Origin of the sequence: Rahnella laticis (genome assembly GCF_015644585.1) — a bacterium.
Taxonomy (GTDB): domain Bacteria; phylum Pseudomonadota; class Gammaproteobacteria; order Enterobacterales; family Enterobacteriaceae; genus Rahnella; species Rahnella laticis.
In genome coordinates this window covers 1-57,671 of the sequence record NZ_JADOBI010000003.1, presented here as the reverse complement: position 1 = coordinate 57,671, position 57,671 = coordinate 1, and the positions used below count along the sequence as shown (strand labels likewise).

General features: G+C 53.6%; 51 protein-coding genes (1 of these 51 running past the window's edge). 38 read left to right on the top strand and 13 right to left on the bottom strand.

Annotated elements, in window-relative coordinates:
• From lepA to acpS, 7 genes are all read left to right on the top strand, one after another.
• Positions 1–1,441, top strand: partial view of a translation elongation factor 4 gene (lepA, locus tag IV433_RS06560; RefSeq protein ID WP_152327815.1) — the 3' portion only. Its footprint begins 359 nt before the window's first position; 1,441 of the gene's 1,800 nt are visible here — the last part of the coding sequence; its start codon lies beyond the left edge, outside the window; it ends in the stop codon at positions 1,439–1,441.
• A gap of 28 nt (positions 1,442–1,469) precedes the next feature.
• The gene (lepB, locus tag IV433_RS06555; protein WP_195813930.1) at positions 1,470–2,447 is read left to right on the top strand and encodes a signal peptidase I; all 978 of its coding nucleotides are present in this window, start codon (positions 1,470–1,472) and stop codon (positions 2,445–2,447) included.
• A gap of 288 nt (positions 2,448–2,735) precedes the next feature.
• A complete protein-coding gene (gene rnc, locus IV433_RS06550; protein WP_013576719.1) occupies positions 2,736–3,416 on the top strand; it encodes a ribonuclease III in 681 nt (226 codons plus the stop codon).
• Entirely contained in the window at positions 3,413–4,318 is a 906-nt protein-coding gene (era, locus tag IV433_RS06545; protein WP_152327817.1) for a GTPase Era, read from the top strand. Before rnc ends, era begins: the two co-directional genes overlap by 4 nt.
• Positions 4,319–4,329: 11 nt before the next feature.
• Entirely contained in the window at positions 4,330–5,064 is a 735-nt protein-coding gene (gene recO, locus IV433_RS06540; RefSeq protein ID WP_101075423.1) for a DNA repair protein RecO, read from the top strand.
• A 101-nt stretch (positions 5,065–5,165) separates the two neighbouring features.
• On the top strand, positions 5,166–5,897 hold the full coding sequence (pdxJ, locus tag IV433_RS06535; RefSeq protein WP_165059255.1) for a pyridoxine 5'-phosphate synthase: 732 nt from the start codon (positions 5,166–5,168) through the stop codon (positions 5,895–5,897).
• The gene (gene acpS, locus IV433_RS06530; RefSeq protein WP_152327820.1) at positions 5,897–6,277 is read left to right on the top strand and encodes a holo-ACP synthase; all 381 of its coding nucleotides are present in this window, start codon (positions 5,897–5,899) and stop codon (positions 6,275–6,277) included. Before pdxJ ends, acpS begins: the two co-directional genes overlap by 1 nt.
• Before the next feature lie 21 nt (positions 6,278–6,298).
• Here the strand turns inward: acpS and IV433_RS06525 are convergent, their stop codons facing one another.
• Together IV433_RS06525 and IV433_RS06520 are read right to left on the bottom strand one after the other, a co-directional pair.
• Complete coding sequence (locus IV433_RS06525) at positions 6,299–6,589, bottom strand: YfhL family 4Fe-4S dicluster ferredoxin (protein ID WP_377307527.1); 291 nt, start codon at positions 6,587–6,589, stop codon at positions 6,299–6,301.
• A gap of 64 nt (positions 6,590–6,653) precedes the next feature.
• Positions 6,654–7,502: a MurR/RpiR family transcriptional regulator gene (locus IV433_RS06520; protein ID WP_195813932.1), complete on the bottom strand. Its 849-nt coding sequence runs from the start codon at positions 7,500–7,502 to the stop codon at positions 6,654–6,656.
• 142 nt (positions 7,503–7,644) lie between these two features.
• On the opposite strand from IV433_RS06520, the gene murQ reads away from it, so the two are divergent.
• From murQ to tadA, 4 genes are all read left to right on the top strand, one after another.
• Entirely contained in the window at positions 7,645–8,550 is a 906-nt protein-coding gene (murQ, locus tag IV433_RS06515; protein WP_195813933.1) for an N-acetylmuramic acid 6-phosphate etherase, read from the top strand.
• A gap of 21 nt (positions 8,551–8,571) precedes the next feature.
• Positions 8,572–9,933 carry a PTS transporter subunit EIIC gene (locus IV433_RS06510; protein ID WP_195813990.1) on the top strand — a complete coding sequence of 454 codons (1,362 nt, stop codon included), beginning with the start codon at positions 8,572–8,574 and terminating at the stop codon, positions 9,931–9,933.
• 4 nt (positions 9,934–9,937) lie between these two features.
• A complete protein-coding gene (gene yfhb, locus IV433_RS06505) occupies positions 9,938–10,576 on the top strand; it encodes a phosphatidylglycerophosphatase C (protein WP_195813934.1) in 639 nt (212 codons plus the stop codon).
• Between the two features lie 151 nt (positions 10,577–10,727).
• The gene (gene tadA / locus IV433_RS06500; protein ID WP_195813935.1) at positions 10,728–11,240 is read left to right on the top strand and encodes a tRNA adenosine(34) deaminase TadA; all 513 of its coding nucleotides are present in this window, start codon (positions 10,728–10,730) and stop codon (positions 11,238–11,240) included.
• A gap of 20 nt (positions 11,241–11,260) precedes the next feature.
• Here the strand turns inward: tadA and mltF are convergent, their stop codons facing one another.
• Positions 11,261–12,721: a membrane-bound lytic murein transglycosylase MltF gene (gene mltF / locus IV433_RS06495; RefSeq protein WP_195813936.1), complete on the bottom strand. Its 1,461-nt coding sequence runs from the start codon at positions 12,719–12,721 to the stop codon at positions 11,261–11,263.
• 275 nt (positions 12,722–12,996) lie between these two features.
• Between mltF and purL the strand changes: the two genes are divergently transcribed.
• From purL to IV433_RS06465, 6 genes are all read left to right on the top strand, one after another.
• The gene (purL, locus tag IV433_RS06490; RefSeq protein ID WP_195813991.1) at positions 12,997–16,890 is read left to right on the top strand and encodes a phosphoribosylformylglycinamidine synthase; all 3,894 of its coding nucleotides are present in this window, start codon (positions 12,997–12,999) and stop codon (positions 16,888–16,890) included.
• 277 nt (positions 16,891–17,167) lie between these two features.
• Complete coding sequence (gene pagP, locus IV433_RS06485) at positions 17,168–17,791, top strand: lipid IV(A) palmitoyltransferase PagP (RefSeq protein WP_195813992.1); 624 nt, start codon at positions 17,168–17,170, stop codon at positions 17,789–17,791.
• Positions 17,792–17,988: 197 nt separating this feature from the next.
• Positions 17,989–18,600 (top strand): lipid IV(A) palmitoyltransferase PagP, encoded by a 612-nt coding sequence (gene pagP / locus IV433_RS06480; RefSeq protein ID WP_195813937.1) that lies wholly within the window; start codon positions 17,989–17,991, stop codon positions 18,598–18,600.
• A gap of 173 nt (positions 18,601–18,773) precedes the next feature.
• The gene (gene agp / locus IV433_RS06475) at positions 18,774–20,075 is read left to right on the top strand and encodes a bifunctional glucose-1-phosphatase/inositol phosphatase (RefSeq protein ID WP_195813938.1); all 1,302 of its coding nucleotides are present in this window, start codon (positions 18,774–18,776) and stop codon (positions 20,073–20,075) included.
• Between the two features lie 103 nt (positions 20,076–20,178).
• Positions 20,179–21,186, top strand: coding sequence for a fatty acid desaturase (locus IV433_RS06470; protein WP_195813939.1), 1,008 nt, complete (start codon positions 20,179–20,181; stop codon positions 21,184–21,186).
• Positions 21,187–21,201: 15 nt separating this feature from the next.
• On the top strand, positions 21,202–21,999 hold the full coding sequence (locus IV433_RS06465) for a phosphate/phosphite/phosphonate ABC transporter substrate-binding protein (protein ID WP_195813940.1): 798 nt from the start codon (positions 21,202–21,204) through the stop codon (positions 21,997–21,999).
• A 47-nt stretch (positions 22,000–22,046) separates the two neighbouring features.
• Here the strand turns inward: IV433_RS06465 and sseA are convergent, their stop codons facing one another.
• The 3 genes from sseA to IV433_RS06450 all read right to left on the bottom strand — a co-directional run bounded on the left by sseA (position 22,047) and on the right by IV433_RS06450 (position 24,399).
• Positions 22,047–22,892, bottom strand: a complete 846-nt coding sequence (gene sseA, locus IV433_RS06460) for a 3-mercaptopyruvate sulfurtransferase (protein ID WP_195813941.1) — start codon at positions 22,890–22,892, stop codon at positions 22,047–22,049.
• A 34-nt stretch (positions 22,893–22,926) separates the two neighbouring features.
• Positions 22,927–23,475, bottom strand: coding sequence for a GNAT family N-acetyltransferase (locus tag IV433_RS06455; RefSeq protein ID WP_195813942.1), 549 nt, complete (start codon positions 23,473–23,475; stop codon positions 22,927–22,929).
• Between the two features lie 132 nt (positions 23,476–23,607).
• On the bottom strand, positions 23,608–24,399 hold the full coding sequence (locus tag IV433_RS06450) for a helix-turn-helix transcriptional regulator (protein WP_195813943.1): 792 nt from the start codon (positions 24,397–24,399) through the stop codon (positions 23,608–23,610).
• A 140-nt stretch (positions 24,400–24,539) separates the two neighbouring features.
• On the opposite strand from IV433_RS06450, the gene IV433_RS06445 reads away from it, so the two are divergent.
• Positions 24,540–25,307 (top strand): class I SAM-dependent methyltransferase, encoded by a 768-nt coding sequence (locus tag IV433_RS06445; protein WP_195813944.1) that lies wholly within the window; start codon positions 24,540–24,542, stop codon positions 25,305–25,307.
• 51 nt (positions 25,308–25,358) lie between these two features.
• Here the strand turns inward: IV433_RS06445 and IV433_RS06440 are convergent, their stop codons facing one another.
• Positions 25,359–26,273, bottom strand: a complete 915-nt coding sequence (locus IV433_RS06440) for a DUF808 domain-containing protein (RefSeq protein WP_195813945.1) — start codon at positions 26,271–26,273, stop codon at positions 25,359–25,361.
• A 428-nt stretch (positions 26,274–26,701) separates the two neighbouring features.
• Between IV433_RS06440 and IV433_RS06435 the strand changes: the two genes are divergently transcribed.
• The 8 genes from IV433_RS06435 to ppnP all read left to right on the top strand — a co-directional run bounded on the left by IV433_RS06435 (position 26,702) and on the right by ppnP (position 33,811).
• Complete coding sequence (locus IV433_RS06435) at positions 26,702–26,977, top strand: YdgH/BhsA/McbA family protein (protein ID WP_195813946.1); 276 nt, start codon at positions 26,702–26,704, stop codon at positions 26,975–26,977.
• Positions 26,978–27,228: 251 nt separating this feature from the next.
• On the top strand, positions 27,229–27,807 hold the full coding sequence (locus IV433_RS06430; RefSeq protein ID WP_195813947.1) for a class I SAM-dependent methyltransferase: 579 nt from the start codon (positions 27,229–27,231) through the stop codon (positions 27,805–27,807).
• A 276-nt stretch (positions 27,808–28,083) separates the two neighbouring features.
• Positions 28,084–28,608, top strand: coding sequence for a shikimate kinase AroL (gene aroL, locus IV433_RS06425; protein WP_195813948.1), 525 nt, complete (start codon positions 28,084–28,086; stop codon positions 28,606–28,608).
• 556 nt (positions 28,609–29,164) lie between these two features.
• Positions 29,165–29,929 carry an IclR family transcriptional regulator gene (locus IV433_RS06420; protein WP_195813949.1) on the top strand — a complete coding sequence of 255 codons (765 nt, stop codon included), beginning with the start codon at positions 29,165–29,167 and terminating at the stop codon, positions 29,927–29,929.
• A gap of 73 nt (positions 29,930–30,002) precedes the next feature.
• Positions 30,003–31,580, top strand: a complete 1,578-nt coding sequence (locus tag IV433_RS06415) for an OPT/YSL family transporter (protein WP_195813950.1) — start codon at positions 30,003–30,005, stop codon at positions 31,578–31,580.
• Positions 31,581–31,713: 133 nt separating this feature from the next.
• On the top strand, positions 31,714–32,643 hold the full coding sequence (locus tag IV433_RS06410) for a DUF1177 domain-containing protein (RefSeq protein WP_195813951.1): 930 nt from the start codon (positions 31,714–31,716) through the stop codon (positions 32,641–32,643).
• A gap of 5 nt (positions 32,644–32,648) precedes the next feature.
• A complete protein-coding gene (locus IV433_RS06405) occupies positions 32,649–33,326 on the top strand; it encodes an AroM family protein (protein WP_195813952.1) in 678 nt (225 codons plus the stop codon).
• Positions 33,327–33,520: 194 nt separating this feature from the next.
• On the top strand, positions 33,521–33,811 hold the full coding sequence (ppnP, locus tag IV433_RS06400) for a pyrimidine/purine nucleoside phosphorylase (RefSeq protein WP_101075794.1): 291 nt from the start codon (positions 33,521–33,523) through the stop codon (positions 33,809–33,811).
• Positions 33,812–34,005: 194 nt separating this feature from the next.
• Here the strand turns inward: ppnP and rdgC are convergent, their stop codons facing one another.
• Positions 34,006–34,920: a recombination-associated protein RdgC gene (gene rdgC / locus IV433_RS06395; protein WP_195813953.1), complete on the bottom strand. Its 915-nt coding sequence runs from the start codon at positions 34,918–34,920 to the stop codon at positions 34,006–34,008.
• A 209-nt stretch (positions 34,921–35,129) separates the two neighbouring features.
• On the opposite strand from rdgC, the gene mak reads away from it, so the two are divergent.
• On the top strand, positions 35,130–36,050 hold the full coding sequence (gene mak / locus IV433_RS06390) for a fructokinase (RefSeq protein WP_195813954.1): 921 nt from the start codon (positions 35,130–35,132) through the stop codon (positions 36,048–36,050).
• Positions 36,051–36,103: 53 nt separating this feature from the next.
• Here the strand turns inward: mak and sbcC are convergent, their stop codons facing one another.
• Both sbcC and sbcD read right to left on the bottom strand, forming a co-directional pair.
• Positions 36,104–39,361, bottom strand: a complete 3,258-nt coding sequence (sbcC, locus tag IV433_RS06385; RefSeq protein WP_195813955.1) for an exonuclease subunit SbcC — start codon at positions 39,359–39,361, stop codon at positions 36,104–36,106.
• The gene (gene sbcD, locus IV433_RS06380) at positions 39,358–40,596 is read right to left on the bottom strand and encodes an exonuclease subunit SbcD (RefSeq protein ID WP_195813956.1); all 1,239 of its coding nucleotides are present in this window, start codon (positions 40,594–40,596) and stop codon (positions 39,358–39,360) included. The genes sbcC and sbcD overlap by 4 nt, the downstream gene beginning before the upstream one ends.
• A gap of 227 nt (positions 40,597–40,823) precedes the next feature.
• Between sbcD and phoB the strand changes: the two genes are divergently transcribed.
• The 5 genes from phoB to proY all read left to right on the top strand — a co-directional run bounded on the left by phoB (position 40,824) and on the right by proY (position 47,568).
• Positions 40,824–41,513 carry a phosphate response regulator transcription factor PhoB gene (gene phoB, locus IV433_RS06375; RefSeq protein WP_013576682.1) on the top strand — a complete coding sequence of 230 codons (690 nt, stop codon included), beginning with the start codon at positions 40,824–40,826 and terminating at the stop codon, positions 41,511–41,513.
• Positions 41,514–41,536: 23 nt separating this feature from the next.
• Entirely contained in the window at positions 41,537–42,856 is a 1,320-nt protein-coding gene (gene phoR / locus IV433_RS06370; RefSeq protein ID WP_195813957.1) for a phosphate regulon sensor histidine kinase PhoR, read from the top strand.
• 256 nt (positions 42,857–43,112) lie between these two features.
• Positions 43,113–44,216, top strand: coding sequence for a cobalamin-independent methionine synthase II family protein (locus tag IV433_RS06365; RefSeq protein ID WP_195813958.1), 1,104 nt, complete (start codon positions 43,113–43,115; stop codon positions 44,214–44,216).
• Between the two features lie 445 nt (positions 44,217–44,661).
• Positions 44,662–45,981 carry a branched-chain amino acid transport system II carrier protein gene (gene brnQ / locus IV433_RS06360; RefSeq protein WP_195813959.1) on the top strand — a complete coding sequence of 440 codons (1,320 nt, stop codon included), beginning with the start codon at positions 44,662–44,664 and terminating at the stop codon, positions 45,979–45,981.
• 162 nt (positions 45,982–46,143) lie between these two features.
• A complete protein-coding gene (proY, locus tag IV433_RS06355; protein WP_195813960.1) occupies positions 46,144–47,568 on the top strand; it encodes a proline-specific permease ProY in 1,425 nt (474 codons plus the stop codon).
• A 72-nt stretch (positions 47,569–47,640) separates the two neighbouring features.
• Here the strand turns inward: proY and ggt are convergent, their stop codons facing one another.
• From ggt to IV433_RS06340, 3 genes are all read right to left on the bottom strand, one after another.
• The gene (gene ggt / locus IV433_RS06350) at positions 47,641–49,404 is read right to left on the bottom strand and encodes a gamma-glutamyltransferase (RefSeq protein ID WP_195813961.1); all 1,764 of its coding nucleotides are present in this window, start codon (positions 49,402–49,404) and stop codon (positions 47,641–47,643) included.
• A 266-nt stretch (positions 49,405–49,670) separates the two neighbouring features.
• Positions 49,671–50,273, bottom strand: a complete 603-nt coding sequence (locus IV433_RS06345; RefSeq protein ID WP_013576674.1) for a peroxiredoxin C — start codon at positions 50,271–50,273, stop codon at positions 49,671–49,673.
• A gap of 221 nt (positions 50,274–50,494) precedes the next feature.
• Positions 50,495–51,076, bottom strand: coding sequence for an acyl carrier protein phosphodiesterase (locus tag IV433_RS06340; protein ID WP_195813962.1), 582 nt, complete (start codon positions 51,074–51,076; stop codon positions 50,495–50,497).
• A gap of 135 nt (positions 51,077–51,211) precedes the next feature.
• On the opposite strand from IV433_RS06340, the gene queA reads away from it, so the two are divergent.
• From queA to IV433_RS06310, 6 genes are all read left to right on the top strand, one after another.
• A complete protein-coding gene (queA, locus tag IV433_RS06335; RefSeq protein WP_195813963.1) occupies positions 51,212–52,282 on the top strand; it encodes a tRNA preQ1(34) S-adenosylmethionine ribosyltransferase-isomerase QueA in 1,071 nt (356 codons plus the stop codon).
• 114 nt (positions 52,283–52,396) lie between these two features.
• Positions 52,397–53,521, top strand: coding sequence for a tRNA guanosine(34) transglycosylase Tgt (gene tgt, locus IV433_RS06330; protein WP_152327855.1), 1,125 nt, complete (start codon positions 52,397–52,399; stop codon positions 53,519–53,521).
• A gap of 163 nt (positions 53,522–53,684) precedes the next feature.
• Complete coding sequence (yajC, locus tag IV433_RS06325) at positions 53,685–54,017, top strand: preprotein translocase subunit YajC (protein WP_013576670.1); 333 nt, start codon at positions 53,685–53,687, stop codon at positions 54,015–54,017.
• A 27-nt stretch (positions 54,018–54,044) separates the two neighbouring features.
• The gene (gene secD / locus IV433_RS06320; RefSeq protein WP_195813964.1) at positions 54,045–55,892 is read left to right on the top strand and encodes a protein translocase subunit SecD; all 1,848 of its coding nucleotides are present in this window, start codon (positions 54,045–54,047) and stop codon (positions 55,890–55,892) included.
• A 10-nt stretch (positions 55,893–55,902) separates the two neighbouring features.
• Positions 55,903–56,874, top strand: coding sequence for a protein translocase subunit SecF (gene secF, locus IV433_RS06315; protein ID WP_195813965.1), 972 nt, complete (start codon positions 55,903–55,905; stop codon positions 56,872–56,874).
• 114 nt (positions 56,875–56,988) lie between these two features.
• A partial coding sequence (locus IV433_RS06310; RefSeq protein ID WP_195822784.1) for an IS110 family RNA-guided transposase occupies positions 56,989–57,671 on the top strand: 683 nt, incomplete at its 3' end.

Below are 57,671 nucleotides of genomic sequence, written 5' to 3'. Positions count from 1 at the left end.
GGAAATGGATCTGGAAGTTGTTCCGGTTCTGAACAAAATCGATTTGCCTGCTGCTGATCCCGATCGCGCTGCACAGGAAATCGAAGACATCGTGGGTATTGATGCGACCGACGCGGTGCGTTGCTCGGCGAAAACCGGGGTTGGCGTGCCAGAAGTGCTGGAACGTCTGGTTCGTGATGTTCCGCCACCAGAAGGTGATCCGGAAGCGCCGCTCCAGGCACTGATCATCGACTCCTGGTTCGATAACTACCTTGGCGTGGTTTCTCTGGTTCGTATCAAAAACGGCACCATGAGAAAAGGCGACAAAATTAAAGTGATGAGTACCGGACAGGTGTATAACGCCGATCGTCTGGGTATTTTCACGCCTAAACGTGTTGATAAAGACATTCTGAACTGCGGCGAAGTAGGCTGGCTGGTTTGCGCGATCAAAGACATACTGGGCGCGCCGGTGGGCGATACCCTGACGTTAGCGCGTCAGCCTGCGGACAAAGCATTGCCTGGTTTTAAGAAAGTGAAACCTCAGGTTTATGCTGGCCTGTTCCCGGTCAGCTCTGACGATTATGAAAACTTCCGTGACGCGCTGGGCAAACTCAGCCTGAACGATGCCTCCCTGTTCTATGAACCAGAAAGTTCTACCGCGCTGGGCTTCGGCTTCCGCTGTGGCTTCCTGGGTTTACTGCACATGGAAATCATTCAGGAACGTCTGGAACGTGAATACGATTTGGATCTGATCACCACCGCACCGACGGTAGTGTATGAAGTCCTGACGACCGGTAACGAAACCGTTTATGTCGACAGCCCGTCTAAATTGCCTGCGCTGAACAACATTCTCGAATTACGCGAGCCTATCGCCGAGTGTCACATGCTGATGCCGCAGGAATATCTGGGCAGCGTAATCACGTTATGTATTGAGAAACGTGGCGTGCAGACCAACATGGTTTATCACGGCAATCAGGTTGCGTTGACTTACGAAATTCCAATGGCGGAAGTCGTGCTCGATTTCTTTGACCGTCTGAAGTCCACTTCACGCGGTTATGCGTCTCTTGATTACAATTTCAAACGTTTCCAGACTTCTGACATGGTGCGTGTTGATGTTCTAATCAACGGCGACCGTGTGGATGCGCTGGCGCTGATCACTCACCGTGGCAACTCACAGTTCCGTGGACGCCAGCTGGTTGAGAAGATGCAGGAATTAATCCCGCGTCAGCAGTTCGACATTGCAATCCAGGCGGCGATTGGTGCTCACATCATTGCCCGTTCGACGGTTAAGCAATTACGTAAAAACGTTCTCGCCAAGTGTTATGGCGGTGACGTCAGCCGTAAGAAAAAACTGTTGCAGAAACAGAAAGATGGTAAGAAACGCATGAAACAAGTGGGCAACGTTGAGTTACCGCAGGAAGCGTTCCTGGCCATTCTTCACGTAGGCAAAGACAGCAAATAAATCCTTAATTGAGTTGTAGGGAGTATGCATGGCTAACATGTTTGCCCTGATTCTGGCGATTGCAACGCTGGTATCAGGGATTATCTGGTGCCTTGATCGTTTCAAGCTGGCACCTGCACGTCGGGCGAAAATTGCTAAAATTAAGGCCGAAACTGGCGGTGCAGTTGACGACGTCACGCTGAGCAAGGTCGCGAAGCAGCCAGGCTGGGTGGAAACCTGTGCTTCTGTATTCCCGGTATTGTTAGTCGTGTTCGTGGTGCGTTCATTTATTTATGAACCCTTCCAGATCCCGTCCGGTTCAATGATGCCAACGCTGTTGATTGGCGATTTCATTGTGGTAGAAAAATACGCCTATGGTCTGAAAGATCCGATCACTCAGACCAAGCTTATTCCGACTGGCGAACCAAAACGTGGCGACGTGGTGGTATTTAAATACCCGCGTGATCCGAGCATTGACTATATTAAACGTTTAGTAGGGATGCCGGGCGACCGTGTAACTTATGATCCGTTCAGCAAGCAAGTGACCGTTCAGCCTGCCTGTGAAAATGGTCAGAGTTGCAATACTGCGCTTGCGGTGACTTACGACACGGGTACAGCCAGTGATTTTGTGCAGACTTTCGGCCAGTCTTCTGGTGGCGAAGCGAGCAGTGGTTTCTTTGAGACTCCGCCGACCGGCAACGTTCCGCAAGACGGCGTTCGTCTGGTGCAACGCAATGAAACGCTGGGCAATGTGACTCACCGTATTCTGACCGTGCCTGGCGCGCGTGACCAGCTGGGTGCGTATTACCAGCAGCCGGGTCAGCCTCTGGGAACCTGGGTTGTTCCGGCCGGCCATTATTTCATGATGGGCGATAACCGTGATAACAGCGCTGACAGCCGTTATTGGGGCTTCGTGCCAGAGCAGAATTTAGTGGGCAGAGCTTCTGCAATCTGGATGAGCTTTAAAAAGCAGGAAGGTGAATGGCCGACCGGTGTCCGTTTAAGCCGTATTGGTGGAATTCATTAATCTGCTGGCGTCAGTAGCCCGATAATTCAAGTTGCAGGAAGCTATTGCTCCTGCAACTTCTGTTTTGACGGGTATATTAGCGCAGCATTATATTTTCACCCGTTGTAGAATATCCTTTCGGGCGATAAAAGTTGGCCCCCTGATTTTTAGTTTTTCTTTGAAAAGAACAAAAACACAAAAGAACAGAGGGAGCCACTGCAAACGAAACAGCTTTGGATTGGCTTAGGGCGAAGCAGGCCTGTTCCGTATGCTGAAGTTTTTGACGCATTCTTGATCTATTGGTAACTCATGAATCCCATCGTAATAAACAGGCTTCAGCGGAAGCTGGGCTACACTTTTCAACAGCAGGAGCTTTTATTGCAGGCACTGACTCACCGCAGCGCCAGCAGTAAGCACAATGAGCGTTTAGAGTTCCTGGGTGACTCAATTCTTAGTTATGTAATCGCTAACGCTTTGTACCATCGTTTTCCTCGCGTAGACGAGGGCGATATGAGTCGTATGCGTGCCACGCTGGTACGCGGAAATACGTTAGCTGAAATGGCACGTGAATTCGATCTCGGCGAATGTCTGCGTTTAGGGCCGGGCGAATTGAAAAGTGGTGGTTTCCGCCGTGAGTCAATTCTCGCGGATACGGTGGAGGCACTCATTGGCGGCGTGTTCCTGGACAGTGATATCCAGACCGTCGAAAAGCTGATTCTCGATTGGTACCGTAGTCGTTTAGACGAAATCAGTCCCGGTGATAAGCAGAAAGACCCAAAAACCCGTTTACAGGAGTTTTTGCAAGGTCGCCATCTGCCGTTGCCTTCTTATCTGGTTGTGCAGGTTCGCGGTGAAGCGCACGATCAGGAGTTTACCATCCACTGCCAGGTCAGTGGCTTGAACCAGCCGGTTGTAGGAACCGGTTCAAGTCGCCGAAAAGCCGAGCAGGCGGCAGCGGAACAAGCGCTGATACAGCTGGAGCTTGAATGAGCGAAGAAAAAAGTTACTGTGGTTTTGTTGCAATCGTAGGCCGTCCTAATGTCGGCAAATCTACATTGCTTAATGAATTATTGGGGCAAAAAATCTCCATTACTTCACGCAAACCACAAACCACGCGTCACCGCATCATGGGCATCCATACCGAAGGGCCATATCAGGCTATTTACGTGGATACCCCGGGGCTGCACATCGAAGAAAAACGTGCAATCAACCGCCTGATGAACCGTGCTGCAAGCAGCTCAATTGGTGATGTTGAACTGGTGATCTTCGTGGTTGAAGGCACAAACTGGACTGCCGATGACGAAATGGTCGTCAACAAACTGCGTGATTTGAAATCGCCGGTTCTGCTGGCTATCAACAAGATTGATAACGTCACCGACAAATCTAAATTACTGCCGCATTTGCAGTTCCTTAGCGAGCAGATGAACTTCGTCGATATCGTGCCTATCTCTGCTGAGAAAGGGACCAACGTAGACACCATCGCCGCTCTGGTTCGTAAACGTCTGCCGGAAGCGATTCATCACTTCCCGGAAGATTATATTACCGACCGTTCACAACGCTTTATGGCCTCTGAAATCATCCGTGAAAAACTGATGCGTTTCCTGGGCGAAGAGCTGCCGTATTCAGTCACCGTTGAAATCGAACGTTTCGTCACCAACGAGCGTGGTGGTTACGATATCAATGGCCTGATTCTGGTTGAACGTGAAGGCCAGAAGAAAATGGTTATCGGTAACAAAGGCTCTAAAATCAAGACGATTGGCATCGAAGCCCGCCAGGATATGGAAAACATGTTCGAAGCGAAAGTCCATCTTGAGTTGTGGGTTAAGGTCAAATCCGGCTGGGCAGATGACGAACGTGCATTGCGCAGCCTGGGTTATGTAGACGACTTATAAGGTCCGCGCCTATGGAAGGCTGGCAACGCGCATTTGTTTTGCATGGGCGACCTTACAGTGAAACCAGCCTGATGCTGGATCTCTTCACTGAGGGACAAGGGCGGGTACGCATACTGGCTAAAGGTGCGCGTGGCCGCCGGTCCAATCTGAAAGGCTGCCTGCAGCCTTTTACGCCTTTACTGGTTCGCTGGAGCGGGCGGGGAGAAGTCAAAACCCTGCGCAACGCCGAGCCGGTTTCTCTGGCACTTCCCCTTTCTGGTTTGATGCTTTACAGCGGCCTGTACGTCAATGAGCTGGTTTCCCGCGTACTCGAGCAGGAAGCGAACTATTCCGCCTTATTCTTCGATTATCTCAATTGTCTGCAAAATCTGGCCGGTGCCACAGGCTCGCCGGAATATGCCCTGCGCCAGTTCGAATTATCCCTTTTGTACCATCTGGGCTACGGTGTTGATTTTCTGCATTGCGCTGGCAGCGGCGAAGAAGTCAGCGACACCATGACTTACCGTTACCGCGAAGAGAAAGGGTTTATCGCCAGCCTGGTTATCGACAATTCCAGTTTCACCGGCAGGGATTTAAAAGCCCTCGCCAGCCGTGAATTCGACGTCGTCACTTTGCGCGCCGCCAAACGTTTCACGCGCATGGCGCTGAAGCCGTATCTCGGCGGGAAACCGCTGAAAAGCCGTGAGCTGTTCCGCCAGTTTCAGGTAAAAAAGCCCGTCTCATCTTCTGACAATTCTGCCGGTTAATTCAGACTCCGCTCTACACCCTGACATACGGTAAGGTGTAAACTGCGGAAATCGTTTTTGTTCCATTCTTAAATCAATCCATTCAAAAATCTGGAGCTGTTATGGCTGAGTTGCTGTTGGGCGTTAACATTGATCACATCGCGACACTGCGTAATGCGCGTGGTACGGCTTACCCTGATCCGGTCCAGGCTGCGTTTATCGCCGAGCAGGCGGGGGCGGACGGCATTACCGTTCACCTGCGCGAAGATCGCCGCCATATCACCGACCGTGATGTGCGTCTTTTGCGCCAGACTATCCAGACCCGTATGAATCTGGAAATGGCCGTGACCGATGAAATGGTCGGGATCGCCTGTGAAATTCTGCCGCATTTCTGTTGCCTGGTGCCGGAAAAACGCGAAGAAGTGACCACAGAAGGCGGGCTGGACGTAGCCGGTCAGCTCGACAAAATGACAGTCGCCGTTTCCCGTCTCAGCGAAGCGGGCATTCTGGTTTCCCTGTTTATCGACCCGGATTTGCGTCAGATTGACGCCGCAGTTGCCGTCGGTGCGCCTTATATTGAAATTCACACCGGCGCTTACGCTGAAGCCCAAACCGATCTTGAGCGTCTGGCTGAACTGGAACGCATCAAACAAGGTGCAGCGTACGCCGCGGGCAAAGGTCTGAAAGTTAATGCGGGCCACGGTCTGACTTACCATAACGTGCAGCCGATTGCGGCCCTGCCGGAAATGCATGAGCTGAATATCGGCCACGCGATTATCGGTCAGGCTGTGATTGACGGTTTGTCCGGTGCTGTGCGCGAAATGAAAAACCTGATGCGGGAAGCACGCCGTTAATGAGCATTTTAGGTTTAGGTACGGATATCGTTGAAATTACCCGTATCGAAGCTGTGATTGAACGCAGCGGAGACCGGCTGGCGCGCCGTATTCTGTGCGCGAATGAATGGGCTGTTTACCAGCAACATCAGCAGCCGGTTCGCTTTCTGGCCAAGCGTTTTGCGGTCAAAGAAGCCGCAGCAAAAGCGCTGGGAACCGGGATCCGCAACGGTCTGGCGTTTGAGCAGTTTGAAGTGGTCAATGACAGTCTCGGGAAACCGGGGCTGGTGTTCCATGCGCGCGCAGCGGAAATGGCGGCAGAAATGGGCGTGAAATCGGTGCATGTCACGCTGGCTGATGAACGCCGTTATGCCTGTGCAACCGTGATTATCGAAAATTAATTCAGTGCATCACGCCGTGAATTATACGGTGTGATGCAGTACCACGAATTTATCCCACAGCGCTTCGTTAGTTTCTTTATGTGCTGGATTGATGATGATCGTATTGTCGATCGGGCAGACACTCTGACAGGTCGGTTTATCGTAATGACCGATACATTCCGTACAGCGATCGCTGTCGATTTCATAGATCTCATTGCCCATCGAAATCGCCTGATTCGGGCACTCCGGTTCGCACATATCGCAATTTATGCATTTGTGTGTGATCAGCAGGGCCATAGTCTTTCTCGTATCTTCAATAATCAGGGCGCGCAGTATAGCAGAATTGCGCTGGCGTAGGATCCGCACCTACGCCTTTCCACACCTCAAATGATCCTGATCAAACCAGCTTTTTCACCAGCTCTTCGCTGTGGCGGATCCGTTCCGGCGCATGCTCTGTATCTTGCTGAACCAGCGCAACAAACAGTAAATCCGTCAGGGAAGATTGCGCCGTAGTGGCCGAGAGAGCCGCGCCGCGCGTTGCCGGCAATTCGGCGACCGTATACAGGCAATGGTCAGCCTGCTGCTGTAATGAATTTGGCGAGAAGCCGGTCAGTGCCAGCACTTTTGCGCCGCTCTCTTTCGCCACCCGTGCCGCCAGATTGATTTCACTGCGCTCACCGCTGGAAGAAATCGCCAGCAATAAATCGTCTTTTGACAGTGCCTGAACGGTGGCAATCAGCACGTGCGTATCGGATTCCGCGATGGCCGTGACGCCGATTTTCAGCAATTTATACGCCAGATCTCTCGCGACCAGCCCTGACGCGCCGATGCCCGTCAGCACAATTTTTCTGGCATCTGTCAGCATCGAAAGGGCAATTTGCAGACGCGGCTCGCTGTTGATATCCAGCGTGGCACGCAGCGCAGACTGCTTTTCGGCCAGCAGCTTTTCCCCGACAACGTGCAGGCTGTCCGTACTCAGAATCTGATTATGGACGGTAACCGGCTCACTGTTATTGGGGGATGCCAGCGATTCACTCATGGCCAGTTTCAGCGCGGGGAAGCCTTTGTAGCCCAGCTTCTGAGCGAATTTCACCACGCCGGACTGGCTGACGCCGGCCATTTCAGCCAGTTTTTGTGAACTCAGATGGCGCGCCAGTTCCGGCTGCGCCAGTAAAAAGTCAGCCAGTTTTCGGTCATTTTGTGCCAGTGTCGGGTAAAGCTGGCGGATGCGGATCATGCAGCTCATGGTGGTTTTTCCCAGCCTCTCTGAATACTGACATCACGTTTTACGGATTATGTTATCTAAAATAGCAAATATTCCTCGCAATGATGAATAAAATATTCAAATATCACGTAACTAATTTGAATTAAATATTCAGGAGAACATCATGAGCCATAACGCTAACCTGGGAACCCTCGTTTCAGAAACACGTAACCCGGAAACCATGAATCTGGATGAGATGTCCACGCTTGAGCTGGTGACCTGCTTCAACCAGCAGGATCGTAAAGTGCCGGAGGCGATTCAGAAAGTTTTACCGGAAATTGCGAAAGCGGTAGACAGCGCGGCGGCCTCTTTTAAAGCCGGTGGCCGGTTGATTTATCTCGGTGCCGGAACCAGTGGCCGCCTCGGCGTTCTCGATGCATCTGAATGTCCGCCGACTTTTGGCGTGCCGCACGGGATGGTAGTCGGGCTGATTGCCGGCGGCCCTGGCGCGATGCTGAAAGCCGTGGAAGGCGCGGAAGACAGCGAAACGCTGGGCGTTGAAGATTTAAAAAACCTCAACCTGACGGACAAAGATACCGTCGTCGGGCTTGCTGCCAGCGGCCGCACGCCTTACGTCATCGGCGCACTGCGCTACGCAACGGAACTGGGATGCGCGACGGTCGCCATTTCCTGTAACCCGGATTCCCCGATTGCCCGCGAGGCAAACATCGAAATTTCACCGGTGGTTGGTCCGGAAGCCCTGACCGGTTCGACCCGTCTGAAATCCGGCACGGCGCAAAAACTGGTGCTGAATATGATTTCGACCGGCGCGATGGTCAAAACCGGCAAGGTTTACCAGAACCTGATGGTCGATGTAAAAGCTACCAACGTGAAGCTCGTCGACCGCGCCTGCCGCATTGTGGTGGAAGCCACCGGAGCCTCGCGCGCAGACGCTGAACAGGCATTATCGCAAACCGATTTCGACGTTAAACCGGCCATCCTGATGCTGCTGGCAGGTATTGATGCGTCCGCAGCGAAGGCACGCCTGAGTCACCATAATGGATTCCTGCGCGCTGCTCTGGCGGAATAATACGGAGAGAAAAGCATGGCGATGGATAAAACGAATCTCTTAGCTTCACAGATTTTGCAGGGTGTCGGCGGTGAAGGAAATATCAGTAAACTGGAAAACTGCATGACCCGCGTACGTGTGGAAGTGCATGACGACGCGCGTCTGGATCTGACCCGCCTGAAAACGCTGGAAGGCATTAAAGGCTACCTCAAGCAGGGCGATCAGCATCAGTTTATCGTCGGGCCGGGTGCGGCGGCGAAAGTCGTGGATGCCATGCGCGCATTGCTCAGAACCACCGATGCGCCGGTTCAGAATGATATCGCGCGTAACAAAGCCAGCGCGAAAGCCAAATACTCCGCGCCGATGAGCGGGGCGCTGCGCAAACTGGCTGATGTCTTTATCCCGCTGATCCCGGCCTTTATCGCGTCAGGGCTGATCATGGGCATTATCAACCTGCTCAAGCGGCCAGATATTGCTGGTTCCATTGCCACGGATTTCCCGAATATTCTCGGGCTGTTAGCGATTTTTGGCGGCGCGGTTTTCGCCATCATGAATATTCTCGTGGGCGTGAATGCGGCGCGCGTTTTCGGCGGTTCACAGGCGATGGGCGGCGTAATGGCCGGCATTCTTTCCAGCCCGGCGCTGGCGCAAATTACGCTGTTTGGCGAAACGTTGCAGCCGGGACGCGGCGGGGTAATCGCCGTGCTTTTAGTGGTAGCCCTGATGTGCTGGCTTGAAAAACGGCTGCGTAATTTACTGCCGGAATCGGTGGAGCTGATCCTGAATCCGCTGATTACCACGCTGATTACCGCCACGCTGGCTATTGTCATCCTGCAACCGATCGGCGGTTTCATTTCTGACGGCATCGCGCACGGCGTTAATATCGCGATAGATAAAGGCGGTTTGCTGGTCGGCGCAGTGCTGGCGGGCGCTTTCCTGCCGCTGGTATTGTCGGGGTTACATCAGGGGCTGGTGCCGATCCACGTTGAGCTGATTCAGGCGCACGGTTCTAACCCGTTACTGCCTATTCTGGCGATGGCAGGCGTCGGGCAGGTTGGCGCGGCGATGGCGGTATACATGAAAACCCGCAATGCGCGGCTGAAAAAAGTGATTAAAGGCGCGCTGCCGGTCGGTATTTTAGGTATCGGCGAACCGCTGATTTTCGGGGTGACATTGCCGCTGGGACGGCCTTTTATCGGTGCCTGTTTAGGCGGCGCGGTCGGCGGTGCGCTAATCTGTTACTGGAAAGTCGCGACGGTGATCACTTTTGGTATTTCCGGATTGCCGCTGGCGCTGACCATTATTTCCGGCAAAGTCATGTTGTATCTCGCCGGTTTAGTCATTACGGTATTGGCTGGTTTTATTTTTACCTGGCTGATGGGGTTCAACGATCCCGAGGAGTAACGGATTGAGTACGAAGCCTGATCGACGGGTCGTGTTTTTTGATCTTGATGGAACGCTGCACCAGCAGGACATGTTCGGGAGTTTTTTGCGGTTTTTGCTCCGGCGGATGCCGCAGAACCTGATTCTGGTGATCCCGGTCTTGCCGCTGGTGGCGATTGGATTGCTGATGCACGGGCGGGCCGCGCGCTGGCCGATGAGTTTACTGCTCTGGTCGATCACTTTTGGTCACAGCGAAGCCCGGCTTAAAGCGCTGGAATTGCAGTTTGTCACCGCGTTTCGCCACAAAGTGGTGGAGTTCCCGGTCGTACAGCGGCGGTTGCGTGAATACCTCGACAGCGATGATACCGAAGTGTGGCTGATCACCGGTTCGCCGGAAAATCTGGTTCAGCAGGTGTATAACGCGTCGCTGTTTCTGCCGCAGGTGCGTCTGGTGGGTAGCCGCATTGCGCGCGGTAAAGGCGGCTGGGTGCTGCCTCTGCGCTGCCTGGGTGAGGAGAAAGTGGTTCAGCTTGAACGTCGCATCGGTTCTCCGCTGAAACTTTACAGTGGCTACAGCGACAGCAAACAGGACAACCCGCTGCTATTTTTCTGCGAGCACCGCTTTCGCGTCAGTAAGCAGGGTGAACTCCAGCAACTGGAATAATTCCGCCGCCGGACCTTCGTCTTAACTATCATTCTAAAACAGGCCGGTTTCCGGCCTGTTTGCATTGGGATGACGCAGGTATACTGCTGGCCGCTAAAAAGAGATTGAGGTTGAAGTGTCGGACGCAGAGTTGGGTAACGGGTTAGCAGAAATGAAAGAACACGAACACTGGATACGATATGCCATGAATCTGGCGCTGAAAGCGCAGGATGAAGGCGAAGTGCCGGTGGGCGCAGTGCTGGTTTTGGACAACCAGGTGATTGGCGAAGGCTGGAACCGGTCTATCGGGCATCATGATCCGACTGCGCATGCGGAAATTATGGCGCTGCGCCTCGGCGGAAGTGCCGTACAAAACTACCGTCTGCTGGACGCCACGCTGTACGTCACGCTTGAACCTTGCGTGATGTGCGCAGGGGCGATGATCCACAGCCGTATCCGTCGCGTGGTGTATGGCGCAGCGGATGCCAAAACCGGTGCCGCCGGTTCCCTGCTGGACGTTTTGCGCCATCCGGGCATGAATCATCAGGTGGAAATTGTGCCGGGCGTTTTAGCGGAAGAATGTTCAGAACAGCTGAGCGCGTTCTTTCGTTTACGCCGCAGCCAGAAAAAAGCACTGCGGCTGGCAGAGCGCGCTGCGCAAGCCGGAAACACCTATGAAGAATAAGCCGTTCACCGCTATAAATCCTACGGCGCCAGGGCTTCTTTCGCGTCCACGACCGGATAACCCTGGCCCAGCTGAGCCTGCAACGCCGCTTTCTGCGCCTGTTGCTTCTCTTTTTCCATCAGATACCCGACCAGACTGAGCTGATACCGGCGGATGTTTTCCACATAGTTGTACGCCTGCGTGCCGCGCGCGTAGCCATACGTTGTACGGCTGAAATAGCGCTTCTGGTTAAGCATTGGCAGACGCTGTTTCACATCGGCCCAGCTGTCCGGATTGGCTTTTTGCTGCGCGGTCAGCTTACGGGCGTCGAGCATGTGGCTGTAACCCATGTTGTACGCCGCCAGCGCAAACCAGATCCGTTCATCTTCAGGAATCGATTCAGGCATCTTATCCATCAGGTGCGACAGATACAGCGCGCCTCCGCGAATACTTTGCTCAGCATCGGTCCGGTCATCCACATTCAGGCCATCCGCCGTGGTTCGGGTCAGCATCATCACGCCGCGTACGCCGGTCGGAGATTTTGCCTGTGGATCCCAATGGGATTCCTGATAGGCAATCGCCGCCAGCAGCCGCCAGTCAATTTTATCGGCGTATTTCTCAAAAAGCGGTTGTAACACCGGCAGCGTACTGTCGATGGCGTTCAGGAACGTTCTCGTATCGACATAATCAAAATCGCCGACGTGCCCGAGATATTTCTCCTCAAGCTTCTCCAGCGTACCGTCTTCGGAAATCTGGCTGAAAAAGTCCAGCATCGCCGCGGAAAGGCTGTCGTCATCCGGCTCCTTGCGGTAATACCAGGTCACCGGCTCATCTTCCGTGGCATCAAAGGCCACGGCCAGACGCGGGTAAACGCGCTGCATCAGGGCGATGGTGACGGAATCCCCCAGCGTGTAATCCAGTTTGCCGTTCTCAACTTGTTGCAGCAGATCGCGCGGCGAGAGCTTGTCCGTCGTGGTCCACGTCAGATTGGGGTATTTTTTGGCGGCGGCTTCCAGCGTCAGGATGTGTGCACTGCCGGCGGAAACCACCAGCGTACCTTTCACATCCGCGAAGCTTTTCGGGCGCGCGGCTCCCTGCCGGTAAACCAGTTGCTGAGAAACGGAATAGTATTCCGGCCCGGCACGGTAGTTTTTCAGGCGCGCATTGTTGTACACCAGCCCGGAAGCCAGCATGTCGGTTTTATTGTTGTCCAGATCGTCGAACATGGACTCGATCGTGGTGTGCTGATTCACGACCAGCTTTACGCCCAGATAATCTGCGAAGCGTTTAGCCAGTTCGTAATCGAAGCCGAGATTTCCTTCCGGGGAGTCCATAAAAGTCAGTGGAGAATTGAGCGTGCTTACGCGCAATTCTCCACGGGATTTTATCTGATCCAACTGGTCGCCTTCGCCTCTGTGCCACGGGACGGCAGGCCATAAGGCCAGCGCCAGCAACAGGGCGGCAATCCCCATCAGAACATAGTTAATTTTTAGTCGCGTCAAATAGTTATCTCGCTGCGGCGCTCTTGTTTTTTTACGATGTGCTGTGCAGTTTCTATGGTTATATCCCCAGTGCTGACGCATTTTGCTCAACAAAACGGCAGTCTGCAACTTTATTCATATTAACCTCAATCTTTACAAGGTTATAAATGAATATCAATATTCCAGACGCAAACGGTTTCGTATGCCGTCAGCTTTCTTTATAATAGCCCGCGTTTTCCCCCTGTTGCGCCCAATGAAGCACTGTGGTCAGTGTCTTCGAAGACGAGAGATCTGTGATTATGGAAATACTGCGTGGTTCGCCCGCTTTGTCGGCTTTTCGCATTAACAAATTATTATCCCGCTGTCAGGAAGCACGCCTTCCGGTCAATGATATCTACGCCGAATATGTACATTTTGCCGATGTCAGCGCGCCGCTGAATTCGGACGAACAAACCAAGCTGCAACGCCTCCTGAAATACGGTCCTTCTCTCGCTGAACACGCGCCAACAGGTCGTTTACTGCTGGTTACCCCGCGCCCTGGCACCATTTCTCCGTGGTCTTCCAAGGCGACAGATATTGCACACAACTGCGGTTTATCTCAGGTTCTTCGCCTTGAGCGCGGTCTGGCGTTTTACGTTCAGGCTCCTGAACTGACCGAAGCACAATGGTCGCAGCTGGGCGCATTGCTGCATGATCGCATGATGGAAACCGTCTTTGGCAAGCTCGAAGACGCCAGCGCGCTGTTCGCGCAACAACAGCCTGCACCGGTTCAGCATGTCGATATTCTCGGCGAAGGCCGTATCGCGCTGGAAACCGCCAACACCAAGCTGGGTCTGGCGCTGGCGCAGGACGAAATTGATTACCTGATGGAAGCCTTTACGTCGTTGGGGCGCAACCCGACTGACATCGAACTGTATATGTTCGCACAGGCAAACTCAGAGCATTGCCGCCATAAAATCTTCAACGCTGACTGGATTATCGACGGCGAAACGCAGCCGAAATCCCTGTTCAAGATGATCAAAAACACCTTTGAACAGACGCCTGATCACGTGCTTTCTGCGTACAAAGATAACGCTGCCGTGATGGAAGGTTCGCAGGTCGGCCGTTTCTACGCCGATGCGAAAGACGGTCTGTATGATTTCCATCAGGAGCAGGCGCATATCCTGATGAAGGTTGAAACCCATAACCACCCGACGGCGATCTCTCCGTGGCCGGGTGCAGCGACAGGTTCCGGCGGCGAAATCCGTGACGAAGGCGCAACAGGTCGCGGTGCAAAACCGAAAGCCGGTCTGGTCGGTTTCTCCGTTTCTAACCTGCGTATTCCGGGCTTCGAGCAGCCGTGGGAAGAAGATTTCGGTAAGCCGGATCGTATCGTTACCGCGCTGGATATTATGACTGACGGCCCGCTGGGCGGCGCAGCCTTCAACAACGAATTTGGTCGTCCGGCGCTGCTGGGCTACTTCCGTACTTACGAAGAAAACGTCAACAGCCACAATGGCCCTGAGCTGCGCGGTTATCACAAACCGATCATGCTGGCGGGCGGTATCGGCAACATTCGTGCTGATCACGTGCAGAAAGGTGAAATCACCGTTGGCGCGAAACTGATTGTGCTCGGCGGCCCGGCGATGAATATCGGCCTGGGTGGCGGTGCGGCTTCTTCAATGGCCTCCGGCCAGTCTGACGCGGATCTGGATTTTGCTTCCGTACAGCGCGACAACCCGGAAATGGAACGCCGTTGCCAGGAAGTGATCGACCGCTGCTGGCAGCTCGGTCAAGCCAACCCGATTTTGTTTATCCATGACGTGGGCGCAGGCGGTTTATCCAACGCGATGCCGGAACTGGTCAGCGACGGCAACCGTGGCGGCCGCTTCCAGCTGCGTGACATCCTGAACGACGAACCGGGCATGAGCCCGCTGGAAGTCTGGTGTAACGAATCGCAGGAACGTTACGTGATGGCGGTTGCACCGGATCAGCTGGCGCAGTTCGATGCCATCTGTAAACGTGAGCGCGCGCCTTACGCGGTGATCGGTGAAGCCACAGAAGAAATGCATCTGTCTCTGGAAGACAGCCATTTCGACAACCAGCCGATTGATATGCCGCTGGACGTACTGCTGGGTAAAACCCCGAAAATGACCCGTGACGTCACCACGCTGAAAGCGAAGGGCGACGATCTCAACGGTGAAAATATTCAGATTGCCGAAGCGGTAAACCGCGTTCTGCATCTGCCTGCTGTGGCGGAGAAAACCTTCCTGATCACCATCGGTGACCGCACCGTGACCGGTATGGTGGCACGCGATCAGATGGTAGGGCCGTGGCAGATCCCGGTGGCTGACTGCGCGGTCACTATCGCCAGCCTCGACAGCTATCACGGCGAAGCGATGTCTCTGGGCGAACGTGCGCCAATCGCCTTGCTGGACTTTGCCGCTTCCGGCCGCATGGCCGTCGGTGAAGCACTGACTAACCTGGCCGCGGTCGAAATCGGCAGCCTGAAACGCGTTAAGCTTTCTGCTAACTGGATGTCTGCGGCCGGTCACCCGGGCGAAGATGCCGGTTTGTATGCAGCGGTGAAAGCGGTCGGCGAAGAGCTCTGCCCGGCGCTGGGCATTACCATTCCTGTGGGCAAAGACTCCATGTCGATGAAAACCCGCTGGCAGGAAGGCAACGAACAACGCGAGATGACTTCACCGTTGTCTCTGGTCATCACGGCATTTGCCCGCGTCGAAGACGTGCGTCATACCGTGACGCCACAACTGCGCACCGATAAAGGCGACACCGCATTGCTGCTGGTGGATCTGGGTGCCGGTCACAACGCACTGGGCGCGACGGCGCTGGCGCAGGTTTATCGTCAGCTCGGCAACACGCCAGCGGATGTGCGCAGTGCTGAACAGCTCGGCGGCTTCTTCAACGCCATGCAGGCGCTGGTTTCTGAACAGAAACTGCTGGCCTACCATGACCGTTCCGACGGTGGTTTGCTGGTCACGCTGGCGGAAATGGCCTTTGCCGGTCACTGCGGCCTGACGGCGGATATCGCCGCTCTGGGCAACGATTCTTTGGCGGCGCTGTTTAACGAAGAACTGGGTGCAGTGATTCAGGTTCGCGCTTCTGACCGTGAAGCCGTCGAAAATACGCTGGCACAGTTTGGTCTGGCAGATTGCACGCATTACCTTGGTATGGCTGAAACCGGTGACCGTTTCATCATCACGCAGGGCGATAAGCCGGTGTACAGCGAAAGCCGCACGACGCTGCGTACCTGGTGGGCAGAAACCACCTGGCAGATGCAGCGCCTGCGCGATAACCCGGAATGTGCCGATCAGGAACATCAGGCTAAAACCAACGATCTTGATCCTGGCCTGAACGTGAAACTGAATTTTGCGCCGGACGAAGACGTGGCGGCACCTTACATTGCGAAAGGTGCGCGTCCGAAAGTGGCCGTTCTGCGTGAGCAGGGAGTGAACTCCCACGTTGAAATGGCGGCCGCTTTCCATCGCGCCGGTTTCGATGCGGTTGATGTGCATATGAGCGATTTGCTGGCCGGTCGCCGTGATTTGCAGGACTTCCATACGCTGGTCGCGTGCGGCGGATTCTCTTACGGCGACGTGCTGGGCGCGGGCGAAGGCTGGGCGAAGTCTGTCCTGTTTAACGACCGCGTGCGTGAAGAGTTTGCTGAATTCTTCCACCGTCCGCAAACTCTGGCGCTGGGCGTGTGTAACGGCTGCCAGATGATGTCGAACCTGAAAGAGCTGATCCCGGGCGCAGAACACTGGCCGCGCTTTGTGCGCAACCTGTCTGACCGTTTTGAAGCGCGTTTCAGCCTGGTTGAAGTGACCGCCAGCCCGTCAATGTTCATGCAGGGCATGGCCGGTTCACGTATGCCAATCGCTGTTTCGCACGGCGAAGGCCATGTGGAAGTGCGCGATGCGGCGCATCTGGCGCAGATAGAACACAGCAATCTGGTGGCGCTGCGTTTTGTCGACAACAACGGTCAGGCGACTGAAAACTATCCGGCCAACCCGAACGGTTCCCCGAACGGCATCACCGCTGTCACCAACCTTTCGGGCCGCGTCACCGTCATGATGCCGCACCCTGAGCGTGTCTTCCGTACCGTCAGCAACTCATGGCATCCGGAAGAGTGGGGCGAAGACAGCCCTTGGATGCGCATGTTCCGTAACGCGCGTAAACAGTTGGGCTAAGCGTTAAATAGCCGCAGTAATAAAAATCCGCAGTGCGAAAGCCTGCGGATTTTTCTTGTGCTTTAATAAGCAATGTCCGGTGACAAATTCAGCCGGATACGTTATCTGTAAGATTATGTTTCTGCCACAGGATGTCGTGAAGTTTGCAACTGATTGTTTTTCAATCTTTATATAAAAATAATCCGAATTATGTATGTTTGCTACATTGATGATTAAGTAGTTATATATGGATTAAGTTATATGATTGCCCGGTCAATTCAACAGGGCGATTATGCCAATGAAAAATACCCGGATAGCAATTATTCGTGCAGCATTAATTATTTCAATTTTTACTTTCCCATTATCAGTCGTTAAATATGCTCAGGCTGAAGAAAATATTATTCCTCCACAAACGCAGGTTTCCACTGAACAGGATAATAATGACGGGCTGTGGTCTTCATTTAAAAATAATATCGCTGAAACCTGGAATGAACCTCAACAGCAAGATCTCTTTATTCCGGTATTAACCCGCCATAATCGTCACACGCACAGTAAAAAACAAATTGACGGATATAATGAACATCCGTGGGGAGGCGGTTACGGCGTTTCACGTTATGACGATAAAGGAAACTGGCACGCGCTTTATGCAATGGCGTTTAAAGATTCCTTTAATCATTGGGAACCCGTTGCCGGCTATGGATATGAAAAGATATGGCAGCCTTTCAGCGATCAGGCATTTCGCCTGGGAGCCGGTTACATTGCTGCCATTTCTGCTCGTGACAACTATGATTACGTGCCTTTCCCTATGGTGCTGCCGCTGGTCTCTGCAGGATATTCGCGGGTGACCTTCCAGGCGACCTACGTGCCGGGGACGAATACGAAAGGCAATGTTCTGTTTGGCTGGTTCCGTTTTCAGTTTTAACTGACTTTCTTTACTTAATAAATACCTTTGTTAAATTTAGAACCGTCAGAAGTATTACAGACTATTCTGATAATTTAAGCCTCCACCCCTTAACTTTCAGGGAATTAAGATTCTAAACGTTTTTTGTTACAACCCTGTTTAACATATTTTCTTATGCTTTGTTTATGATATTGCTTCGATAAGGAGTGAAGTTGAATATGATAAATAAGAAAAATCTCAGGGATGTTGGTTTATTAGTATTTGTAATTTTTAGCCCAAACCTGTGGGCCAACAACAGTGGAATACATCCGGTCAGCGATCCGGATACCGTCGAGTACAAGTCGCTGGCAGCCAATGTCTGGTCCGATTTTAAAGACAAGGTCTCCACCACCTGGAATGACTCTGATTCTCAGGATTTGTATCTGCCGGTTATTACCTGGCACAACCGGCTGACCTACGATAAAGAGAAGACTGACAAATATAACGAGCGTCCCTGGGGCGGCGGTTACGGTATTTCCCGCTATGATGATAAAGGAAACTGGAACGGCATTTATTTTATGGCGTTTAAAGACTCGCATAATAAATGGGAACCGATCGGCGGTTATGGCTGGGAGAAAATATGGACACCTGCGCAGGATAAAGATTTCCGTTTAGGTCTGGGTTATACCGCCGCCGTGACGGCGCGTGATGACTATAAATATATTCCTATTCCTATCGTTTTACCGCTGGCCTCCATCGGTTATAACAAGCTGACTTTCCAGGCCACGTATATTCCGGGAACCTACAACAACGGGAATGTGTTCTTTGCCTGGCTGAGGTATCAGTTCTGACGCTCTGCATTGTTACACTTTTGTGACAATGCAGGCCGGGGTTGTGAGCACGATCTCCCTCTTTTTCTCAATATTCACCTATGCTGAAAATTCACCGCACTTATCAATCTGTTGAACGCAGAATGAGTGCGGTGCTTTTCTATTTCAGGGAATATTCATAAAGAGGATCACTCGTGAAAACAACGTCGCGTTATCTCGCTTTAACCGCACTTGCCTGCTTATTGCCACTCTCACTGCCCGCCGCTCAGGCCGCACAATCCGATAACCTGGAACTGCAACAGGTACTGGTTCTCAGCCGTCACGGCATCCGTGCGCCGCTGGTGAATTATGGTGATGTCCTGGCGGAATCCACCACGCACACCTGGCCGGTCTGGAAAACAGAAGGGGGATTACTGACCCCGAAAGGCGGCCAGATCTCCGGGCATATGGGGCATTACCTTCGCGCATGGCTGGCGAAAGATAAGCTTCTGCCTGCTGCGGGTTGCCCGGAAACTCAGCAGGTTTTCGCCTATGCCAACAGCCTGCCGCGCACGATTGATACCGCGAAACATATCACCACCGGCGCATTTCCCGGCTGTGATGTGCCGGTCATCAACCGTGTAGAAATTGGCAAAATGGATCCGGTATTCAACCCGGTCATTACCGCCGAAGTGAATGACAGCTTTAAAACCAGTGCGCTGAACTCCATCAGCCAGCACGCGGGCGAAGGCGGTTTGCCAGGCCTGAATCAGCGTCTGAAGCCGAACTATGCGTTGCTCGAAAATATTCTCGATTATAAAAACAGCAAAATCTGCAAAGAGAAACAGCAATGCGATCTGGCGTCTCAGCCTTCGGATGTGGTGCTGACGCAGGGTAAAGAACCGGGCATTACCGGGCCGTTGCGTATGGCAACCGGCGCGGCAGATGCATTCATGCTGCAATATTACGAAGGTTTCCCGATGAAGGACGTGGCGTGGGGGAAAATCAGCACAGACGATCAGTGGACGAAACTGGAAACCATCAAAAATCTGTATCACGAAACGCTGTTTGGCTCTCCGGCGATTGCTGCCAATGCCGCTAAGCCTTTACTGACGTTCATCTCCGGCGCGCTTGATCCGAAACAGGCTTCGACCGCGGATGAAAAAGCTGCACAGCAGGCAAAACTGGCTCTGCTGGTCGGGCATGACTCGAACATCGCTTCATTGCTTGCGGCACTGAAAACGCAGGATTACACCCTGCCGGGGCAATTTGAACGCACGCCAATCAGCGGCACGGTGGTCTTCCAGCGCTGGCATGACAAGAAAGCGGATAAAGATCTGATGAAGATCGAATACGTTTATCCGACAGCGCGTCAGATCCGCAACAACGTTGCCCTGAGCCTGAAAAATCCTCCTGAGCGTGTCACGTTGCAAATCGACGGCTGTAAAGTTGATAAGCAGGGCTTCTGCCCGATGGAACAGTTCACTCAGGCCGTACAGAAAGATTTGCAGGGCTGAACCGGCCTTAGCCGCTAACTGGCAATAGATAGTGTTTTAAGTTAGTTAGCGGCAGCAAACTGTCATCCGATAATGTGCCGAAGTTTTCTTACTCCGGCACATTATGGCGTCCTCTTCTTTCTATCTCAGCCCGCAGCAACGGGGCGAAATTAAAGCGCGTTCCCGCAGCCTTTGGTGGCGGCTGGAAATACCGACGTGGTGCCTGATTTTCGCCATTTACGGCGGCTGGTTTTCTGTGGTGTTCTTCTGGAACAGCCTCGGTCCGTGGCTCGGTACGCCTTTGCTCATCGGGTTTACCGCCTGGTATATGTCGCTGCAACACGAACTTATTCACGGCCATCCCACACGTAAAACCTGGCTGAACCAGCTGCTCGGCACCTTGCCGCTGGCGGTCTGGTATCCCTACGGACTTTACCGCGACACGCATTTGCAGCATCACAACAATGAACATCTGACGATCCCCGGTGACGATCCCGAAGCCTATTATTTCAGCCGCAGAAGCTGGGAAAGCCTGACGCCTGCGATGATGGCCGTTGTCCGTCTGCGCAATACCTTGCCTGGCCGGATGATACTCGGCCCGCTGCTGGATATTTTCAGCACGCTGACCGGCGCGCTGCAGGCCGTTTTTCGCGGTGAATGGCGTACCGTCGCGATGTGGCTGGTTCACGGAATTTTGCTGGCGCTGTTGCTGGTCTGGATGGCGCGGCAGGGGTTATCTCCGGGCTGGTTTGTGCTGGCCATCAGCTATCCGGCACTGAGCCTGACGAAAGTGCGCTCGTTCTATGAGCATCGCGCTGAACACTCACCTGAAGCACGTTCCACGCTCAACGAAGCCGGTTTTGTCTGGCGTCTGCTGTTTCTGAATCTCAACTATCATCTGGTGCATCACGATTTGCCGGGCGTGCCGTGGTTTGCGCTGAGGCAGGTATATTTTGCCGACCGCGATGCGTATATCCGGCGCAGCGAAGGGTTTGTCGTAAAAGGTTACCGCGAGTGGTTCTGGCAGCATACGCGCGCGCCGGTCGCGGTGGAAATGCATCCGTTTGCTGCGGGAGATCCGGCAGCAGAAAACGGTCACAGCGACTATGATTATCAGCAGGACACCCCCTGACGGAGCTGCCAGATCATGCTGATGTCTTTACCGATGTACGCCATTTCCCCGCTGGACGTGGAAATTTTCACCGTTGCGTTACTGGGCAAACTCAAGCGGCTGGGCATGAAACCACTGCCGGTTTCACTGAGCTGGCCGAAGGATTTGCTGGCGCACTGGCAGAATAAAGATTTGTTGCTGAGCCAGACCTGCGGTTTCCCGCTGGTGGAAAGCCTGCCGGAGGTGCAGCTGGTCGGCACATTCAGTTACCGTGCGCCCGGCTGTGATGGTTTCCGTTACCGCAGTTTTCTGCTGGCGCGTGAAGAACACAGCGGCTTACATCTGACCAGCTTTCGCCATCGCAGGCTGGCTTTCAACAGCACCGATTCACAGTCAGGCTACAACAGCCTGCGAGCACTGGTTGCGCCGCTGGCCGAAAACGGAAAATTCTTCTCCGGGGCGCTGGCAACCGGCAGCCATCTCGAATCACTTCTGTACGTGCAGCATCATAAGGCCGACATTGCGGCGATTGACTGCGTAACGCTCGAACTGCTGCGCCGCACCGATCCGGAACGGATCAGCGGGCTGGTTGTCGTCGGGCAAACGGCTGCCGTGCCGGGACTTCCGCTGATCACTTCCGCGCAAACATCCCCAGAACATCTGGCGATGCTGAGACAGGCATTGCATGAAGTTTCCCGCGAAGCGGTGAGTAAACCGTTGCTGATCGAATCGTTTACCGAAGTGCCGCGACCGGCGTATGAAGTGATCCGGCAGATGAAAAGAATTGCTGAGGAGTTTGGCGTGCGTGAGCTGATGCCGGAATCTGTCAGCTAAAAAACCGGACTTCAGCGTCCGGTTTTGTCTGTCAGATCCGCGGATAATCAGTGTGTTTCTATCGGGAAATCTTCGTTCACGTCGCCCCATTCGGCCCATGAACCGTCGTACAACAGCACATCTTTCACGCCCAGCGCGTCCAGCCCGAAAGCCAGCGCTGCGGCGGTAACGCCGGAACCGCAGCTGGTGATCACCGGCTTATTCAGATCCACGCCCAACCGTTCAAACGTCGCTTTCAGCTCCTGTGGCGATTTCATGTGGCCTTCCTGCGTCAGCTCGGTAAACGGCACGCTGAGGCTCTGCGGAATATGTCCGCCGTGCAGCCCCGGACGTGGTTCCGGCGCTTCGGCTTTGAAACGCGCCTGCGAGCGTGCATCGATAATCTGTACCTTCCCGATGGCATCTTTCACCTGCTGCGCGCTGGCGACGACCGGGCGCACCAGCCGGGCATTGAACGTCGACGGCACACGGGTGTGTTCGCCGCTCTGAACGGGTTTACCTTCAGCAATCCAGGCATTCAGCCCGCCATCGAGCACGCGCACGCTTTTCGCGCCGAAACTGGTCAGCATCCACCAGACACGCGGCGCGGAGAACAAATCCCCTTCATCGTAAAGCACGATGGTTTGCGTGTCGGCCACGCCAAGACGGCTCATCGACGCGGAGAATTCTTCCGCCGTCGGCATCATATGCGGCAGGCCGGTAGTGCAGTCGGAAATACTGTCAACTTCAACGTAAATAGCGCCGGGAATGTGCGCCTCAATATATTTGCCATGAAAATCAATCGGCGGAGTAATGCCCGGTTTCGATTTACGGCAATCGATAATGACCACGTCCGGTGAATTCAGATTCTTCGCCAGCCAGTCGGTAGAAACGGTATGGGTAGAGAAAGTCATGTTCTGTTGCCTTATCTTTTTTGTGGAGCCAGCCTCAGAGATCGCCGGGGATCAGGGAATACATCCAGGCGTCGCGCGGCTGACCATGATAATAAAGCCGGTTGCGGTGCAAACCTTCGGACGTCGCGCCTGCTTTTTCCGCGACGCGGCGGCTGCGGTCATTGCCGTCCATCGCGACGATTTCCAGTCGCGTCAGTTCAAGCTCTTTAAACGCGAACTGCGCCGTGGCCCTGACCGCCAGCGTGGCCAGGCCCTGACCGGTATAACCGGTGCGGATCCAGTAGCCAAGATTAGAAAACTTATAATCCTGACTGATACGGTTGATGCCCACGCTGCCAATCAGATTGCCGCTGGCACGTTCAAACAGACAGAAATTGAATTCTGTGCCGCGATGACGTTTGTGCTCGCTGTCGGTGAGATATTTCCGGCTGTCTTCCAGCGAATATTTATCCGTACACCAGGATTCCCACTCACCAATCTCGGCGACGGAAGCCTGAACGGCAGCAAAATGCGTGATCGCTTCCAGTTCGGTTGCGGCGCGGATCTCAATCTTTTCGTCCTGATAAATCTGGCGTGTCATCATCTACGGTGTCCTGGAAGCCGGAAATCATCTATGAAACCAATCAAATCAGCCTCACATATCTGGCCGCTGGATGTCAATTAGCGCAGAGATCAAATAAGTGAGAAAAAACAGCAGGCTGTCCGTCAGTGCAATTCAGCTTTCCGGCACCAGCATCACCAGTTTGCAATCAGCGTAACCCGCCGGGAAAAACGTTTGCTGCCGGTAACCCGTTTCGCCGCTGAGCGGGTGGTTAAAACGCCGTGCGCCGCCTTCGCGCGCCAGCACTTCCTGCTGCGTCCACCACTGATTGAATTCGCTGCTTTGCCCGCGCAGGCTGATCACTTTCTGACGCACGGCGTCGGAATGCGCGTAATGACTGGTTTCCGCACGAAATTCTGCCACCACGCGTTTAGCGCGTTCTGCCCAGTTGGGTACCAGCTGCCGTGCAAGCGGATGCAGAAACATAAAATCCAGCAGATTAGGCTGTTCAACCGTTCCCAGCCAGCCGCTGAATAACGCGCCTGCGGGGGGATTCCACGCCAGCACATTCCAGCAACTGTCGAGCAGATAGCCCGGGCCTGCGATCTGATTGACGCAATTCTTCAGGCTGTCATCCGGCGCGCCCGACAGGGGCACGGCAAGCGGATCTTTCACCGACGCCAGACTGAACAGATATTCGCGGGCGGCCGGTTCCATTTGCAGGGATTTCGCCAGCCTGTCCAGCGTGGCGGCAGAAATCGAGACATCGCGCCCCTGTTCAATCCAGGTATACCACGTGGCGCTGATGCCGCTGATTTGTGCCAGCTCCTCGCGCCGCAGCCCGCTGGTTCTGCGCCGCGCAGAACCGGGAAGGCCCACCATTTCCGGCGTGACGCGTTCGCGATGTGTGCGTAAAAAGGCGCCTAAGGCTCCCGGGCCGCTGAGCGACTCTGCGTTATCAATCATATTTTTTCTCAGGCTGGAAGTAACTCATACCAGTATAAATGCTCATATTGTACCCGTATAGAACAATGCCTATAGTGATTTTGAGGTCATCTGAAACCGGCGTTTCGACGAAAATAATAAGGCAAACAGGAGCAATGAAAATGACAACAAATACCCACAGTCAGGCGGTTGATAAGCAATTTGGTTCGCAGGCACAAAATTACCTGACCAGCGCCGTTCACTCGCAGGGCGCGGATTTACAGCGTCTGGCCGTTTTACTGGCGCCATTCCCGGATGCGCAGGTCATTGATCTGGGCTGCGGCGCAGGACACGCCAGTTTTGTTGCGGCGCGCGCCGTAAAAAATGTGATTGCCTATGATTTGTCGGCGCAAATGCTGGACGTGGTAGCGCAGGCCGCGAAAGATAAGCAGCTGGAAAATATCACCACTCAGCAGGGAGTGGCAGAATCGTTGCCGTTCGCCAGCGCCAGTGCGGATATCATCATCAGCCGGTATTCCGCGCACCACTGGCACGATGTCGGGCAGGCGCTGCGTGAAGTGGCGCGAGTGCTGAAACCGGGCGGCAAATTTATCATGATGGACGTGGTGTCGCCGGGGCATCCGCTGCTGGATATTTATCTGCAAACGGTCGAGGTTTTGCGCGATACCTCGCACGTCCGCAACTATTCTCCGGGCGAATGGCTGGAAATGGCATCCGGTGCCGGGCTGATTGCCGGTGAGGTCACCACCGACCGCCTGCCGCTGGAATTCACCAGCTGGATTGCCCGTATGCGCACGCCGGAGCATTTCTCCGTCGCTATCCGCGAAATACAAAAAGTGATGTCAGATGACGTGGTCCGCCACTTTGAGATCCAGCCCGACGGTTCGTTTACCAGCGACATTATGATGCTGGTGGCTTCTAAGGGGTAAAGTGCCTGATAGGTTTTTCGCCCTCCCGTGAGGGGAGGGCGAAAGTGATGCTTATTTCTTCCCGAACATCTTCTGCCCGAGCATCACCAGCGCCAGAACGGCGGCGCCGACGATAAGGCCGACCACTAAATCCGTTGCGCCGGTAATCAGCGTGTTGATCCAGCTTTCGTGGCCGTGAGTCAGCGGTTCAATCAGGCTGTGCATAAACGGCAAACCGTGGCTGATAATACTGCCGCCCACCAGGAACATCGCGATTGTGCCAACGACAGAAAGTGTTTTCATCAGCCACGGGGCGGCGTTCACGATGACGCGGCCAAACGCGCGTACGCCATTCATTACGCTGCTTTTACCTGAAAGCTTGCTGAGATACAAACCGGCGTCGTCAATTTTGACAATCGCGCCGACCAGCCCGTAAACGCCGACGGTCATGGCGACGGCAATCAGCACCATAACGGTGACCTGATTGAGGAACGGTGCAGATGATACGATGCCCAGCGAGATCACGATGATTTCAGCAGAAAGAATGAAATCGGTACGCACGGCACCTTTTACTTTTTCTTTTTCCAGTTTTTTGGCATCGGCCTCATCTTTTACCTGCGGTGTGGCCGGTTTCTCTTCGTGATGATCGCCGGGCATCAGTTTGTGCGCGACTTTCTCGAAGCCTTCATAACATAAGTACGCACCGCCAATCATCAGCAGCGGCGTAATTGCCCAGGGAATGAACGCGCTGATCAGCAGCGCCAGCGGTACCAGAATAGCCTTATTGACCATCGAACCTTTTGCCACGGCCCAGACAATCGGCAATTCCCGGTCGGCTTTAACACCGGAAACTTGTTGCGCGTTCAGTGCCAGATCGTCTCCCAACACACTGGCTGTTTTTTTTGCCGCGACCTTACTCATTGCGGCTACATCATCAAGTATGGATGCAATATCGTCGATCAAGGCCAGAAGGCTGCCACCCGCCATAAACACTCCCTTATGTCCCGGTCATCATTCCGCAGGGAAGATACCGGGGAATTTTGTTGTTAAAATCAGCTTTCGCGCACGCGAAAACCGTTCCTCTGTCGCCCCGGCTGTGCAGGTGATCACGGCGACAGGTAAAACCCTAAAAAATAATCATAACAGTGATTGCACTCTCGAGTCGATTTGTGCGAATGTTGTCCGGGTTATAAATAACTTTAAAAACTCTCCATACTTTCTCCATTAAATATCTTTGATTTTCGGTCAGTTATCCTGCAGGAAATGTTTACTTTCATTCTCTCCTTATTTTTACCACAATGGTTAAACTTCTTTACGTTGCATTACGTCCGCTTTCATTGATTCGCCGATAATTAATTCAACGGATTGCTTCCGCTCCATTAATTAACGAAACTAACGAAAGAAAGGTGCGTATTATGAAACTCTTACCTATGTTCACTGCAGCTGTAATTACCGTCGCTTCATTCTCAGCACTTGCCGCAACGCCTATTTCTGAAATGCAGGCGCAAAGTGGTAACTACCAGTCACTGGGTATGGTTTCAGTGAGTGCATCAAGCACAGTCCCTGGCAGCCTGCATGACCAGCTGAACCAAATCGCCAGCGATAAAGGCGCGACACATTACCGCGTAGTCGGTGCCGGTACTCCCGGTGATTCCAGCCTGACCCGTGCAAACGTTGAGCTGTATAAATAAGATTAAAATTATCGGCTGATAACGAAAACTTTTTATTAAGACGTTATTGAGTCAATAAGTGTGAGAAGGCCAATGTCACCTGACATTGGCCTTTTTATTATTTGTGCCACCTCTGATATTTCCGGTAATTTTTGAGAATCATCCCATGTGAATTTTCTGAGTTAAATCTTTCTGACGTTTATTCCCCTTATTAATCATTTCTTAAGAATTTTTCGGCTTAATGGGGGTCTGATTCCTCAGGAGGAGTTAATATGTTAAATGCCGCAAGAATGACAATTAAGAACACCGGGCTTTCGCTTCAGAACCAGTTTTTTTATCTGCAGAATTTTATTACCTCACCACGGACGATGGGGACGCTGATGCCATCCTCGCCATGGTTGTGCCATGCGATGCTGAGCCAGATTGACTGGACGACATCGCTGGATATCGCAGAGCTGGGCGCCGCAGATGGCGTGCTGACCCGGCGGATCCTCAGCCGCATGCGCGCAGATGCGAAGCTGGAAGCGTTTGAAATCCAGCCCGCGTTTGTCCGTAAGCTTAATCAGATGGAAGACCGGCGCTTGCAGGTGATGGCGCATTCTGCCGAGCACATGAGCACGGATTACGACGCGGTATTTTCATGCCTGCCGCTGTTGTCGATGCCGCTGCGAACCAGCATGAAGATTTTGCAAAAAACGCAGCAGCAGCTGAAAAGCAAAGACGGCGTGCTGGTCCTGTTTCAGTACAGCCAGATGTCTGAGAAACTGCTGTCGCGCTATTTCACCTGGAAAAAAATCCGCGTGGTGAAGAATTTTCCCCCGGCCATTGTGTATATCTGTAAACCCCGCTGATACAGCCACTTAGACATTCTTGCTGTCTGGGCGGTTTGCAGGGCATTGCGCTACAAGGATTTTTCAGTATGATGCCCTGAATGGCGTAAATAAAACGCTACAGAAGCTTCACCGGCAGGTGACAAAAATCTGCCAGTGAGGCTTTTTTGTTGTACTATCTCGCGAGTACAGCGCAAACCAGTACATCAGACCACTTTTTGCGACAAAGACTTCATATTGATGATGGATTTTCATCAGGTGAGATACGGGACTTTCGGGGAATAAAGGATAGCGGTAATGACACAACCCATTTTCATGGTAGGCGCGCGTGGCGCGGGTAAAACGACAGTTGGCAGTGAGCTTGCAAAAGCGCTGGGCTACAAATTTGTCGATACCGATCTGTACCTGTTACGCACCTCAGGCCTCAGCGTGGCGGATATTGTCGACCGTGAAGGCTGGGAGGGGTTCCGTCGCCGTGAAACCGAAGCCCTGAAAGCGGTATGCTCACCGCTGACCGTGGTCGCGACCGGCGGCGGCGCGGTGCTGGCGCAGGAGAACCGTGATTTTATGCGCGAAGCCGGAACGGTTATTTATCTGCGTTCACCGGCATCAACGCTGGCAAATCGTCTGGAAGATGCCCCGCAGGAAGATCAGCGCCCGACGCTGACCGGCAGGCCTATCACCGAAGAAATGATGCAGGTGCTGAACGAACGCGAAGCGTTGTATCAGGAAGCCGCTCACCACGTGGTAGATGGTACGCAGGATCCTGCGCTGGTCGTGAATTCTGTTATGGATGCACTGGCGTTGCCGGTGGCGCGCTAAGCGCCATTCGCGGTAAAACGTCATCATGACGGGCCCTCTGAGGCCCGTTTTTTTTGCCTGAAATCCGGCGTTAAACTGTAAACAAAACGGGCCATTTCTCGTGACGGGGATCACAGTCGCCTAAGTATTGTACTAGTGTATGACCGGGCGTAAACTAATAACTCAGGTGATTACTTAGACGCAGCGCCGTGACGCTGAAAACCCATAACGGACCCGATGATGAAACCCCTGATGTCTTTCTTTAACCAGCACAGTAAAGCCATGCCCGCAATCTGGTCGATCACGATCATTCTGGTCGAAGCTTCTATCGCGCTGTATATTTTGCGTAATATTTAATCAAAATAATCTGCTGAGTTTTACATCGTTCACTTCATAAATACTCGGCATTCATTTCCCTCTCCTCGCCTTTCGATTGCTTTAGGAATTTCTTTAAGCATATTCATTTATCTGTCTTCTTCTGGCGGTTAAATAAACGTCTTGACGCTGACACGTATCAGCTTTAGTTTTTATTTAACTTAACAGGAACCCTGTTCCATATACCGGAACTTACTCCTTTATGACCACTTTAGAAAATGCGGCTGCGGTGCTGAAGTTATTTTCAACCCAGGGGATCCGGCAGGGACATCCCGGCTTGTCATTCAGTGATGTGGTCGAAAATTTAAAATTACCGAAAAGCACCGTTTCACGTTTACTGATGACGATGGAAACGCAGGGGCTGCTGGAACGCGATCAGGACAGCCGCTTATACCGGATCGGAAAATTATTGCTGGCAGTCTCCAGCCATTATTTATCTGCGCCGCTCGTGGATTCCGTTTCACCGTATATGACGCAGCTGAGTCAGCTGACGCAATGCACGGGCTATGTGTCGATGCTGGAAGGGCGCGACATTATGGTCATGCGGATGTTCCCCGGCAGAACCTATTTACAAGTGGTGACGCCCGCCGGAAGCCTGCTGCCCGCGCATGAGACCGCCATTGGCCGTGCGATCCTCGCGCGCTTTAGCGACGAAGACGTGGTTCAGCGTTTTAACGGGGAATATCAGGTTAACTCCGTCAATTCCCCCGCAAATATGGATCTTCTTTTGGCCAGGCTGGCGGAAGTCCGGCAGACAGGATTATCGTTTGCCAATAATGAAACGCTTCAGGGCATCAGTTCTTTAGCGACCAGTATTTTTAATAAACACCGAAATGAAACGGTAGGACTTTGTTTGTCTTTCCCTTCTCCCGAACGGGGAAAAAATATTCCGGAAGGCATAAAAGAAGGACTGATTGCTGTAACCCGGCAAATCGCCGAAAAATTGGGTGATGAGTACTGGCAATGATTTTTCATCGCAATGACCAGTAACGGACCCGGATTATTTGTTTTATTCATTTTTAGCCAACACCAGGGGCCTTATGTCAGACCAACCTGCAAAAGATAATAAGGAAAATCCGCTAAAGGATATTGGCACGCTCATCGTGATGATTATTCTGTCTATTTTAGGCGCTATCATCGGGGTTCAGTTAATAACAACGTTAGGCGTTACGCCTAATACTTCTATTATCGGCGCGCTGTTTGCCATGCTGCTGGCCCGCATTCCGATGCAGGCTTTTCAGCGCTACCGTTCAATCCACACCCAGAATCTGGCGCAAACCGTCATTTCTTCCGCAACTTTTGGCGCAGCAAACAGCCTGCTGATGCCGATTGCCGTGCCTTATGTTCTCGGGCAGCCGCAGCTGATTATGCCGATGTTTATCGGTGTGGCGGCCGCGATGCTGCTCGACGCCTATCTGCTTTACCGTCTCTTCGATACCAAAGTTTTCCCGGCCAGTAACGCCTGGCCTCCGGGCGTGGCAGCGGCGGAAGCGATCAAAGCCGGCGATAACGGCGGGCGCCAGGCATGGTTGCTGGTGGCGGGTGTGGTGATCGGGCTCGGTGGCGCGATGCTGAAAATTCCGATGGCAGCGTTCGGGACGGCGTTCATCGGTAATATCTGGGCGCTCAGTATGTTCGGCATCGGATTGCTGATCCGCGCTTACGCACAACCGGTGGCCGGGCTGGATCTTAATGCCCTGTACATTCCGCACGGCATGATGGTTGGCGCGGGGCTGGTTTCGCTGATTCAGGTGATTCAGGTGGTTCGCGCCAAAAATGCCGATGCCCGCACGACGTTTACCCAGCCGGCGAAAGAAGTGCGTACGGCGCTGGGGTTGGGCGCATTCGGCTATATCGCGATTGCTGCACTGCTGGCGCTGGCCGGGGGTTTATACAGCGAAATGTCCGTCGGCATGCTGATTGCGTTCGTGGCTTACGCCGCCTTTGCCGCTTTCTTCCACGAGCTGATCGTCGGCATTGCGGCCATGCATTCCGGCTGGTTCCCGGCGTTTGCCGTGGCGCTGATCACGCTGATTATCGGTATTCTGATTGGCTTCCCGCCGCTGGCACTTTGCGTGCTGACCGGTTTTACCGCCGCGACCGGCCCGGCGTTTGCCGATATGGGCTTCGACCTGAAAGCCGGATTCATTCTGCGCGGCTATGGCAAAGACTTACGGGCCGAACTGGCGGGGCGTCGCATTCAGTTATTCGCCGCGCTGCTGGCTTTTATCATTGCGATCCCGGTGGTGTGGTACGCCCATTACGGCTACTTCGCGCAGGATCTGGTGCCGCCGGTGGCGCGCGTTTACGCCAAAACAATACAGGCTGGCGCACAACCGGGCATTGCCCACAGCCTGCTGATTTGGGCGATTCCGGGCGCGCTGATTCAGCTGATCGGCGGCCCTAAACGCCAGCTCGGCGTACTGCTGGCGACCGGGCTTCTGATCAACAGCGTGATGGCGGGCTGGGCGGTGGTCTGCGGTATCGTACTGCGCATCATCATTATTCGTATCTGGGGTGAAAAAGGGCGTACGCCAATGGAAGTGCTGGCGGCAGGTTTCATTGCCGGTGATGCACTTTACAGCTTCTTCACCTCGGTTTTCAGTGCCAAAAAGTAAAGCGTTATTGCCAACACCAGGGCCGTTATCTGGCCAGCATTAAACACTGACTGTTCCGATGATGAACAGCGTTCGTGACCGTTTTGGCTTCTGCGCCTGTGCGCCGGTCACGAAGTTTTAAGAGGATTTTGTGATGAGTTTGCAACAGACATTAACGGTATTTGAACTGATGGATAGCGCACACGTCAGCGGTCAGGATGTTGTGGATTTATTTGCCCGTTATCCGGGCGTCATCGCCAGCACAAACCGTGCGGATGGCCCGAAAGGCGGCACGGATTTCGTCCGTATTACCGTGCCCGGCAGCAAAGGAAAAAGCAGCGGCGGCACTTCACCGACGCTGGGGATTATCGGCCGTCTGGGCGGGATTGGTGCACGCCCGACGCGCATTGGTCTGGTGTCCGACGCGGACGGTGCGATTGCTGCAGTAACCTGTGCGCTGAAACTGGCGGACATGCAGCGAAAAGGCGATACGCTGGAAGGCGATGTCATTATTACTACCCACATCTGCCCGAACGCGCCAACCCGCCCGCACGATCCGGTGGATTTCATGGATTCGCCGATCGATGACGTGACCATGAATGACAACGAAGTGGTCGACGGCGTGGACGCGATCCTTTCCATCGACACCACTAAAGGCAACCGCATTATCAATCACAAGGGTTACGCCATTTCGCCAACAGTGAAAGAGGGCTACATCCTGCGTGTATCCGAAGATCTGGTGCGCATTATGGAGATGACCAGCGGTAAACCTGCGGTCACTTTCCCCATCACCACACAGGACATCACGCCTTACGGCAACGGCGTTCATCACCTTAACAGCATTTTGCAACCGTCAACGGCGACCGACGTTCCGGTGGTTGGTGTGGCGATCACGGCAGAATCTGTGGTGCCGGGCTGCGGTACCGGCGCGAGCCATGAAGTGGATATCGCCCTGGCGGCGAAGTTTGCCGTGGAAGTCGCAAAAGAATTCGGGCGCGGTACGTGCCATTTCTTTGATGCCGACGAATATCAACTCCTGTTGTCGCTGTACGGAAGCTTGCGCCACCTGCAAAACCGGAAGTAAGCCTTATGATCACGACCTTTGCGACGTTAACCATTGGACAGGCGCCGCGCAGCGACATTATGCCGCTGCTAATGGCGCATCTGCCGGCCAAATCAGTGACCCACGTGGGCCTGCTGGACGGAATGAGCACGGAGCAAATTGAGCAGCGATATGCGCCTGCGGAAGGCGATGCGGTGCTGGTTTCGCGTTTGCTGGACGGTTCGCAGGTCACCATGGCGGCGCATCGGGTCGAACGCGGATTACAGGAAAAAATCGACGTTCTGGAAGCGCTCGGCTGCATGACCATTTTACTGCTGTGTACCGGCGAATTTAAAAAGCTGCGCGCCCGCAATGCGCTTCTGCTCGAGCCTGATCGGATTATCCCTCCGCTGATTGGCGCGATTGTCGGCGAGCATCGCGCAGGAATTGTCGTGCCGATCGAAGAGCAGATCGTCGAGCAGTCGAACAAATGGCGAAAGCTGTCTAAACCGCCGTGCTTTGCGGTGGCCAGCCCGTATATTTCCGATGACCAGACCATTATCGAAGCGGCGATGCGTCTGGCGCAGCAGGGTGCGGAAGTGGTGGTACTTGATTGCATTGGTTACACGCGGCATCACGCCGAATTGCTGAAAAAGCATCTCAGCATTCCGGTTCTGTTGTCGAACGTGCTGATGGCAAAATTGGCGGCGGAACTGATCGTCTGACGTTGGGGAGTAAAGCGGACATGTGCGGAGCGGACAGCCACCCACAATGGCACTGTGCGACGCTAAAATCAAATCAGCGACGCCGCTTTGCGGGCGGTGTCGTCTGGTGCAGATAAAGCGGTAATAATCAGTGACAGAACGAGGTTTCTGCCCCTAATATGGAGGCTCTGAAAATTATCGCAAAGGGCCAATCTATGTTGAAAAATAATGAGTATTTTGACGGGAAAGTTAAGTCGATTGGTTTTGACAGCGACAGTACGGGTTCAGCCAGCGTTGGCGTGATGGCCGTCGGCGAATACACTTTCGGCACCGCTAAGCCGGAAGAAATGACCGTCATCAGCGGCTCGCTGAAAGTGCTGATCCCGGGTTCCCCGGACTGGCAGGTCTTCAAGCCGGGCGAAACCTTCTACATTCCGGGTAAAAGTGAATTCAATTTGCAGGTCGGCGAAACCACGTCGTATCTCTGCAAGTATCTGACCAAATAAATCATTCAGACACAGCACAAACAGAAAAGGCGCCAATGAGCGCCTTTTCTTATTTCATAACCCCGTATACCCAAAATCATTCGAGTTGCATCAAGGCGGCAACTGAGTGAATCCTCCGGGAGCATACATCAGTATGTGACCGGAGTTCGCGAAGGCGGCCAACGCGGAGGCAGCTTGAAGGATGAAGGGTATAACTAGCGTTGTGCTTCGCCGCCCAGAGCCTCAATCAGGTTTTGAATCAGCGCCGCCAGTTCACCGGTCATCAGCACGAAATCCGCATCGAAACGTCCGGCGAAATCTTCGCGGTCGATGTCTTCGTTCTGGTCACGGATCACGTCGCCGAATTTCAGACGTTTGATGCTGCCGTCGTCGGCCAGAACAACGGCAATACGTTCCTGCCAGTCGACGGCCAGCTTGGTCACCAGTTTGCCATTCTCGATGTGCGTGGCGATTTCGTCGCTGACCAGCGCCTGTTTCTTACAGCGGATCACGCCGCCTTCTTCCAGAATCGCCTTCAGTTCGGCTTCATCCTGCAGGGCAAAACCGGCAGGCGTCTGGCCTGAACGCACCCATTCGGTGAGCGTCAGTTCGATCGGGCTTTCCATGGTTAATGGCACAACCGGCAGTGAACCGAGGCTTTTACGCAGCAGCGCCAGCATGTCTTCCGCTTTTTTCGCGCTGGCGGCATCGACCATGATCAGGCCGTTAACGGTGTCGATCCACATGAATGTCTGGCTGAAACGGCTGAATGCGCGCGGCATCAGGCTGTGCAGCACTTCGTCTTTCAGGGAATCTTTTTCGGTTTTCTTCAGCTTACGGTGTTGCTCACCTTCAAGCTGATCGATTTTGGCCTGTAACTCCTGTTTGATGACCGGAGAAGGCAGGATTTTTTCTTCTTTACGGGCGCAGATCAGGATCTGACCGCCGTTAACGTGAGTCAGCGCGTCGCCACCGTGGGAACCCATCGGTGAAACCCAGCCGGTTTTCGCCATATCCTGGCTGCCGCACGGGGTAAAGGTGAAAGCGCTGAGCTGTTTTTCCATTTCGTCAGCAGATAACGAAACTTCACGGCTCAAACGGTATACCAACAAATTCTTAAACCATAACATGGCGTTATCCCTGTCCCGGCGCACTCGTGGTACGCTGATTAAATGAATGCAGGGCGGCATGATAACCAATTGAGCGCCGGTCGTCGTTAAGAAATCACCGCAGCATGAAACATTGCATAACAGCTTATTCTGGTGGCGACAGCAGCGAGCTTCTACACTGATTTAACCTCAAAATAACTGACCCTACCGGCAGAAACAGGAGAGAAAACGTGCGAATTGGCATTGATTTAGGCGGCACAAAAATAGAAGTCATCGCGTTATCCGGCGAAGGGAAAGAACTGTTCCGCAAGCGGGTGGATACGCCAAGAAATGATTACGAGCGCACGCTGAAAGCAATTGAAGGGCTGGTGCTGGACGCCGAAAAGGCCACAGGCCAGCACGGCAGCGTCGGCCTTGGGATCCCCGGCACGCTTTCGCCGTTTACCGGTAAAGTGAAAAATGCCAACTCGGTCTGGCTAAATGGCCAGCAGCTGGATGAAGATCTGGCGCTGTTGTTAAAACGTGAAGTCCACATTGCCAACGACGCCAACTGTCTGGCGGTTTCCGAAGCGACCGACGGCGCGGGCGCCGGGCGTCACACGGTGTTTGCGGTCATTATCGGCACCGGCTGTGGTTCCGGCGTTGCGCTTAACGGCGCGGCGCACGCGGGCGGAAACGGCAATGCCGGAGAGTGGGGGCATAACCCGCTGCCGTGGCAGGATGAAGACGAAATTCAGTTTGCCCGCGACGTGCCGTGTTATTGCGGCAAATCCGGCTGTGTGGAGACCTTTGTGTCGGGCACCGGTTTTGCGGAAGATTATTTCCGGCTGTCAGGCCAGCGGCTGAAAGGCGCGGAAATTATTGAGCTTGTTGAGCAGGGCGACGAAACGGCGGAGCTGGCGCTGGGCCGCTACGAGCGTCGTCTGGCGAAAGCGCTGGCCAATGTGGTGAATATTCTGGATCCGGATGTCATCGTTTTTGGCGGCGGCATGAGCAACGTCGATCGTCTGTACCAGACCGTTCCCGTGCTGATCAAACAGTGGGTCTTTGGCGGCGAATGTGAAACACCGATCCTTAAAGCGGTTCATGGCGATTCCAGCGGTGTTCGCGGTGCCGCCTGGCTGTGGCCGCAGTCGCGCTTCGCGTTGTAATTTTCTGGCAGACAAAAGCCGCATGATGTCACGCCATCATGCGGCTTTATCGTTTACTGCGACGGGACTTTAAATTCACTGCTCAGACGGCTGACGCCCAGCCCGTTCACCTTGGTCACTTTGATTTGCACCGGAATGCGGTCTTTCATCGCTTCAACGTGGCTGATCACGCCGATGGTTTTACCGGAGGCGTTCAGGCTGTCGAGGGCGTCCAGCGCGGTATCCAGCGTGTCGGCGTCGAGCGTACCGAAACCTTCGTCGAGGAACAGCGAATCGATGCGGGTTTTATCACTCACCAGATCTGACAACGCCAGCGCCAGCGCCAGACTGACCAGGAAGCTCTCGCCGCCGGATAACGTGCGGGTATCACGCACGGCGTCGGCCTGCCACGTATCGACAACCTGCAACTCCAGCGCGTCGCTGGTTTTACGCTGCAACAGATAACGGCCATGCAGTTTTTCCAGCTGGCGGTTCGCCAGATACACCAGATGATCCAGCGTCAGCCCTTGCGCGAACTTACGGAATTTCGCGCCATCGCTGGAGCCAATCATCTGATTGAGATATCCCCAGTCATCACAGGTCAGCTGCGCCTGCGCAATCTGCGCGATTAACTGCTGCTGGCTGCCACTGCGTTCCTTGTCGAATTTAAGCTGATTACTCACTTCGCCGGTGCGCTGTTGCAGCGCTTTCAGGCTTTGTGACAGCGATTCCTGTTCTGCCATCAGCGCCGTGAGATCGCTTTCGTTTTCACTCAGATGCGCAGGCCGTGCGAGCCGCTGTTTCTCCAGTGTCTCTTTCGCATCGCTTAACAGCGCCTGAGCCTGCGCCAGCTGTTTCTGCAACTGGTCTTTACGCTGCCTGAGTTGCTGGCGTAAGGTGTCGTCGAGCATCGCGAGTTTCACTGCGTCTTCATCCGCAAACTCGCTGGCGGTCAGCGCCTGTTGCCAGTCTGTTTGTGCCTGATGCAGACGCGCCGTGGCCTGCTGATGTTGCAGCTGCGTGCTGGCGAGCTGACCGGCGAGTTTGTCGCGAAGTTCCTGCGCCCGGTGCAGGGCCGTCTCGGCTTCGCTGACGGCTTTTTCGGCGGCCTGTTGTTGCAGATGTAAGTGCTCGCGAACCTGCGTAACCTGACGGTCGCCGAAGAGTTCTGTACGCTGCGCCGTCAGTTCCTTCAGCGTTTTCCCGCCATCCGCATACTGGGTTTGCAGACGCTCAAGCTGTTCCTGAGATTTCGCCAGGTTTTGCTGTGTCAGCGTAAAACGCTCCGCCAGTAATGCGCTTTGCTGCTGGACTTTTTGTTGCTCGCTGACGGCTTCGCTGAGGGCGTCTTTCGCCTGTTGCAGCGCACGCGCCAGCTGTTCATGCTGGCGGAGGGTTTCCTGCGTTTGCTGTTCTTCCTGATCGCATGACGCCAGCCATTGCTGAATGTCCGGCGCATCCATCAGCGTGAACGTCAGACCATGCGGAGCGCTGATTTTCTGCCAGTTTTCGAGATGTGCGTTCAGCTGCTGCTGGTCGTGCTCAAGCTGCGTTTTCAGGCGTAACTGGTGTTCTTTCAGGCTTTTAATTTTCGCGGCCAGTTCGATTCCGCTGGCTTTCGCTGCATCAAATTCCAGCTGCATTTTCTCAACACGCTGCGCCGTTTCAGACGGTTTGATCTCCTGATAACTTTCGATCGCCGGATGCGAGGTGGAACCGCACAGCGGGCAGGCCAGGCCGCTTTGCAGATTCGCGCGTTCTGCCGTCAGGCTGACGATCAGTTCCTCGCTTTTCAGCCGCGCTTTGACATCATTCAGATGCTCAAGCTGTTTCTGGCATTGCAGGCGGATTTTGCCAAGGCGTTCTTCTTCTTCCGCGATTGCCGTCTGATTCTGCGCAAAATCCTGATGCTGCTGACGGACACGCGAATCGAGCTGAGGGAAAATTTGCGCGAGTGAAAACAGCTGCTGACGCACCGGACGCAGCTGCGCCAGTTCAGATTGCCGTTTCTGCAACGTCGTCAGCGGCTGCTGTTTTTCCAGTTCGGCCTGATTTTGTTGCTGAACCTGAAGCGCACCGGTCAGCGTGGCGTGTTTCGCCTGATGCTGCTGACTCTGTGCCTCCAGTTTCTGGCGCTCTTCGGTGATTTTCGCCAGCATCGCGCTGTGCTCACTGGCCTGTTTCTGTGCTTCACTGACGGCCTGCTGCGTGTCAGTCAGTGATTTGTGCCACCGGGCAATTTCGTTATCCAGCGGCAGAACTTTTTCGTCCATCAGCGTCTGGAGCTGACGCTGCTCTCCGGCCTGATTCTGGCGAGCAGCTTTCTCCTGTTCCAGCGCCAAAGCCAGCGGTGTCATCTGTGCGGCCTGTTGTTCCTGCTGCTGAACCAGCTGCGTGAGCGTCTGCTGTAACTCCTGCGTTTCTTTCTCGCAGCGCAACCGGTCGCTGAGCAGCGGACGCAGCTTTTCAGCCGGTTCACTGCGCGCGAGTTGCTGCAACTGCGGCGCTGCGGCGAGGTTTTCCTGCTCCGCCGCCGTCAGTTGCTGCTGAGATTGCTGATGTTTTTGCTGCACCTGTTGCCATTGTTGCAGCCAGTTCAGATGCTGCTGGCGTTGCAGCGCCTGCTGGCTGAGGATAATTTCCTGCGCGTTCAGCGCGGCCAGTTCCGTTTCGAAGGCCTGACGCTGCTCTTCGCTGAGCAACTCGATACCGGCCATGCGCTGATACAAACCGTCGAGCTGATTTTTGGCTTCTTTATGTTGTTCAAACACGCGTTCAGAAAGTCGCCCGTAGATTTCTGTGCCGGTCAGTTCTTCCAGCAATTCCGCGCGGTCGTTGGCATCGGCATTCAGGAATGCGGCGAACTGGCCTTGTGAAAGCATCATCGATTTGGTGAAACGGCCGAAATCCAGCCCGGTCAGCCCGGCGATGGCATCAAGTTTATCGCGCACTTTGTCGGCCAGAATTTTGCCATCGGCCAGCAGTGCCAGTTCTACTTTGGGCGCCTGTAAATTACCGTCCGGCGAATTTTTGGCCCGGCGCTGGCTCCAGAACGCGCGGTAGCCAATGCCTTTGACCTCAAACTCGACTTCCGCCAGCGATTCGGCGGTGTGGCGGGTCATCAGTTCATTCTGGCTCGGCGTAACGTTCAGACGCGGCGTCTGGTGATACAGCGCCAGACAGATGGCATCGAGCAGGGTGGTTTTCCCCGCGCCGGTCGGGCCTGTGATGGCAAATAATCCGTTGCTGGCAAAAGGCTCAGCGGTGAAGTCGATTTTCCATTCGCCTTCCAGCGAGTTCAGGTTTTTTAAACGCAGACTGAGAATTTTCATTGGGCGGCATCCTCTGCGGACTCGCCGCTGGTGACCTGACTGACAACCTGAGCGAACAGCGTGCGCATCCGCGCCTGACGCGGTTCGTCGGGATCGGTTTCCTGCGCCAGCCGCCGCTCAAACACTTCGCTGACACTCAGTTCGCTGAGCGTTTCTTTTTCCTGTTGATCGATGCTGCTGATGCGCTGTTCTTTACTGCGGCGCAGCAGAACGACTTCCACCGGCAAATCTGAGGTCAGCGTCTGAATACGCCGCTGGATATCACTGAGATAGTCCTGCGTGGCGACTTCGATATCCAGCCATACCGGTTTACCGGCATTGCCGTCAGCAAACTGCGTCAGTTGTTTTTCGATGTCGGCGAGCGAACCTTTAATGATCTGCATTGGCTGGAAAACGGGGATTTCCAGCGTGTCGATGGCGTTGAGCGTAGCGCCCTCGAAATCAAGCAGGTAAACGCTTTTGGTTTTGCTGAGCTCATCGAAACTCAGCGCAATCGGTGAGCCGCTGTAACGGATATGTTCGGTTTTTGCGACGCACTGGGCGCGGTGAATATGCCCGAGCGCCACGTAATCCACCGGCGGAAAGGCCTGCGCCGGGAAGGCGTCGAGCGTGCCTATATAGATGTCGCGCACGGAGTCAGACGTACTGACGCCGACGGTGGTCAGATGGCCGGTAGCGATAATGGGCAACGGCACGCCAAGTTCCTGACGTTTAGCCAGCGCGGCCTGATACAGCGCGTCATAATGCGCCGCAATGGCTTCCTGCAAGGCGAGCTGTTTGTCGCTGCCGGACTGCCCGGCCTGGCTGGCCAGCAAGTCGCGCGGACGCAAAAACGGAATGGCACACAACACCGCGCCGGGCTGGCCTTCGCGGGTATTCAGCACCAAAACCTGTTCATCCAGATTTTCGCCTACGGTGGCGATCACCCGCGTATTCAGGCACGAAAGCAGTTCGCGGGATTCATTGAGCGTGGCGACGGAATCGTGATTTCCGGCCAGCACCACCAGCTGGCAGCCGGTTTGTTGTAATTCAACCACGAAGCGGTTATACAATTCGCGGGCGTAACTGGGCGGCGAGCCGGTATCAAAGATGTCCCCGGCGACAATGACGGCGTCCACCTGATGCTGCTGCACCTGACCGGTCAGCCAGCGCAAAAATGCCTGATGTTCAGCGGCGCGGCTTTTGGTAAAAAAGTACTGGCCGAGGTGCCAGTCGGAGGTGTGGATCAGGCGCATGAGACTCCCGTGTGAACCCTGTATGACGACAATGGGGCAAAGTATAAACGTCGGCGGGGGAACCTGTCCCCGATAAATCAGACCAATTTCAGCAGGATGGCGGGAATTTATCTGTCATATTTGCCTTAAATGAACCATCATTTTCATTCATAAATCTGTCACAAAACTGACGCATAATGGCGCCCGCAATCAAATAAAAGATCGCTAACCTATTGGCAGGACCTACGATGGCTAGACGTATATTGGTGGTTGAAGACGAAGCTCCAATCCGTGAAATGGTGTGTTTTGTACTGGAACAGAATGGATATCAGGCAGTAGAAGCTGAAGATTTTGATTCAGCGATTGGCCAGTTAGTTGAACCTTACCCTGAACTGATCCTGCTCGACTGGATGTTACCCGGTGGTTCCGGTATTCAGTTTATTAAGCACCTTAAACGTGAAGCGCTGACCCGCGAAATTCCGGTGATGATGCTGACCGCACGCGGTGAAGAAGAAGATCGGGTGCGCGGCCTGGAAGTCGGTGCCGATGATTACATCACCAAACCGTTTTCACCCAAAGAACTGGTTGCCCGTATTAAAGCGGTGATGCGCCGGATTTCGCCAATGGCGGTCGAGGAAGTGATCGACATGCAGGGGCTGAGTCTGGATCCGTCGTCTCACCGGGTGATGGCCAACGAGCAGGCGCTCGACATGGGGCCGACCGAATTTAAGTTGTTACACTTCTTTATGACCCATTCCGAACGCGTTTACAGCAGGGAACAGTTGCTCAATAACGTGTGGGGCACTAACGTTTATGTGGAAGATCGCACGGTAGACGTGCATATTCGTCGTTTGCGTAAAGCGCTGGAAACCAGTGGACATGACAGAATGATCCAGACTGTTCGTGGTACCGGATATCGTTTCTCAACGCGTTATTGAGTGCCCCACAGCGGAGAATCTGTGTGTTAGAACGTTTGTCATGGAAACGTCTGGCCGGCGAATTTTTTCTCTTTTGCCTGCCAGCGCTGATCCTCGGAATTTTCGTCGGCCATTTCGGCTGGCTCCTCTTTGCGTCGCTCGTCGCGGCGCTGGGCTGGAATTATTACAACCAGCTTAAACTCTCTCACTGGCTGTGGCTTGACCGCAGCATCACCCCGCCGAACGGGCGCTGGAGCTGGGAACCGCTGTTTTACGGGCTGAACCAGATGCAGATGCGCAACCGGCGACGTCGTCGTGAATTAGGTCAGCTGATCAAACGTTTCCGCAGCGGTGCCGAATCGCTGCCGGATGCGGTGGTTCTGGCGACGGAAGAAGGCAATATCTTCTGGTGCAACGGACTGGCGCAGGATCTGCTCGGTTTCCGCTGGCCGGAAGATAACGGGCAGCATATTTTTAACCTGCTGCGTTATCCGGAATTCCGCACCTGGATCCAGACCCGTGACTTCAGCCGTGCCCTGAATCTGCAACTCAATAATGAACATTATGTTGAGTTTCGCGTGATGCCCTATTCCGAGGGACAGCTTCTGATGGTGGCGCGTGACGTAACGCAGATGCGTCAGCTCGAAGGCGCGCGACGTAACTTCTTTGCCAACGTTAGCCATGAACTTCGTACGCCGCTGACCGTGTTGCAGGGGTATCTGGAAATGATGGAAGACGCCAAGCTGGAAGAGCCGTTCCGCACCAAAGCGCTGGATACGATGCAGGAACAGACGCGGCGCATGGACGGGCTGGTGAAGCAACTTCTGACCCTGTCGAAAATCGAAGCATCCGCCAATATCGATATGCACGAGAAGGTCGATATTCCTGTGATGCTGAGCATGCTTGAGCGGGAAGTACAGACGTTAAGCGGCGGGAAACATGAAGTGGTGTTTCGCGTAAACGAAAAGCTGAAAGTCTTTGGCAACGAAGATCAGCTGCGCAGTGCGGTGTCGAATCTGGTGTATAACGCCGTGAATCACACCCCGCCGGGCACGCGGATTGAAGTCAGCTGGCAGCAAATCCCGCACGGCGCACAGTTCCAGATAAGCGACAACGGGCCGGGCATTGCGCCGCAGCACTTACCGCGTCTGACCGAACGTTTTTACCGTGTGGATAAGGCGCGATCGCGACAGACCGGCGGCAGCGGGCTGGGGCTCGCTATCGTAAAACATGCGCTCAGCCACCATAATTCGAAGCTTGAAGTCCTCAGCGAAGTCGGCGTCGGTACCCGGTTTATGTTTACGCTGGCACCGAAACTGATTGTTCCTCAGGGTTCAGACTCCCCGGTCTCCGTAAAACCTTAATTTCCGTAATTTCCCTAAAGCCTGTTATCAGCCGATAGCAGGCTTTTTCATTTCTGTTTATGGCGTGATGTATCCTCCTGATCATGAATTTATTTCACGTCCCATGAAAATTCCTCTGTTGTGGGTGAACAGGCTGCATGACAGTATGGCCTTAAAGCCGTTTAGACATCCAGATGTCTATAAATAACGCAACGTAATTATTTACTTTGTAAATCATTCGCATTCCGCCAGGGGCGTGATGCCATAAGGAGTTTTCATGCAACGTACAACCCCTCCGTTCCGCGCTGACGTCGTTGGCAGTTTCCTGCGTCCGGCCGCGATCAAAGAAGCCCGCAAACAGTTTCAGGCCGGTGAGATTGATGCGGTGCAGCTGCGTGCTGTGGAAGACACTGAAATCCGCCGTGTGGTGGATTTGCAGCGTGAAGCCGGTCTGCAAGTGGTGACGGATGGCGAATTCCGCCGTGCGTGGTGGCACTTTGACTTCTTCGAAGGTCTGGAAGGTGTGGAAGGTTACGATGCGGTTCAGGGGATCCAGTTCAACGGCGTACAGACGAAAGCGCGCAGTATCAAAGTGGTGAGCAAACTCGGTTTTGGTTCGCACCCGATGCTGGAAGATTTCCGTTTTCTGAAAAGCATCAGCGGAACGGCTGTGCCGAAAATGACCATTCCGAGCCCGAGCGTGATGCATTTTCGCGGTGGCCGTAACGCCATCAGCAAAGACGTTTATCCTGATCTGAAAGACTATTTTGACGATCTGGCACAGGTTTACCGGGACGCGATCAAAGCCTTTTACGATGCCGGCTGTCGTTATCTGCAACTCGACGATACCGTCTGGGCGTATCTGTGTTCTGAAGATCAGAAGAAACAAATCCGCGAACGTGGCGACTCTCCGGAAGAGTTAGCACGTACTTACGCTGACGTGCTCAACAAAGCTATCGCCGGTAAACCGGACGATCTGGTGATTGGTCTGCATGTTTGCCGCGGTAACTTCCGTTCAACCTGGATTTCTGAAGGTGGTTACGAGCCGGTGGCAGAGATTCTGTTTGGCGGGGTGAATATCGACGCTTTCTTCCTGGAATATGACAATGAACGTTCAGGCGGGTTCGAACCCCTGCGTTTCATCAAAAAAGGCCATCAGCAGGCGGTTCTGGGGCTGATTACCACCAAATCCGGCGAGCTGGAACTGGCAAAAACCGTGGAAGCGCGGATCGCAGAAGCGGCTGAATATCTGGACATTAACCAGATTTGCCTGAGCCCGCAGTGTGGCTTCGCGTCGACGGAAGAGGGCAACAGTCTGACCGAAGCGCAGCAGTGGGAAAAACTGAAACTGGTGGTGGATATCGCTGCCCGCGTCTGGTAAATCCGCAAGCGGCTAAATTTTGGCCTCGTAAAAATGCTGGATATTGTGCGTGAAATGACCTGCAGGTGGTGATTTCACGCATTTTTAATCTCAACGGAGCATATCTTGTGCTTTGTTCGTTCAAAAATCATACATATCATATTGCGTGTTTCGGAGTGTATTTAGTGATTATTACTGCTTTGTTGTATTAATCTGGTTGAACGCTCTGCTTTTTGGATCACGGCTTGCCTTTCTACGCTATAAACGTTTACCTTAAGCCCCGCTGTCGCTCGATACTCCCTGCATAACAACGTAATCATCTGCATATCATCAGGCGTTTTTAGCTCACTCCGATCCTCACATTGGTGCTCTCTGGCTATGACAACGCCATTCATCCTTCTGACGGAGTGGCACGACGACAGCATCGGACACTTTATTCATTTGAACAGGCAACACGACACCAATCATGAGTACTCGTTTAACAAATAAAGATATTCTGGCGCTGGGTTTCATGACCTTCGCCTTATTCGTCGGGGCCGGAAATATCATTTTCCCGCCGATGGTTGGCTTGCAGGCCGGTCATGAAGTCTGGTGGGCAGCTGCCGGGTTTATGATCACGGCGGTAGGGCTTCCCGTGATGACCGTGATTGCGCTTGCGCGCGTCGGTGGCGGTGTTGACGCCCTGAGTACGCCAATTGGTCGTGGTGCCGGTATTCTTCTGGCGACCGTCTGTTATCTGGCTGTAGGCCCGCTGTTTGCCACACCGCGTACAGCGACGGTCTCCTTTGAAGTGGGTATCGCGCCGATGACCGGTGACGGCCCGCTGCCTCTGCTGATTTACAGCGTAATTTATTTCGCTCTGGTGATTGGTATCTCCCTGTATCCGGGCCGCCTGCTCGATACCGTAGGGCATTTCCTCGCGCCGCTGAAAATGGTGGCGCTGGGCGCACTGGGTATCGCTGCACTGCTGTGGCCTGCCGGTCAGCCAATGCCTGCGGTTGACGCTTACCAGACGGTGCCGTTCTCCAGTGGTTTCGTTAACGGCTATCTGACGATGGATACGCTGGGCGCACTAGTCTTCGGGATTGTTATTGTCAACGCAGCACGTTCGCGTGGCGTGACAGATGCCAAACTGCTGACCCGTTATACGGTTCTGGCAGGTCTGATTGCCGGTCTGGGCCTGATGCTGGTCTACCTGAGCCTGTTCAAACTGGGTGAGAACAGCGCTTCACTGGTGCCAAATGCAACAAACGGCGCGGTGATCCTGCATGCTTACGTGGCACACACTTTTGGCAGCGTGGGCAGTTTCTTCCTCGGCGCGCTGATTTTCATCGCCTGTATGGTCACCGCTGTTGGCCTGACCTGCGCCTGTGCTGAGTTCTTCGCTCAGTATCTGCCGCTGTCATATAAAACGCTGGTCTTCATTCTGGGTCTGTTCTCGATGCTGGTGTCCAACCTGGGCCTGAGCCATCTGATTCAGATTTCCGTACCGGTTCTGACTGCGATTTATCCGCCGTGTATTGCCCTGGTTGTACTGAGCTTCACCCTGCGCTGGTGGAACAGCACCACACGTATCGTCGCGCCGGTGATGGTTGTCAGCCTGGTCTTTGGTATTGTTGATGGCATCAAAGCTTCTGCTTTTGCAGACCTGATGCCAGCCTGGACTGCGAACCTGCCGCTGGCAGCGCAAGGTCTGGCCTGGTTACCACCGTCATTATTAATGCTGGTGCTGGCCGGTATTTATGACAAAATCAGCGGTCCGCGTAGCGTCACTGCGCACCAATGATCATTTGGTGAATGTTCAACGGCATAAAATATAATTAGTCTGCTGAATGTTTCGCCAATCGGGCCACGGAGAATCTTCCGTGGCTTTTTCATTGGCAGGTAAAAAAGTTAATTTCTTAAAATACGCACTTTTGATATTTAAAAAACATACGGGTTAATGCACATGCAGCAAGAAGCTGAACAACCAACAGAGCAAAAAGAAGCGCCAGGCACGAAGCTAAAACGTGGCCTGACAACGCGCCATATTCGCTTTATGGCACTGGGATCAGCCATCGGTACCGGGTTATTTTACGGTTCTGCCGATGCCATCAAAATGGCCGGACCAAGCGTGCTGCTGGCGTATCTGGTCGGCGGTATTATCGCGTTTATCATCATGCGTGCGCTGGGCGAGATGTCCGTTAATAATCCGCAGAGCGGGTCGTTCTCCCGTTACGCGCAGGATTATCTCGGGCCGATGGCCGGCTACATCACCGGCTGGACGTATTGTTTTGAGATTCTGATTGTCGCGATTGCCGATGTAACGGCGTTCGGTATTTATATGGGCGTGTGGTTCCCGGATGTACCGCAATGGACCTGGGTGCTGAGTGTGGTACTGATTATCGGCGCTATCAATCTGGTGAGCGTGAAGGTGTTCGGTGAGCTGGAGTTCTGGTTCTCCTTCTTCAAAGTGTTCACCATCATCATCATGATCATCGCCGGTTTCGGTATTATCTTCTGGGGCATTGGCAACGGCGGGCAGGCGACGGGTATCCACAATCTGTGGACGAACGGTGGCTTCTTCAGCCAGGGCATCATGGGCACGATCCTGTCGTTGCAGCTGGTGATGTTTGCCTACGGTGGTATCGAAATCATCGGTATTACCGCCGGTGAAGCAGAAGACCCGAAGAAATCCATTCCGAAAGCCATCAACTCCGTTCCGCTGCGTATTCTGGTGTTCTACGTGGGTACGCTGTTTGTGATTATGTCGATTTTCCCATGGAATCAGGTGGGTACGCAGGGCAGCCCGTTCGTGCTGACGTTCCAGCACATGGGGATTGCGGCGGCTGCAACCATTCTGAACTTTGTGGTGATCACCGCGTCTCTTTCTGCGATTAACAGTGACGTGTTCGGCGTGGGCCGTATGTTGCACGGTATGGCAGAGCAGGGGCAGGCGCCTAAAATGTTCAGCAAAGTTTCGCGTCTCGGCACGCCGTGGGTCACTGTTCTGGTGATGATGGCCGCACTGCTGGTGGCGGTTTATCTGAACTACATCATGCCGTCCAGCGTCTTCCTGGTGATTGCGTCTCTGGCGACATTCGCGACCGTTTGGGTGTGGATTATGATCCTGTTCTCCCAGATCGGTTTCCGTCGCAAGCTCAGCAAACAGCAGATCAAAGATCTGGAATTCCCGCTACGCGGCGGCGTTTACACCTCGGTCTTCGGGATTATTTTCCTGGTGTTTATCATCGGGCTGATTGGTTACTTCCCGGATACCCGTGTGTCGCTGTATGTCGGTCTGGTTTGGGTTGTGGCGCTGCTGGTCGGTTACCGATTCAAATTGCGTAACGACCGTAAGAAAGCAGCACTGGCGCTCAGCAACAAAGCGTAAGCAAGTACTTACCTACGGCTGATAAATAAAAGCCCCGATATCATGATGATATCGGGGCTTTTTAAGTATGGATTAATAACCTATAGCGGCACCGGCAGGGCGTCGCACATCATTCGCGCCGTACAGATAGCCTTCACGGACTTTCCCCGAAACCGCCGAGTCGTTGCCTGAGTTCACCGGCGTTACACCCGCAGCGCCCGGCAGACCCACCAGAATCAGCTCCGTGGCACCCCACGGCGTTTGCTCAACCATTTTGTATCCCATTTTTTGCAGGATATTCAGGCTGTCCTGAGAAACGCCGCGCTGCTCGTAATACACCTCGTCCGGCAGCCACTGATGATGAATGCGTGGCGCATCGACTGCTTCCTGCGGAGGCATCCCGTAATCAATCACGTTCAGCGCCGTTTGCAGCGTAATGGTGATGATGCGTGAACCGCCCGGCGAGCCCAGAACCATGAAGATTTTTCCGTCTTTGGTCACCAGACTCGGGCTCATCGACGATAGTGGGCGCTTACCGGGGGCGATAGCATTTTTGGTTCCCTGCACCAGACCGTACAAGTTTTTCTCGCCGACTTTGGTGGTGAAATCATCCATCTCGTCGTTCAGGAAGAAGCCGGTTCCCGGCGCAATCACCACGGAACCAAAGCGGCCATTGACGGTGTACGTGGTGGACACGGCGTTGCCCATTTTATCGACGATGGAATAATGTGTCGTTTCCGGTTTTTCGTGCGGTTCCATGCCAGGCTGCACCTGCGTGGAAGGCGTCGCTTTATCCGCTTCTATTTTTTTACGAATTTCTTCCGCGTAGCTTTTACTGACCAGCCGGTCGATTGGGTTTTTCACAAATACCGGATCGCCGAGATAGGTATTGCGGTCCATATAAGCGTGGCGCATGGCTTCAGTGAGAACATGAATGGACGCTGCTGAGTTGAAGCCCATGCTTTTCAGGTCGTAGCCTTCAACGATGTTGAGAATCTCACACATCGTCACACCGCCGGAACTCGGAGGCGGTGCGGAAACAAATTTGTATCCGCGATAACTACAGGTGATTGGCGTGTCTTCCGTCACTTTGTAACTGGCGAAATCTGCCGCGGTCAGGATGCCGCCGCCTTTCTTCGATGCGGCTTCAACTGCTGCCGGGATTTTGCCTTTGTAGAAAGCATCCGGGCCGTGTTGAGAAATGGATTCGAGCGTATTGGCTAAATCGGTCTGCACCAGTTTGTCGCCGGGTTGCAGGGCGCTGCCGTCTTTACGCAGGAAAATGCGGGCGGCTTCCGGATCTTCTTTGAAGCGCTTAACCGTCGTATCGAGAATATCGGTATCCGCGCGGGTCAGCACAAAGCCCTGATGCGCCAGCTTAATCGCCGGAGCCATAACCTGCTGGCGGGTCAGTTTGCCGTATTCCTTTTGTACGGTGTCCATCCCCAGTACGGTTCCCGGCACACCTGCGGCCAGATAGCCGTACAGGCTGGCGCCTTTTTTAACATTTCCGTCGGCATCAAGATACATATTGGCGCTGGCTGCAGCGGGAGCGGTTTCGCGGAAGTTGATAAACGTGTCTTTTCCATCAGCCAGATGCACCGTCATGAAGCCACCGCCACCGATATTGCCACAGCATGGGTTGACGACCGCCTGCGCGTAACCGACGGCGACGGCTGCATCAATGGCGTTTCCGCCCATTTTCAGAATGTCGACGCCAACCTGTGAGGCCAGGTATTGCGAGGTGACAACCATTCCGTTCTGCGCTTCGACCGCGGGGTTAGACGCCGCGTACAGCGGGAGGCTGGTCAGTAATGCCAGTGCGAGGACTGATTTTTTCCATGGATTCCGTAACATTCAAACTCCTGTTTTTACCCTGTCTTTTAGAGTCATAACCTTCAGGTTATTGTGTGATAACGCTTTTTTAATGGCGATGTTGTTCCGTTCGCCGGGGAATTTTATGCAAAGCGCACGCCATTCTGGCAATAACGGGACGTTTTCAGCGTAGACGTAAATGAGAGGGAGCGGGTCAGTGAGGCGGGAAAATGTGATCGGGGCAAATCCGGAGCAAAAAAAACGGCCAGCTAAGCTGACCGTTGATAACCGTTAAATCCGTGAAGGGATTACAGGTTTGAAGCGTTTTCAGACAGGTATTTAGCCACGCCATCCGGAGATGCGCCCATGCCTTTTTTGCCTTTTTCCCACTGAGCCGGGCACACTTCGCCGTGCTCTTCGTGGAATTGCAGTGCGTCAACCATACGCAGCATTTCGTCGATGTTACGACCCAGTGGCAGATCGTTCACGACCTGGTGACGAACAACGCCTTCTTTGTCGATCAGGAATGAGCCGCGCAGTGCAACGCCAGCGTCCGGATGTTCGATACCGTAGGCTTTCTGAATTTCGCGTTTGATATCAGCAACCATTGCGTATTTAACAGGACCGATACCGCCTTTCTCAACCGGCGTGTTACGCCATGCGTTGTGAACGAACTCGGAGTCGAAGGAAACCCCAACAACTTCTACGCCACGATTCTGGAATTCTTCGTAACGGTGATCGAAAGCGATCAGCTCAGAAGGACACACAAAAGTGAAGTCCATTGGCCAGAAGAAGATAACAGTTGGTTTGCCTGCTGTGTGTTTTTTGAAGTTGAAGTTTTCAACTACTTCGCCGCTACCAAGTACTGCTGCTGCGGTAAAGTCAGGGGCTGGGCGAGTTACCAGAACCATAAATTACTCCTTTAAGACCCTTGAGGGTGTCGTAGGTGAGTGGAAAGGGTGAACAAAACGACTGCCAGTATAGGGGCAACCCTCAGGTGAATAAACCCCATCAGACCAATCAATCAGATAGCACCCGGCTATCAGTCTTTGACCTAAGTCTCAATCTTCTTTAACAACAACCCGCTGTTTTGCAGAGGATCGTGCCGTCACTCACAACTTTATGGGGCTTTTCAGAGTTCGCGGTCTTTCGCCTGCTGCATCATGACCGGATAAAATTGCCAAAAGAGTTGCTCAAGTGCGTCGTAATTGAGCTCTATATCGTGAAACGAGCCGCTCAGTGCGCTGAGTTTTGGACGGCGGTTTGCCATGCCCTGTAAGACTTCACCGATAAACGGCAGAACGGCATAACGCTCCAGCCAGCGCTGCGGCCAGATATAGTGATTCAGGTTTTGAAAACGTTCCGGCATGCCCGGAAGCTGCGGCTCGATTTCCTGCTGACAGACAGCGATAAAATCTTCCAGCGGCTGTTGCGGATGCAGGGAATTCCAGTGGCGCGACAGGAAGTGATCCCACACCACGTCGAGCGTAATCGGCGAGACGCGGCGAAAATCATCACGAAAATAGCTGCGGGCAATTTTCACTTCGGGCAGGGAATCGGTCATGACATCAACGCGACGATGCATGCGGATCCCGCTGACAATTTCCGGGCTGTATTGCCCGTCAGGATTGCCGCGAACGAAATCCGCCAGCAGATTGCCCAGCAGGGAACTGTCGGCCAGAGAGGCCAGATGGAGGTGTGCTAAAAAATTCATCGGGCGAGTATAACGCAGGAAAGTTGATCCCTGACAGGGCTGCGGGTGCCTTTCTTCGCGCATAAGCTTGCAGGGGATGCCCCGTCCCACTAGACTAAGCCGCCTGTTTTTGTCGTTAAAGTGAAGTGAAAAGCCATGCGTGTTGCCGATTTTTCTTTTGAACTCCCGGAATCCCTGATTGCCCGCTATCCGCAGACCCAGCGCAGCGGCTGTCGTTTGTTGTCTCTTGACGGGCCGAGCGGTGAGTTAACGCACGGCGTGTTCACGGATATTCTCGATAAAATCCTGCCCGGCGATCTGCTGGTCTTCAATAATACCCGCGTGATCCCGGCCTGTGTTTTTGGCCGTAAAGTCAGCGGCGGTAAAATTGAAGTGCTGGTTGAGCGTGTGCTCGATTCGCACCGCGTTCTGGCGCACGTTCGCGCGTCGAAATCGCCAAAGCCTGGCGCAGAGCTGCTGCTTGGGGATAACGAAGACATTAAAGCCACAATGGTGGCGCGTCACGACACCCTGTTTGAGCTGCAATTTAATGAAGACCGCGATGTCTTTACGCTGCTTAACGAAATCGGCCACATGCCGTTGCCGCCTTATATTGACCGTCCGGATGAAGACGCTGACCGCGAGCTGTATCAGACGGTTTACAGCGAACGTCCGGGCGCTGTTGCTGCACCGACAGCCGGTCTGCATTTTGACCAGCCGCTGCTGGATGCGCTGAAAGAAAAAGGCGTTGAGCTGGCGTTTGTCACGCTGCACGTCGGCGCGGGGACTTTCCAGCCGGTGCGCGTTGACACCATTGAAGACCACATCATGCACGCTGAGTACGCGGAAGTGCCTCAGGAAGTGGTAGATGCGGTTCTGGCGTGTAAAGCGCGCGGCAATAAAGTCGTGGCCGTGGGCACCACGTCGGTTCGTTCGCTGGAAAGCGCGGCGAAAGCCAGTGAAGACGCGCTGATCGCGCCATTCTTTGGCGATACTAAAATCTTCATTTATCCGGGATACCATTATCAGGTGATTGACTGCCTGATTACCAATTTCCACCTGCCTGAATCCACGCTGATCATGCTGGTGTCGGCGTTTGCCGGATACAAAAATACCATGAATGCTTACCACCAGGCGGTGGCAGAGCAGTACCGTTTCTTCAGTTATGGCGATGCGATGTTCATCAACCGTAACCCGCTGGCGCCGCAGGAAGTGGTGGGTCAGTAACCCTGAATCAGCAGTTAACGGCCCGGACGCACTCGGTGTATTCGGGCTTTCTTTTCCGGGCGTCATGCCACGGACTTAACCTCATCAGACTGTTTCTCTGATGCTGGAGGCAATGTGAAGTACGAATTAAGCACTACCGACGGCCGCGCGCGCCGTGGACGTCTGGTCTTTGAACGTGGCGTGGTTGAAACCCCGGCATTTATGCCTGTGGGCACTTACGGCACCGTAAAAGGCATGACCCCGGAAGAAGTCAAAGAAACCGGCGCACAGATTTTGTTGGGCAATACCTTCCACCTGTGGCTGCGCCCGGGTCAGGAAATCATGAAGCTGCACGGCGATCTGCATGATTTCATGAACTGGCATGGCCCGATCCTCACCGATTCCGGCGGCTTCCAGGTGTTCAGCCTGGGCGCGATGCGTAAGATCAAAGAAGAGGGCGTGCATTTCCGCAATCCGATCAACGGTGATCCGGTGTTCCTGAGCCCGGAAAAATCCATGGAGATCCAAAACGATCTCGGTTCTGACATCGTGATGATCTTCGATGAATGTACGCCATATCCTGCTGACTGGGATTACGCAAAACGTTCGATGGAAATGTCTTTGCGCTGGGCAAAACGCAGCCGTGATCGCTTCAACGAGTTGAATAATAAGAATGCTTTGTTCGGTATTATTCAGGGAAGCGTTTACGAAGATTTACGAGATGTATCATTAAAAGGGCTGGTAGATATCGGCTTTGATGGTTACGCTGTGGGCGGTTTGGCGGTAGGCGAGCCGAAAGAAGACATGCACCGTATCCTTGAGCACGTTTGCCCGCAAATCCCGGAAGACAAACCACGTTATCTGATGGGCGTGGGTAAACCGGAAGATTTGGTTGAAGGCGTTCGTCGCGGTATCGATATGTTTGACTGCGTCATGCCAACGCGTAATGCGCGTAACGGCCACCTGTTTGTCACCGACGGTATCGTAAAAATCCGTAACGCCAAGCATAAAGATGACACCTCGACGCTCGACGAACACTGTGATTGCTACACATGTCGCAATTATAGCCGCGCCTACTTGCATCATCTCGACCGTTGCAACGAAATTCTCGGTGCGCGGTTGAATACCATCCATAACCTGCGCTATTACCAGCGTCTGATGGCCGGTTTACGCCAGGCTATCGAAGAAGGTAAATTAGAGCAGTTTGTGACAGACTTCTACGAGCGCAAAGGCAAGCCTGTTCCGCCTTTAAACTTCTGATTTCTTTGTCGTGTCGGCATCTCCACAAGGTGGTGCCGATTTTATAATTTGTTGAACCGGCATTATGGGGTATTGTGCGAGACGTTTCATCGCCAGACTCCGGCTTGGATCACTGTTATTTTCTAAAACAATTTTGCTTCACAACAACAATGAGGGAATTTAAATGAGTCTTTTCATTTCCGATGCTGTCGCAGCGACTGGCGCACCATCACAGGGAAGTCCTTACTCTCTGGTTATCATGCTGGTGGTATTTGGTCTGATTTTCTATTTCATGATCCTGCGCCCGCAGCAAAAGCGTTCTAAAGAACACAAAAAACTGATGGACTCCATCGGTAAAGGTGACGAAGTCATGACCACGGGTGGTTTGATCGGTCGCGTAACGAAAGTAGCTGAAACTGGCTACGTGGTTATCGCACTGAACGACACTAACGAAGTGATGATCAAGCGTGACTTCGTGGCAGCAGTTCTGCCAAAAGGCACGATGAAGTCTATCTAATTTTCGATTTTCCCGAAGGGAACTGCCGTGTTAAACCGTTATCCTGCGTGGAAGTATCTGATGCTGGTCGTTGTGATCATCGTCGGGCTGCTTTATGCACTTCCCAACCTTTATGGTGAGGATCCGGCTGTTCAAATCACTGGTGCTCGGGGTTCCGACGCCAGTGCAGCAACGCTGGACCAAGTCCGTAATGCATTAGATCAAAATAATATCCAGAGCAAATCTATTGCTCTGGAGAATGGCGCTATTCTTGCCCGTTTCAAAGATACGGATGTTCAGCTTCGCGCTCGTGAAGTGCTGAACGGCGTTCTGGGCGACAAATTTGTGATTGCACTTAACCTGGCTCCGGCAACGCCGCGCTGGTTGAGCATGCTGGGTGCTGAGCCGATGAAGCTGGGCCTCGACTTGCGTGGTGGTGTTCACTTCCTGATGGAAGTGGATATGGATACCGCGTTAAGCAAGCTGCAAGAACAAACGATGGACAACATGCGCAGCGATTTGCGCGACAAGAATATCCCTTATGCCACGGTGCGTAAGCTCGACAACTATGGCGTTGAAGTGCGTTTCCGTGATGCTGCGACCCGCGATGCGGCGGTCAGCTATCTGACTCCACGTCACCGCGATTTAGTCATCACCAACAGCGGCGATACTGCTGTCAAAGTGGTGATGACTGATGCCCGCCTGAATGAGGCGCGCGAGTATGCTGTTCAGCAAAACATCACTATCCTGCGTAACCGTGTAAACCAATTGGGTGTGGCCGAGCCGCTGGTACAGCGTCAGGGCGCAGACCGTATTGTGGTTGAGTTGCCAGGTATTCAGGATACTGCCCGCGCTAAAGAAATCTTAGGCGCAACGGCAACGCTGGAATTCCGTCTGGTTAACACCAATGTAGATGCCTCTGCGGCGTCAACAGGCCGTGTTCCGGGTGACAGTGAAGTGAAAAATACCCGTGATGGTCGCCCGGTTGTCCTGTACAAACGTGTGATTCTGACCGGTGACCATATCACTGACTCCACATCCAGCATGGATGAATACAACCAGCCACAGGTTAACATTTCTCTCGACAGCGCTGGCGGTAACGCCATGTCTAACTTCACCAAGGATAACATCGGCAAACCGATGGCAACCCTGTTCGTGGAGTACAAAGACAGCGGTAAGAAAGATGCGAATGGCCGTTCGATTCTGGCGAAACAAGAAGAAGTTATTAACGTCGCGACGATTCAGTCACGTCTGGGTAACAGCTTCCGTATCACCGGGGTGAACGATCCGAATGAAGCCCGCCAGCTTTCTCTGCTGCTGCGTGCCGGTGCTCTGATTGCGCCAATTCAGATTGTAGAAGAACGTACTATCGGCCCGACCTTGGGTATGGAAAATATCAAGCAAGGTCTGGAAGCCTGTCTGGCAGGACTTGTGGTTTCAATTATCTTCATGCTGTTCTTCTATAAGAAGTTTGGCCTGATTGCGACCACTGCGCTGATTGCTAACCTGGTGCTTATTGTTGGGATCATGTCCCTGATACCGGGCGCAACACTGACCATGCCGGGCATTGCGGGTATCGTATTAACCCTTGCCGTAGCGGTTGATGCCAACGTACTGATTAACGAACGTATTAAGGAAGAACTTAGTAACGGACGTTCAGTACAGCAGGCTATCGAAGAAGGTTACAAAGGCGCGTTCAGCTCAATCTTTGATGCCAACGTCACGACGCTCATCAAGGTTATCATCCTGTATGCCGTCGGCACCGGGGCAATTAAAGGCTTTGCGATTACAACCGGTATTGGTGTAGCGACGTCAATGTTTACCGCAATCGTCGGTACCCGTGCCATCGTAAACCTGTTGTACGGCGGCAAGCGCATCAAAAAGCTGTCTATCTGAGGAGTGCGTTGTGGCACAGGAATATACTGTTGAACAATTAAACCATGGCCGTAAAGTCTATGACTTTATGCGATGGGATTACTGGGCTTTCGGTATCTCTGGTTTCCTGTTGATCCTTTCTATCGCCATTATTGGTGTGAAAGGTTTTAACTGGGGTCTGGATTTCACCGGCGGTACGGTCATTGAAATCTCGCTGGAAAAACCTGCGGATTTGGACGTGATGCGCGCAGCGCTTGAGAAATCAGGCTTTGCCGATCCGCTGGTACAGAACTTTGGTAGCAGCCGTGACATCATGGTACGCATGCCACCGGCTCAGGGTGAAACAGGCGGCCAGGTTCTGGGTACCAAAGTTCTTAGCGTGATTAACGAAACGACCAGCCAGAATGCTCAGGTGAAACGTATCGAGTTCGTCGGACCGAGCGTAGGGGCCGATCTGGCGCAAAATGGTGCTATGGCGCTATTAGTGGCGCTGATCGCTATCCTGATTTACGTCGGTTTCCGCTTCGAGTGGCGTCTTGCCGCAGGTGTTGTTATCGCGCTTGCTCACGACGTTGTGATCACCATGGGTGTACTCTCGTTGTTCCATATCGAAGTTGACTTGACCATCGTCGCTTCACTGATGTCGGTTATCGGTTACTCCCTTAACGACAGCATCGTGGTATCGGACCGTATTCGTGAGAACTTCCGCAAGATCCGTCGCGGGACACCTTACGAAATCTTTAACGTGTCGCTGACCCAGACGCTGCACCGTACATTGATCACATCCGGTACCACGTTAGTCGTGATCCTGATGTTGTATCTGTTTGGCGGTGCATTGCTCAGTGGTTTCTCACTGACCATGTTGATTGGTGTTTCAATCGGTACGGCTTCATCAATCTACGTTGCGTCCGCGCTGGCTCTGAAACTGGGCATGAAGCGTGAACATATGTTGCAGCAGAAAGTGGAAAAAGAAGGTGCAGATCAGCCTTCGATTCTGCCGTAATCTGCCGGTAGCGTAGAAAGTAAAAACCCCGCAATGCGGGGTTTAATAAGATGGTCACCCCCACCCTGTGAGCGGTACGCTGACAGGGTGTTTTTCTTTCTGAAGGGGATCATCATGCAAAACGTTACGCTCATCGGTATTGACCTCGGCAAGCATTCGTTCCATGTCCACGCTCAGGATAAAAACGGTAATGCATTGCTGCGTAAGAAGTTTTCCCGCAACCAGTTAACCGCCTTTCTCTCTACTTGTGCCGCTTCTACCGTTGTTATGGAGTCCTGCGCCGGCGCACATTATATGGCCCGACACATCAGCCAGCTCGGCCATCAGGTGAAGCTCATTTCACCTCAGTTTGTTCGCCCATTTGTTAAGAGTAATAAGAACGATTTTATTGACGCCGAAGCCATTTGCGAAGCCGCTTCAAGGCCCTCCATGCGCTTCGTGACGCCGCGAACCGAAGACCAGCAGGCTATGTCAGCACTGCATCGCGTCCGTGATGCCCTCGTCAGAGAGCGTGTTAAAACCACCAACCAGATGCATGCTTTCCTGCTGGAGTTTGGCATTAGCATGCCGCGCGGCATCGCGGTTATCAGGCGTCTTGCCGCAGTGCTTGAAGAGCACGAACTGCCGCCTTATTTAGCACGCTTGCTTATGCGGCTCCATCAGCATTACGCCTGCCTTAGTGAACAGATTGAAGAGCTCGAACAAGAGTTAAAAACCCACATGGCGGATGACGATACCGCGCAGCGCCTGCTGACTATCCCCGGCGTTGGACTTATCACGGCAAGCCTTTTAGCCAC

Coding starts and splice junctions, on each gene's coding strand:
- ggt (WP_195813961.1), bottom strand. CDS start 49,404: ATGTTACGGAATCCATGGAAAAAATCAGTCCTCGCACTGGCATTACTG.
- lepB (WP_195813930.1), top strand. CDS start 1,470: ATGGCTAACATGTTTGCCCTGATTCTGGCGATTGCAACGCTGGTATCA.
- IV433_RS06470 (WP_195813939.1), top strand. CDS start 20,179: ATGGCGTCCTCTTCTTTCTATCTCAGCCCGCAGCAACGGGGCGAAATT.
- IV433_RS06345 (WP_013576674.1), bottom strand. CDS start 50,273: ATGGTTCTGGTAACTCGCCCAGCCCCTGACTTTACCGCAGCAGCAGTA.
- IV433_RS06520 (WP_195813932.1), bottom strand. CDS start 7,502: ATGAGCTGCATGATCCGCATCCGCCAGCTTTACCCGACACTGGCACAA.
- murQ (WP_195813933.1), top strand. CDS start 7,645: ATGAGCCATAACGCTAACCTGGGAACCCTCGTTTCAGAAACACGTAAC.
- IV433_RS06445 (WP_195813944.1), top strand. CDS start 24,540: ATGACAACAAATACCCACAGTCAGGCGGTTGATAAGCAATTTGGTTCG.
- IV433_RS06435 (WP_195813946.1), top strand. CDS start 26,702: ATGAAACTCTTACCTATGTTCACTGCAGCTGTAATTACCGTCGCTTCA.
- sbcC (WP_195813955.1), bottom strand. CDS start 39,361: ATGAAAATTCTCAGTCTGCGTTTAAAAAACCTGAACTCGCTGGAAGGC.
- sbcD (WP_195813956.1), bottom strand. CDS start 40,596: ATGCGCCTGATCCACACCTCCGACTGGCACCTCGGCCAGTACTTTTTT.
- queA (WP_195813963.1), top strand. CDS start 51,212: ATGCGTGTTGCCGATTTTTCTTTTGAACTCCCGGAATCCCTGATTGCC.
- tadA (WP_195813935.1), top strand. CDS start 10,728: ATGAAAGAACACGAACACTGGATACGATATGCCATGAATCTGGCGCTG.
- recO (WP_101075423.1), top strand. CDS start 4,330: ATGGAAGGCTGGCAACGCGCATTTGTTTTGCATGGGCGACCTTACAGT.
- pagP (WP_195813937.1), top strand. CDS start 17,989: ATGATAAATAAGAAAAATCTCAGGGATGTTGGTTTATTAGTATTTGTA.
- phoB (WP_013576682.1), top strand. CDS start 40,824: ATGGCTAGACGTATATTGGTGGTTGAAGACGAAGCTCCAATCCGTGAA.
- IV433_RS06340 (WP_195813962.1), bottom strand. CDS start 51,076: ATGAATTTTTTAGCACACCTCCATCTGGCCTCTCTGGCCGACAGTTCC.
- IV433_RS06465 (WP_195813940.1), top strand. CDS start 21,202: ATGCTGATGTCTTTACCGATGTACGCCATTTCCCCGCTGGACGTGGAA.
- aroL (WP_195813948.1), top strand. CDS start 28,084: ATGACACAACCCATTTTCATGGTAGGCGCGCGTGGCGCGGGTAAAACG.
- IV433_RS06450 (WP_195813943.1), bottom strand. CDS start 24,399: ATGATTGATAACGCAGAGTCGCTCAGCGGCCCGGGAGCCTTAGGCGCC.
- acpS (WP_152327820.1), top strand. CDS start 5,897: ATGAGCATTTTAGGTTTAGGTACGGATATCGTTGAAATTACCCGTATC.
- IV433_RS06365 (WP_195813958.1), top strand. CDS start 43,113: ATGCAACGTACAACCCCTCCGTTCCGCGCTGACGTCGTTGGCAGTTTC.
- era (WP_152327817.1), top strand. CDS start 3,413: ATGAGCGAAGAAAAAAGTTACTGTGGTTTTGTTGCAATCGTAGGCCGT.
- IV433_RS06430 (WP_195813947.1), top strand. CDS start 27,229: ATGTTAAATGCCGCAAGAATGACAATTAAGAACACCGGGCTTTCGCTT.
- IV433_RS06510 (WP_195813990.1), top strand. CDS start 8,572: ATGGATAAAACGAATCTCTTAGCTTCACAGATTTTGCAGGGTGTCGGC.
- IV433_RS06405 (WP_195813952.1), top strand. CDS start 32,649: ATGATCACGACCTTTGCGACGTTAACCATTGGACAGGCGCCGCGCAGC.
- IV433_RS06420 (WP_195813949.1), top strand. CDS start 29,165: ATGACCACTTTAGAAAATGCGGCTGCGGTGCTGAAGTTATTTTCAACC.
- pagP (WP_195813992.1), top strand. CDS start 17,168: ATGAAAAATACCCGGATAGCAATTATTCGTGCAGCATTAATTATTTCA.
- ppnP (WP_101075794.1), top strand. CDS start 33,521: ATGTTGAAAAATAATGAGTATTTTGACGGGAAAGTTAAGTCGATTGGT.
- proY (WP_195813960.1), top strand. CDS start 46,144: ATGCAGCAAGAAGCTGAACAACCAACAGAGCAAAAAGAAGCGCCAGGC.
- IV433_RS06440 (WP_195813945.1), bottom strand. CDS start 26,273: ATGGCGGGTGGCAGCCTTCTGGCCTTGATCGACGATATTGCATCCATA.
- IV433_RS06415 (WP_195813950.1), top strand. CDS start 30,003: ATGTCAGACCAACCTGCAAAAGATAATAAGGAAAATCCGCTAAAGGAT.
- sseA (WP_195813941.1), bottom strand. CDS start 22,892: ATGACTTTCTCTACCCATACCGTTTCTACCGACTGGCTGGCGAAGAAT.
- rdgC (WP_195813953.1), bottom strand. CDS start 34,920: ATGTTATGGTTTAAGAATTTGTTGGTATACCGTTTGAGCCGTGAAGTT.
- rnc (WP_013576719.1), top strand. CDS start 2,736: ATGAATCCCATCGTAATAAACAGGCTTCAGCGGAAGCTGGGCTACACT.
- yajC (WP_013576670.1), top strand. CDS start 53,685: ATGAGTCTTTTCATTTCCGATGCTGTCGCAGCGACTGGCGCACCATCA.
- IV433_RS06455 (WP_195813942.1), bottom strand. CDS start 23,475: ATGATGACACGCCAGATTTATCAGGACGAAAAGATTGAGATCCGCGCC.
- IV433_RS06410 (WP_195813951.1), top strand. CDS start 31,714: ATGAGTTTGCAACAGACATTAACGGTATTTGAACTGATGGATAGCGCA.
- pdxJ (WP_165059255.1), top strand. CDS start 5,166: ATGGCTGAGTTGCTGTTGGGCGTTAACATTGATCACATCGCGACACTG.
- brnQ (WP_195813959.1), top strand. CDS start 44,662: ATGAGTACTCGTTTAACAAATAAAGATATTCTGGCGCTGGGTTTCATG.